The 57671-nt window shown below is 37.9% G+C and carries 61 protein-coding genes and 1 riboswitch (1 of these 62 running past the window's edge); of the genes, 11 read left to right on the top strand and 50 right to left on the bottom strand.

The annotated features are described in order from the left end of the window. From EEJ45_RS05895 to EEJ45_RS05860, 8 genes are all read right to left on the bottom strand, one after another. Positions 1–620, bottom strand: partial view of a YajG family lipoprotein gene (locus EEJ45_RS05895; protein ID WP_124563874.1) — the 5' portion only. 94 nt of this gene lie to the left of the window's left edge; the window shows 620 of its 714 coding nt (coding positions 1–620); it begins with the start codon at positions 618–620; its stop codon lies beyond the left edge, outside the window. Positions 621–637: 17 nt separating this feature from the next. Further along, a complete protein-coding gene (locus EEJ45_RS05890) occupies positions 638–835 on the bottom strand; it encodes a DUF2768 domain-containing protein (RefSeq protein WP_245999831.1) in 198 nt (65 codons plus the stop codon). 177 nt (positions 836–1012) lie between these two features. Beyond that, positions 1013–1264: a stage VI sporulation protein F gene (locus EEJ45_RS05885; protein WP_124563873.1), complete on the bottom strand. Its 252-nt coding sequence runs from the start codon at positions 1262–1264 to the stop codon at positions 1013–1015. 155 nt (positions 1265–1419) lie between these two features. After that, positions 1420–2448, bottom strand: coding sequence for an NAD(P)H-dependent glycerol-3-phosphate dehydrogenase (locus EEJ45_RS05880; protein WP_124563872.1), 1029 nt, complete (start codon positions 2446–2448; stop codon positions 1420–1422). 15 nt (positions 2449–2463) lie between these two features. Then, positions 2464–3771: a ribosome biogenesis GTPase Der gene (gene der, locus EEJ45_RS05875; protein ID WP_124563871.1), complete on the bottom strand. Its 1308-nt coding sequence runs from the start codon at positions 3769–3771 to the stop codon at positions 2464–2466. A 109-nt stretch (positions 3772–3880) separates the two neighbouring features. After that, a complete protein-coding gene (locus EEJ45_RS05870) occupies positions 3881–4069 on the bottom strand; it encodes a capping complex subunit for YIEGIA (RefSeq protein ID WP_124563870.1) in 189 nt (62 codons plus the stop codon). Further along, positions 4066–5001, bottom strand: coding sequence for a YIEGIA family protein (locus tag EEJ45_RS05865; protein ID WP_380017732.1), 936 nt, complete (start codon positions 4999–5001; stop codon positions 4066–4068). Before EEJ45_RS05865 ends, EEJ45_RS05870 begins: the two co-directional genes overlap by 4 nt. Beyond that, on the bottom strand, positions 4950–5543 hold the full coding sequence (locus tag EEJ45_RS05860) for a YphA family membrane protein (RefSeq protein ID WP_124563868.1): 594 nt from the start codon (positions 5541–5543) through the stop codon (positions 4950–4952). Before EEJ45_RS05860 ends, EEJ45_RS05865 begins: the two co-directional genes overlap by 52 nt. A gap of 111 nt (positions 5544–5654) precedes the next feature. Between EEJ45_RS05860 and EEJ45_RS05855 the strand changes: the two genes are divergently transcribed. Beyond that, a complete protein-coding gene (locus EEJ45_RS05855; protein WP_124563867.1) occupies positions 5655–5789 on the top strand; it encodes a YpzI family protein in 135 nt (44 codons plus the stop codon). 401 nt (positions 5790–6190) lie between these two features. Here the strand turns inward: EEJ45_RS05855 and fni are convergent, their stop codons facing one another. From fni to EEJ45_RS05835, 4 genes are all read right to left on the bottom strand, one after another. Continuing rightward, on the bottom strand, positions 6191–7237 hold the full coding sequence (fni, locus tag EEJ45_RS05850; protein ID WP_124563866.1) for a type 2 isopentenyl-diphosphate Delta-isomerase: 1047 nt from the start codon (positions 7235–7237) through the stop codon (positions 6191–6193). Positions 7238–7250: 13 nt separating this feature from the next. After that, positions 7251–8393 (bottom strand): 30S ribosomal protein S1, encoded by a 1143-nt coding sequence (gene rpsA / locus EEJ45_RS05845; protein WP_124563865.1) that lies wholly within the window; start codon positions 8391–8393, stop codon positions 7251–7253. A gap of 207 nt (positions 8394–8600) precedes the next feature. After that, the gene (cmk, locus tag EEJ45_RS05840; RefSeq protein WP_124563864.1) at positions 8601–9275 is read right to left on the bottom strand and encodes a (d)CMP kinase; all 675 of its coding nucleotides are present in this window, start codon (positions 9273–9275) and stop codon (positions 8601–8603) included. 226 nt (positions 9276–9501) lie between these two features. Further along, positions 9502–9696 carry a DUF5359 family protein gene (locus tag EEJ45_RS05835; protein WP_124563863.1) on the bottom strand — a complete coding sequence of 65 codons (195 nt, stop codon included), beginning with the start codon at positions 9694–9696 and terminating at the stop codon, positions 9502–9504. A 129-nt stretch (positions 9697–9825) separates the two neighbouring features. Between EEJ45_RS05835 and EEJ45_RS05830 the strand changes: the two genes are divergently transcribed. Beyond that, a complete protein-coding gene (locus EEJ45_RS05830) occupies positions 9826–10779 on the top strand; it encodes an asparaginase (RefSeq protein WP_124563862.1) in 954 nt (317 codons plus the stop codon). Positions 10780–10837: 58 nt separating this feature from the next. Here the strand turns inward: EEJ45_RS05830 and EEJ45_RS05825 are convergent, their stop codons facing one another. The 10 genes from EEJ45_RS05825 to EEJ45_RS05780 form a co-directional block, all read right to left on the bottom strand. Beyond that, positions 10838–11818: a YpdA family putative bacillithiol disulfide reductase gene (locus EEJ45_RS05825; RefSeq protein WP_124563861.1), complete on the bottom strand. Its 981-nt coding sequence runs from the start codon at positions 11816–11818 to the stop codon at positions 10838–10840. A gap of 97 nt (positions 11819–11915) precedes the next feature. Next, positions 11916–12449 carry a peptidoglycan recognition protein family protein gene (locus tag EEJ45_RS05820; protein WP_124563860.1) on the bottom strand — a complete coding sequence of 178 codons (534 nt, stop codon included), beginning with the start codon at positions 12447–12449 and terminating at the stop codon, positions 11916–11918. Between the two features lie 85 nt (positions 12450–12534). After that, the gene (locus EEJ45_RS05815) at positions 12535–12738 is read right to left on the bottom strand and encodes a DUF3961 domain-containing protein (protein WP_124563859.1); all 204 of its coding nucleotides are present in this window, start codon (positions 12736–12738) and stop codon (positions 12535–12537) included. 311 nt (positions 12739–13049) lie between these two features. Beyond that, positions 13050–14327 carry a Glu/Leu/Phe/Val family dehydrogenase gene (locus tag EEJ45_RS05810; protein WP_124563858.1) on the bottom strand — a complete coding sequence of 426 codons (1278 nt, stop codon included), beginning with the start codon at positions 14325–14327 and terminating at the stop codon, positions 13050–13052. 332 nt (positions 14328–14659) lie between these two features. Beyond that, positions 14660–15265 carry a genetic competence negative regulator gene (locus tag EEJ45_RS05805; RefSeq protein ID WP_124563857.1) on the bottom strand — a complete coding sequence of 202 codons (606 nt, stop codon included), beginning with the start codon at positions 15263–15265 and terminating at the stop codon, positions 14660–14662. Between the two features lie 69 nt (positions 15266–15334). After that, positions 15335–16225: a MerR family transcriptional regulator gene (locus tag EEJ45_RS05800; RefSeq protein ID WP_124563856.1), complete on the bottom strand. Its 891-nt coding sequence runs from the start codon at positions 16223–16225 to the stop codon at positions 15335–15337. 24 nt (positions 16226–16249) lie between these two features. After that, positions 16250–17017 (bottom strand): metallophosphoesterase, encoded by a 768-nt coding sequence (locus tag EEJ45_RS05795; RefSeq protein WP_124563855.1) that lies wholly within the window; start codon positions 17015–17017, stop codon positions 16250–16252. A 241-nt stretch (positions 17018–17258) separates the two neighbouring features. Next, a complete protein-coding gene (locus EEJ45_RS05790) occupies positions 17259–17849 on the bottom strand; it encodes a CPBP family intramembrane glutamic endopeptidase (RefSeq protein WP_380017809.1) in 591 nt (196 codons plus the stop codon). Then, positions 17827–19299 (bottom strand): RecQ family ATP-dependent DNA helicase, encoded by a 1473-nt coding sequence (locus EEJ45_RS05785; protein ID WP_124563853.1) that lies wholly within the window; start codon positions 19297–19299, stop codon positions 17827–17829. Before EEJ45_RS05785 ends, EEJ45_RS05790 begins: the two co-directional genes overlap by 23 nt. Then, on the bottom strand, positions 19289–20323 hold the full coding sequence (locus EEJ45_RS05780; protein WP_124563852.1) for a YpbB family protein: 1035 nt from the start codon (positions 20321–20323) through the stop codon (positions 19289–19291). The genes EEJ45_RS05785 and EEJ45_RS05780 overlap by 11 nt, the downstream gene beginning before the upstream one ends. A 252-nt stretch (positions 20324–20575) precedes the next feature. On the opposite strand from EEJ45_RS05780, the gene EEJ45_RS05775 reads away from it, so the two are divergent. Continuing rightward, positions 20576–20824: a ferredoxin gene (locus EEJ45_RS05775; protein ID WP_124563851.1), complete on the top strand. Its 249-nt coding sequence runs from the start codon at positions 20576–20578 to the stop codon at positions 20822–20824. Between the two features lie 33 nt (positions 20825–20857). Here the strand turns inward: EEJ45_RS05775 and EEJ45_RS05770 are convergent, their stop codons facing one another. Beyond that, positions 20858–21433, bottom strand: a complete 576-nt coding sequence (locus tag EEJ45_RS05770; RefSeq protein ID WP_124564032.1) for an ECF transporter S component — start codon at positions 21431–21433, stop codon at positions 20858–20860. A gap of 204 nt (positions 21434–21637) precedes the next feature. Beyond that, positions 21638–21769, bottom strand: a riboswitch (FMN riboswitch). Between the two features lie 245 nt (positions 21770–22014). Between EEJ45_RS05770 and EEJ45_RS05765 the strand changes: the two genes are divergently transcribed. Continuing rightward, positions 22015–22695, top strand: a complete 681-nt coding sequence (locus tag EEJ45_RS05765; protein ID WP_124563850.1) for a hypothetical protein — start codon at positions 22015–22017, stop codon at positions 22693–22695. 350 nt (positions 22696–23045) lie between these two features. Here the strand turns inward: EEJ45_RS05765 and EEJ45_RS05760 are convergent, their stop codons facing one another. From EEJ45_RS05760 to EEJ45_RS18340, 17 genes are all read right to left on the bottom strand, one after another. Beyond that, positions 23046–23645, bottom strand: coding sequence for a peptidoglycan DD-metalloendopeptidase family protein (locus EEJ45_RS05760; RefSeq protein WP_124563849.1), 600 nt, complete (start codon positions 23643–23645; stop codon positions 23046–23048). A 221-nt stretch (positions 23646–23866) separates the two neighbouring features. After that, entirely contained in the window at positions 23867–24439 is a 573-nt protein-coding gene (locus EEJ45_RS05755) for a cob(I)yrinic acid a,c-diamide adenosyltransferase (RefSeq protein ID WP_124563848.1), read from the bottom strand. 101 nt (positions 24440–24540) lie between these two features. Next, complete coding sequence (locus EEJ45_RS05750) at positions 24541–26277, bottom strand: ATP-binding protein (RefSeq protein ID WP_124564031.1); 1737 nt, start codon at positions 26275–26277, stop codon at positions 24541–24543. Continuing rightward, positions 26277–26990, bottom strand: a complete 714-nt coding sequence (locus EEJ45_RS05745; RefSeq protein ID WP_124563847.1) for a response regulator transcription factor — start codon at positions 26988–26990, stop codon at positions 26277–26279. The genes EEJ45_RS05750 and EEJ45_RS05745 overlap by 1 nt, the downstream gene beginning before the upstream one ends. Before the next feature lie 333 nt (positions 26991–27323). After that, positions 27324–28481, bottom strand: coding sequence for a c-type cytochrome biogenesis protein CcsB (ccsB, locus tag EEJ45_RS05740; protein ID WP_124564030.1), 1158 nt, complete (start codon positions 28479–28481; stop codon positions 27324–27326). A gap of 14 nt (positions 28482–28495) precedes the next feature. Further along, positions 28496–30109 (bottom strand): cytochrome c biogenesis protein ResB, encoded by a 1614-nt coding sequence (resB, locus tag EEJ45_RS05735; protein ID WP_124563846.1) that lies wholly within the window; start codon positions 30107–30109, stop codon positions 28496–28498. A gap of 11 nt (positions 30110–30120) precedes the next feature. After that, positions 30121–30642 carry a thiol-disulfide oxidoreductase ResA gene (gene resA, locus EEJ45_RS05730; protein ID WP_124563845.1) on the bottom strand — a complete coding sequence of 174 codons (522 nt, stop codon included), beginning with the start codon at positions 30640–30642 and terminating at the stop codon, positions 30121–30123. Positions 30643–30652: 10 nt separating this feature from the next. Further along, positions 30653–31378 (bottom strand): 23S rRNA pseudouridine(2605) synthase RluB, encoded by a 726-nt coding sequence (gene rluB / locus EEJ45_RS05725; protein ID WP_124563844.1) that lies wholly within the window; start codon positions 31376–31378, stop codon positions 30653–30655. 215 nt (positions 31379–31593) lie between these two features. Beyond that, complete coding sequence (locus tag EEJ45_RS05720) at positions 31594–32124, bottom strand: spore maturation protein (protein WP_124563843.1); 531 nt, start codon at positions 32122–32124, stop codon at positions 31594–31596. Then, positions 32121–32720, bottom strand: a complete 600-nt coding sequence (locus EEJ45_RS05715; protein WP_124563842.1) for a nucleoside recognition domain-containing protein — start codon at positions 32718–32720, stop codon at positions 32121–32123. The genes EEJ45_RS05720 and EEJ45_RS05715 overlap by 4 nt, the downstream gene beginning before the upstream one ends. Beyond that, positions 32713–33828 (bottom strand): D-alanyl-D-alanine carboxypeptidase family protein, encoded by a 1116-nt coding sequence (locus EEJ45_RS05710; RefSeq protein ID WP_124563841.1) that lies wholly within the window; start codon positions 33826–33828, stop codon positions 32713–32715. Before EEJ45_RS05710 ends, EEJ45_RS05715 begins: the two co-directional genes overlap by 8 nt. 85 nt (positions 33829–33913) lie before the next feature. Further along, a complete protein-coding gene (locus EEJ45_RS05705; protein ID WP_124563840.1) occupies positions 33914–34831 on the bottom strand; it encodes a superoxide dismutase in 918 nt (305 codons plus the stop codon). A 140-nt stretch (positions 34832–34971) separates the two neighbouring features. Further along, the gene (locus EEJ45_RS05700) at positions 34972–38376 is read right to left on the bottom strand and encodes a family 10 glycosylhydrolase (RefSeq protein WP_124563839.1); all 3405 of its coding nucleotides are present in this window, start codon (positions 38374–38376) and stop codon (positions 34972–34974) included. Between the two features lie 227 nt (positions 38377–38603). Further along, on the bottom strand, positions 38604–39095 hold the full coding sequence (locus EEJ45_RS05695) for a DUF3907 family protein (protein ID WP_124563838.1): 492 nt from the start codon (positions 39093–39095) through the stop codon (positions 38604–38606). Between the two features lie 21 nt (positions 39096–39116). Continuing rightward, on the bottom strand, positions 39117–39485 hold the full coding sequence (locus EEJ45_RS05690; protein ID WP_124563837.1) for a hypothetical protein: 369 nt from the start codon (positions 39483–39485) through the stop codon (positions 39117–39119). A gap of 79 nt (positions 39486–39564) precedes the next feature. Continuing rightward, positions 39565–40317: a hypothetical protein gene (locus EEJ45_RS05685; RefSeq protein ID WP_124563836.1), complete on the bottom strand. Its 753-nt coding sequence runs from the start codon at positions 40315–40317 to the stop codon at positions 39565–39567. 282 nt (positions 40318–40599) lie between these two features. Continuing rightward, entirely contained in the window at positions 40600–40776 is a 177-nt protein-coding gene (locus EEJ45_RS18340; protein WP_164464207.1) for a hypothetical protein, read from the bottom strand. A 221-nt stretch (positions 40777–40997) separates the two neighbouring features. Here EEJ45_RS18340 and deoD point away from each other — a divergent pair, with 221 nt between their 5' ends. The 3 genes from deoD (at position 40998) to EEJ45_RS05665 (ending at position 44831) form a co-directional block, all read left to right on the top strand. Beyond that, complete coding sequence (deoD, locus tag EEJ45_RS05675) at positions 40998–41702, top strand: purine-nucleoside phosphorylase (RefSeq protein ID WP_124563834.1); 705 nt, start codon at positions 40998–41000, stop codon at positions 41700–41702. Between the two features lie 144 nt (positions 41703–41846). Further along, the gene (locus tag EEJ45_RS05670) at positions 41847–43661 is read left to right on the top strand and encodes a HAMP domain-containing sensor histidine kinase (protein ID WP_124563833.1); all 1815 of its coding nucleotides are present in this window, start codon (positions 41847–41849) and stop codon (positions 43659–43661) included. Positions 43662–44300: 639 nt separating this feature from the next. Then, positions 44301–44831, top strand: a complete 531-nt coding sequence (locus EEJ45_RS05665; RefSeq protein ID WP_124563832.1) for a tyrosine-type recombinase/integrase — start codon at positions 44301–44303, stop codon at positions 44829–44831. A gap of 188 nt (positions 44832–45019) precedes the next feature. Here the strand turns inward: EEJ45_RS05665 and EEJ45_RS05660 are convergent, their stop codons facing one another. Further along, the gene (locus EEJ45_RS05660; protein WP_124563831.1) at positions 45020–45859 is read right to left on the bottom strand and encodes a DUF72 domain-containing protein; all 840 of its coding nucleotides are present in this window, start codon (positions 45857–45859) and stop codon (positions 45020–45022) included. 231 nt (positions 45860–46090) lie between these two features. Here EEJ45_RS05660 and EEJ45_RS05655 point away from each other — a divergent pair, with 231 nt between their 5' ends. The 3 genes from EEJ45_RS05655 (at position 46091) to EEJ45_RS05645 (ending at position 48861) form a co-directional block, all read left to right on the top strand. Further along, on the top strand, positions 46091–46528 hold the full coding sequence (locus tag EEJ45_RS05655; RefSeq protein ID WP_124563830.1) for a hypothetical protein: 438 nt from the start codon (positions 46091–46093) through the stop codon (positions 46526–46528). A 691-nt stretch (positions 46529–47219) separates the two neighbouring features. Further along, positions 47220–47840: a DUF47 domain-containing protein gene (locus EEJ45_RS05650; protein ID WP_124563829.1), complete on the top strand. Its 621-nt coding sequence runs from the start codon at positions 47220–47222 to the stop codon at positions 47838–47840. Positions 47841–47859: 19 nt separating this feature from the next. Continuing rightward, a complete protein-coding gene (locus EEJ45_RS05645) occupies positions 47860–48861 on the top strand; it encodes an inorganic phosphate transporter (protein WP_124563828.1) in 1002 nt (333 codons plus the stop codon). Between the two features lie 69 nt (positions 48862–48930). Here the strand turns inward: EEJ45_RS05645 and EEJ45_RS05640 are convergent, their stop codons facing one another. From EEJ45_RS05640 to gltP, 8 genes are all read right to left on the bottom strand, one after another. Beyond that, positions 48931–49155, bottom strand: coding sequence for a hypothetical protein (locus EEJ45_RS05640; protein WP_124563827.1), 225 nt, complete (start codon positions 49153–49155; stop codon positions 48931–48933). An 852-nt stretch (positions 49156–50007) separates the two neighbouring features. After that, positions 50008–50544 (bottom strand): hypothetical protein, encoded by a 537-nt coding sequence (locus EEJ45_RS05630; protein ID WP_245999830.1) that lies wholly within the window; start codon positions 50542–50544, stop codon positions 50008–50010. A gap of 117 nt (positions 50545–50661) precedes the next feature. Next, positions 50662–51294 (bottom strand): response regulator, encoded by a 633-nt coding sequence (locus tag EEJ45_RS05625; protein WP_124563825.1) that lies wholly within the window; start codon positions 51292–51294, stop codon positions 50662–50664. Then, the gene (locus EEJ45_RS05620) at positions 51291–52328 is read right to left on the bottom strand and encodes a sensor histidine kinase (protein WP_124563824.1); all 1038 of its coding nucleotides are present in this window, start codon (positions 52326–52328) and stop codon (positions 51291–51293) included. The genes EEJ45_RS05625 and EEJ45_RS05620 overlap by 4 nt, the downstream gene beginning before the upstream one ends. Then, on the bottom strand, positions 52325–53053 hold the full coding sequence (gene liaF / locus EEJ45_RS05615) for a cell wall-active antibiotics response protein LiaF (RefSeq protein WP_124563823.1): 729 nt from the start codon (positions 53051–53053) through the stop codon (positions 52325–52327). The genes EEJ45_RS05620 and liaF overlap by 4 nt, the downstream gene beginning before the upstream one ends. A 124-nt stretch (positions 53054–53177) precedes the next feature. Beyond that, complete coding sequence (locus EEJ45_RS05610) at positions 53178–53810, bottom strand: PspA/IM30 family protein (protein ID WP_124563822.1); 633 nt, start codon at positions 53808–53810, stop codon at positions 53178–53180. 19 nt (positions 53811–53829) lie between these two features. After that, entirely contained in the window at positions 53830–54159 is a 330-nt protein-coding gene (locus EEJ45_RS05605) for a lmo0954 family membrane protein (protein ID WP_124563821.1), read from the bottom strand. Positions 54160–54472: 313 nt separating this feature from the next. Then, a complete protein-coding gene (gene gltP, locus EEJ45_RS05600; protein ID WP_124563820.1) occupies positions 54473–55735 on the bottom strand; it encodes a glutamate/aspartate:proton symporter GltP in 1263 nt (420 codons plus the stop codon). 541 nt (positions 55736–56276) lie between these two features. Between gltP and EEJ45_RS05595 the strand changes: the two genes are divergently transcribed. Beyond that, the gene (locus EEJ45_RS05595) at positions 56277–57539 is read left to right on the top strand and encodes a murein hydrolase activator EnvC family protein (protein WP_380017720.1); all 1263 of its coding nucleotides are present in this window, start codon (positions 56277–56279) and stop codon (positions 57537–57539) included. A 47-nt stretch (positions 57540–57586) separates the two neighbouring features. Here the strand turns inward: EEJ45_RS05595 and EEJ45_RS05590 are convergent. Next, positions 57587–57671 (bottom strand): IS3 family transposase (locus EEJ45_RS05590; RefSeq protein ID WP_164464214.1); only part of this gene is annotated, 85 nt, incomplete at its 5' end.

The following is a 57671-nucleotide window of genomic DNA, read 5'->3' as shown; positions in this document are numbered from 1 at the left end:
ATATCCTGTCCCTCTTGCATTGTAACAACATTTTTTCTTAGAATCTCGTATAAATCGATGCGATAGTCTACATATACCTCTCCCTGTGCATCAATAACAAACGGGAGATTTTTTCCTGAATAAGGACTCTCTACAAAAGGCTCCTCTTTATACTTTAGTTTTTGATAATCTAATGTATACACACCGTCCGCTATCACTTTTTTAAAGGGAGGATACTTATGTTCGTCCCGATACATCTTAATTTTCAGTTTAAGATCGCGAATTTCTTCTGCGATCCGTAAATCGATTAATTTTACAGTTGGATTTGTTTCCGCATCAATGAGTACATATTGGTATATACCACCATTTTCAAAAGCATTGCTAGGCGGTTCTGGCATAAATCTTGGGGAAAGCTTAGTAAATTCAATTGGATACTTTTGATAGAGTGGCGTATCCATTTCCCGTGTTTTAATTGGTAGCAAACCACCATTTGCTTCTTTATATTGATTTACTGCACCTTGCACAATCTGTAATTGATCCGGATACGGTATTTGATTTTGCTGCAGTCTCTCTTGTGGGTACATGCAACCTGACAACACGGCTACACAGAACATAAATACCACCATCATTATTTTTTTCACAAACATTCACAACCTTTTTATTTACTAACAGGTCCACTAAACACAACCACAAAAATAATGAGCCCAGAAACAATCATAAATGAATACGCTATAAAAGCAGTAATCCCTTTCAAAAATGGATTACTTATTTTATGACGACTCATTAAAATAAACAAGATGGCGATAAACATCATTCCCATCGCCCCGAATGAAAACCACATCTTCATTAAAGCCATATTTGCACCCCTTTATGTATCAATCCAATTTCTATTCTAGCAAATTTTTTTTAAAAAATCAGTATAAATAAAAAACACCGAAACGAAAAGGGGCCTTTCGCTTCGGCTGACCAAAATTCCCTATTTAGCCCATGTATTTTCATACATTGTATCATATGCATTTTCTGCATATGTTGGTTACTTTTTAAACATATTTCCTAATGTGCTCAGGTCTGCAGGAAGATTGTTACTGATGATTGCTTTAACGATTTGATCCTCTTTTTCCTTGGGTACTTGACGACCGGCCATCGCTGCAACTTGATGAATTAATTGACGCAACACTTGCTCATCTTTTAAATTCGCATTTTGGACAGAGGAAGCTAATTTAAAAATATCCTCTTTATTCACTTTTGTTTGCTTTTCTACATTATCAAAAAAGTTGTTTGACATAGGTACTACCACCCTCTCCTGTATTCTACACTTTAGTGTATGCACACAAATGAATTTGGTGAAAACACCTAGTTACGAAAAAGAAGCTGTCCCAGATGGGACAGCTTCTTTTTGGGTATGTAAGTCGCTTCTTACAACGTTTTTTACGATACAACTTATTTATATAGATTTGGAACTGCTTCTACCTCATGCTTACGAACACGTCCCATTAAGGAACCTACCGCTTCTTTTACATCCTTACCATGAAACAGCACTTCATATAACGCTGCTGTAATCGGCATGTCAACACCAATCTTATCTGCTAATTGATATGCAGCCTTCGTAGTTCGCACGCCTTCTACAACCATACCCATACTTTCAAGTACATCCTCCAGGGAATGACCTTTACCAAGAAGGTTACCTGCACGCCAATTTCGACTATGCACACTCGTACAAGTAACGATTAAATCACCCATTCCTGTCAAACCAGCAAAAGTCAATGGATCTGCGCCCATCGCTCTTCCTAAGCGAGCAATTTCCGCTAAACCACGCGTCATCAAGGCAGCTTTGGCATTATCCCCAAAACCCAGTCCATCTGTCATACCGGCAGCCAAAGCAATTATATTTTTCAGTGCCCCGCCAAGTTCTACCCCAATAATATCAGGGTTGGTATAGACCCGGAAATATTCGTTGTTCATAAACAAGTCTTGAACGGCTTCTGCTGCTTCCATATTTTTAGAAGCAGAAGTAACAGTAGTCGGTTGACGCAGTGCTACTTCTTCTGCATGACTTGGTCCTGATAACACTACTACATCGCGGAGCAAATGTACAGGTAACTCTTCTTCAATCATTTCTGAAATACGTTTTGATGTATCTGGTTCTATCCCTTTGCTTGCATGTGTAACTGTTACTGCATGTTTTAAAACGGTGCGCATGTTTGCCAATACTTCACGTATCGCTTTGGTTGGAACTACAAGAAGCACATGCTCCGTACCTTGCAATGCTTCTTCAAGCGATACATAAGCAGTGATTCCTATTGGGAGCGTAATACCCGGTAGATATTTATGGTTTGTACGACTTTGATTTACTTCATCCATTTGCTCTTCACGTGCACCCCATAAACGAACTTCGTGACCATTGTCAGCAAGTACCATGGCTAGCGCTGTCCCCCAGCTTCCAGCTCCTACGACCGTAATTTTCCCCATCTAGCTTCAACCTCCTTAGTCTCTAGCCCTTGCAATAATTTTAATAGGCGTTCCTACAAAATTAAATGCATCACGAATGCGATTTTCTAAAAATCGTTCATAGGAAAAGTGCATAAGTTCTGGTTCATTAACAAATACCACAAATGTCGGTGGCTTGATTGCAACTTGTGTTGTGTAATAAATCTTTAATCGTTTACCTTTATGCGTCGGCGTTGGATTCATAGCAACGGCATCCATAATAATATCATTTAGTACATTAGTTTGTACGCGCAGTGTTTGATTTTCACTTACCATATTAATAACAGGTACTAATGTATGCGTACGTTTTTTTGTTTTCGCAGATAAGAATACAATCGGTGCATAATCTAAAAATTGGAAATGAGCACGGATATTTTCCTCAAACTCATTCATGGTCTTTTCATCTTTTTCCACTGCATCCCACTTGTTAACAACAATGATCACAGCTTTACCAGAATCATGTGCATAACCGGCAATTTTCTTATCTTGTTCAATAATGCCTTCCTCACCATCTAAAACAACTAAAACCACATCAGCTCGTTCGATAGCACGCAACGCACGCAATACACTATACTTTTCTGTACTTTCATACACTTTTCCTCTTTTTCTCATTCCTGCAGTATCAATAATTACATAGTCTTGACCATCCTTAGAGTACGGTGTGTCTACTGCATCACGCGTCGTTCCTGCTACATTGCTAACAATAACACGCTCTTGTCCAAGCAACGCATTAACAAGGGAAGATTTTCCTACATTTGGCCTTCCAATCAAACAAAACTTAATAGTTTCATCATCATAATCCGCTTCTACTTGCTCGGGAAAATGTTGAGCTACCGCATCCAGTAAATCACCCAATCCAAGACCGTGTGATCCGGAAATAGGATATGGCTCCCCAAATCCCAATGCATAAAAATCGTAGATTTGTTCGCGCATTTCAGGATTATCAATCTTGTTTACAGCTAATACAACAGGCTTTTTAGATTTGTATAAAATTTTCGCAACCTCTTCATCTGCAGCTGTGACACCTTCACGACCATTCGTTAAAAAGATAATAACATCAGCTTCATCAATTGCAATTTCCGCTTGTTGACGGATTTGCGTCATAAATGGCTCATCACCAATATCAATTCCGCCCGTATCAATAATATTAAACTCACGGTTCAGCCATTCACCCGCACTATAAATACGATCTCGCGTTACCCCTGGAATATCCTCTACAATCGAGATGCGTTCTCCAACGATACGATTAAAAATAGTGGACTTTCCAACATTCGGTCGCCCCACTATTGCAACTACAGGTTTCATGTATTTCATCCTTCCTATCTGTTAGCGTATGTAAAAAACCCTTCTTTTGCATTAAGAAGGGATGCGCAAGTTTTTATCGTCTTCAAAACATGTACCATTATAGCATATTTCAAGCATGTTTCACAATAATATAAACGTTATCCTGTAGCCTATGCGCAATGCCATCTAGAATCGCTTCTAAGTTACTCGCTACAAATTCCATCTCCTCTACAGTGGCACACGAAAACAGCGGGGCGCCTCCTGCAAATTTACTAACGTCTGTGGTAATAACGGCCAATATCACCTTTTCAAGTATCATGAACGTCCTCCCGCTTCCGACGACATTCGAATCGCATTTTCTAGAGTTGGTGAATTTCCAATTATTCGCAATGCTTTTTCAACGTTTTTCTCCTGCGGCAATACAAATACACCCACTCGACCATCATTGATATCAAGCTTAGCAAGAGGTACTAGTGCTGGCGTACCAGAGTCACGAAACACCCCAAGTCCTACTGATACATCATGCAAGATAGCCTGTCTCTGCCCTAAATTAGCAAGGGTGATGCGTGCATCCGGCGTCTTTGGTGTTAGTAAAAAACCCATACCGTATTTCATAATCTCCTTTTGTCTTGTCGGTAAACCAATATTCATAATATAAATATTATCAATATATAGCCCTGCTCCTTCAAACCGAATGGGGACATGTTCAATATGTACCAAATCTTTTAAACGATTTCCTGACATCAGCTTTTTTGATATGAAAAAGCTGATGATTGCCATAATTAGACCTGCATAAAAAGATCGAAAACCAAGATAAGCGAACGTCGTAACAAACGAAGTGAAAATTACTAAATAATTACGACTTTCAAAAACCAAAGCAATTCCTTCAATATACGTGTGTCCCCGTGGTACTAATTCATATCCATCTAGCTGCTGCAAAGTATTTCGTTCCATATTACGTACATCACGAAATTGAGATGCTGCCAACGTAAGAAAAGTAATTGCAGAAAAATCTTTTTTCATAATAGATGGAATGGCAACTGCGCCTAGTACTGCTGCAATAAATCCCATAGCAATATGAACAATTTTACCGTGCAATCGTGTTGGATATTGTCTAGAGTCTGTCCTAAGCATAATCAACCTTGTTAACATGCCCGCAGCTACTCCGAGTAAAATAGGATACGTGTACTGATTCAAGTTTACCCCTCCTTGACTTGCTTTTGTTTGAATAACGGGACATATATGAAGCATTTCTTGACACAATGTATGCAGCAGATACTAGCAAAAGCGCATGCTATTACATCAAGAAATCCTGGGCTACCTATTTCTTGGTGAAAACCAATTGGATATAAGAAGATACCTAATAGGAGTTCCCCTAGTACACCTCCAAAACATAAAACTAAGATTCGTGTTCCTGTTTGCCGTGCAATCAGACAAATTATGTATACAAGTAAAGCGCTAAGTAACCACGTACGCTCTATTACAATCCAAACCGGATCGTATATTTCTATAATATGAAAGACTGCATACAGCATACCTAAGCTCCCTGCACACAATATAAGATAAAAAGCTGACCACCAGCCCTTACTAGACAATTGCCACAATACCCCGACCACCAAAAATATACAACTGGCTGAAATTTGCAAAGATGCAACAGTAATATACGAACAAGAGCTGATAATGAGCACCAATATAAAGAACGCTCGCCAAGTTCGCTCCACGCTTTTATCCATAAAAAATGTCTCTATAATCCATCCACACCAGGCAATAGCGTAAAATAAAATCCCCTCCACCCCTACACCTCCTATGTTCACCAGTATAGGTACATTTTATAAAAAATAATCTCAAGAAAACTTGAATACTTTTCTCTATAACACAAACACTTGTATCAGGAGGTGAATTCCATGGGAAAAGACCGTCAAGAACGTAAAATGAAGCAATCACGTCGGACAGAATCGGATCGTGATCAATCATTACAACATAAAGGCGCAACGGGTTTAGACACACCGGAGCAAGCCCGCCAGCAAAATCAACACTAATAAACACTTGTTTTATATTTAGTTGCATTAAATTTCGTTGTTTGTTTACGTTACAGGGGTTCACTTTCTGCAAGCCGTCAGGATGCCTCCTCGACACTATGCGACTGCGAATTCTCCCTGTGACTCGCTTTTTCTGCAGAAGTGCCACTCCCTCTGCCCAATTAACAAGTGTCGATTATTCACACAGGCTTTAAAACAGCCTTATATGCAAAAAGAGACTCATCTTCCATAAAAACATAGCTTAAATCAAATCGTTACCAAATTACTTATTCATTGCTGTGGTAACATATTTTCATTTCGAATCAGTTTTCAATTTTGTAATACTATTACGTTCATTAAAATGTTATGATTTTGTAAGAATACTCTCTTAAAAACTAAAAATGACGCAGCTATAAGCTGCGTCATCTTCTTCTGCTATATTGTTTTGTTTGGATACCCCTTTGTGTTAACCAGTGGTGTGTATCGCCCTTTATGACAAGTGGAACACGTTGCAGTTCGGCAATTGTTGTCGCTCCTAGTGCTGTCATCATAAAACGCATATCCTCATGCATACACTCAATTTCTTCTATTAAGCCCTCTGTTCCTTTTTCCATAAAGACTTTCAGAAAATGGCCAGCATATCCTACTGCGTTTGCCCCTAGTGCAATGGCTTTTATTGCATCCACCGCCGTTTGCATACCACCTGAAGCAATAATGGATATTCCTTCTTCTACACCTTCTACAATAGATGCTGCAGTTGGAATTCCCCAGCTATTGAAGTAGGTAAGCATTCTTGCTCGTCGCTCATTTTCAATACTGGCGAAGTTTGTTCCTCCAAATCCACCAATATCAACAATAGTGACTCCTACACTGCACAACTGCTGTACCGTTTCTCTACTCATTCCAAACCCCACTTCTTTTACAATAACAGGAACCGGAACAGCTTTTACAATTTCTTCAATTCGAACTAACGCATTTCTAAAATCACGGTCGCCCTCAGGCATTGTTAACTCTTGAATTACATTTAAATGGATTTGTAGAGCATCAGCATTAAGCATCTCTATTGCACGATGCGCTTGCTCTACACTCGCTTCACTGCCTAAGTTTGCTAACACTACTCCATTTGGATTTACTTGCCGTATAATTCGATAAGAGCGCTCCTCATTCTCATCTTTAAGTGCAGCCATCTGTGATCCTACAGCTATCGCAATACCCGTTTGTTTAGCTACTTCAGCCAATGCTGCATTGATACGCTCTGTTGCTTCACCACCACCACCGGTCATTGCATTGATAAAAATAGGCGAACTTAAAGAAAGTTCGCCTATTTCTGTATGCAATGAAATGGCCGCACACGCGGTATTTGGTAAGCTTTGATGCACAAAACTAATATCATCTAGTCCATGTGCACGAGACTGTCCGGTTAAAAGAGCGTAATTTACATGATCAATCTTTCGTTGTGCCCTTGTCACAGTCATCACCTAATTACTTTTTTAATTTCTTTAATTGCTCACCAATAATATCTCCCAATTGGAACATAGCAGTATCCGCAGATGGTTGATATTGACTAAAGTCCTCATTTACTTCAGGCTCTTCTTCTTGTGTTTGTTTAATACTCAAAGAAATTCTTTTCTCTTTCACGTTTACTTCTAACACTTTTACTTGAACTGTTTCTCCTACTGTTAAAACTTCATTTGGATTTTTAATGTGACGATTGGCAATTTGAGAAACATGAACCAATCCTTCTACAGATGGCATAATTTCAACAAAAGCACCAAATGCAACTAGTCTTCTCACTGTACCAGTAAGAATGTCACCAGCTTTCACTTTGTCAGCTACCGCTTCCCAAGGACCTGGCTGCGCACCTTTAATAGATAAAGAAATACGTCCTGTATCTGCATCTACAGAAAGAACTTTTACTCTCACAACTTGTCCTTCAGTCAGTACGTCAGACGGCTTTTCAACACGTTCGTGAGAAATTTGAGAAATGTGTACTAAACCGTCCACACCCCCTACATTCACAAAAGCACCAAAATCAGTCAAACGTTGTACTGTGCCTTCTACTGTATCTCCTGCTTTTAAAGAAGAAATTGCTTCTTTCTTTTTGGTTTCCATCTCTGCTTCTACCACTGCTTTGTGTGAAAGAATAACACGATTTTTCTCACGATCTAACTCCACAATTTTTACTGTCAGCGTCTCTCCTTTATACGAAGAAAAATCTTCAACGTAATGCGCTTCTACTAAAGAGGCAGGAATAAAGCCGCGAACGCCTAAATCAACAACAAGACCACCATTCACAATGTCTTTAACAATTACTTCAAATGTTACTCTTTCTTCAAACTTTGCATATAGGGATTCCCATGCATTTTCAGCATCAACAGCGCGCTTGGAAAGCACCAGATCATCTTCTTCAAGCTTAATAACCTTGAGCTGTAATGTCTGTCCTTCCTGTACAGCATCGCTTGCAGTTTCAATATGAACATTTGCAAGTTCACTGATTGGAATTACACCATCTGTTTTGTAGCCAACATCCACAAGCACTTGTTTATCTTCCACTTTTGTAACTTGACCCGTTACAACATCGCCAACCTGCAATGCAGTAACTTCTTCATTCATCTTTTCAACCATGCAAATACCTCCCTAATTAAAATGACTCAGCATATGTATATACGAAATGAGAAAAAAATTCTCATTTGCATGCCCTTTATTTACTTTCCTACACGCACTTGCAGACTATTTCAAAAATATCTTTCCCTACTAACTTCTAACAAATTGATGGATTTGTCAAGTCATTTGTCTCCGTATAAAAATAAGGAATGGGTTAAAACCCATTCCTTATTTTGCTAGTTTCTTTACCGCAATATCCATAATCTTGTCCACAACTTCGTCAATAGACAACGATGTTGTATCTAATTCAATCGCGTCGGCTGCTTTGCGAAGCGGTGAAACTGCTCTTTCTGAGTCTAGCTGATCACGTTTTGCAATTTCTCGCTGCAGCTGGACTAAATCTGAAGGGAAGTTTTTTGAAAGATTTTCAGCGTGTCGACGCTGTGCTCTTTCTTCCACAGAAGCTAAAAGAAAGATTTTAACTTCCGCGTTCGGTAGTACATGCGTACCAATGTCACGCCCATCCATTACCACGCCACCTTTAGAGCCCAGCTCCTGCTGTCTACGCACCATCTCTTCACGCACTAAACGGTGTTTCGCTACGATAGATACTTCATTTGTAACTTCAGGTGTTCTGATAATTTCAGTTACATCTTCTCCATTTATAAGAACATTTTGACCGAATGCCGTATTCTCAAATGAAATGTTAATGCTTTGTAAAATTTCAACAAGCTCGTTCTCATTGTTTAAATCTACTCCAGTACGTTGTCCAGCAAATGTTAACGCACGATACATAGCACCCGTATCAATATAAACGTATGATAGTTTAGCAGCAATAATCTTAGCAACAGTACTTTTTCCTGCTGCTGCCGGTCCATCAATTGCAATAGAAATTGGTTTCATAGTAAGCCCCCATTAAAACATAATGAAAAGCAGGGCGCTTCCCTGCTTTAGCACTTTTAATTATGCGTAAATTTCTCAAGCTATTGTATCATAAAAATTGAGATAAATGCACCCATAAAATAAAACTTCAATTAAAGTTATCTTTTGTTTCATTTCTTAGGTTAGGTGAGGGTCTTTACATGACAATAATGTACATATACCTATAGCACTTTTATGCGAAAAATTTTCAAATATTAACAATAGGTAATGCAAAACTGTATTGGATTACCTGCTCGGTAACCTCTTTCCATACCCCTTCATATAGCACCAACTTGTTTGTATACCGAGCAATTGGTTCGTATGTAAGTAACGATTGACTTAAAACCAATAAAATAAATTGTGCTGCAACTAATTTTATTAACATACGCTCAATCTGTTCCATGCTAATGTCACCTCCCTGTTAGTTTGAAGCTTAGAGAAAAAATTATGCGCAACCCAATATTTTTTCATTGTCGAACTTTCACTCTTCATGATATCGTCATAATGTATTGCTAAGAAAGGCGGACAGCTTATGAAAAATATTCTTGTATTGCATACAGGTGGCACAATTGCCATGGAGGAAGAACAGGGATTTGTCAAACAACAAAACGATAACCCGTTACTACGTTTTAAATTACCTTCAAATGAAGTTCATTTGATTGTAGAAAACGTGTTTCACCTTCCGTCTCCGCATATGACACCAAAAGAAATGCTACAACTGCAGCAGTTAATTGACACACGCAACGGTATTGATGGTGTAGTGATTACACACGGGACAGATACATTAGAAGAAACAGCCTATTTTCTAGATTTAACCGTCCAAGCGAATATACCTGTTGTGGTGACTGGAGCAATGCGTTCTAGTAACGAACTAGGATCAGATGGTTTGTATAATTTCTTGACTGCTGTAAAAGTCGCAAGTAGCGAAGAGGCGAAAGGAAAAGGAGTCTTAGTCGTATTGAATGATGAAATTCATTGTGCAACGAATGTAACAAAGACACATACGAGTAATGTAGCTACTTTTCAAAGCCCACAATACGGTCCTATCGGTCTTGTAACAAAGCGTGGTGTTGTATTTCATCAAGCAATTCTACATCGGGATAATTACAGGATTCATAATATAACAAAGCAGGTTTTACTTCTCAAAGCCTACGCAGGCATGGATAGTACGATGCTCGAGGTCATTGAACAACTCCCTGTAGACGGCCTGGTAATTGAAGCATTTGGCCAAGGAAATCTACCACCTTCCACTGTACCGATTATTAAAAGGCTATTAAATAAAGGTGTCTCCATTGTCCTTGTCTCACGCTGTTTTAACGGCATTGCACAAGATGTGTATTCCTATGAAGGCGGTGGCAAACAGCTTAAAGAAATGGGTGTTATTTTCACAAATGGGCTTAGCGGGCAAAAAGCACGTATCAAGCTCTTAGTAGCTCTAGAAGTAGCTGCCACACCTCAAGAGCTTGAGCAAATGTTTCAACATTAAAACGCTTTTAAAGCAGAAAATTATCAACAACAATAAAAGAAGAGGATATCCTCTTCTTTTATTGTTGTTGTCGTTTTTGAATTTCTTTCGCTATAAGACCACCGTGAAAACGCCCATTCTCAATAAAGATTTCATTGGCATTGTTTCCGGCTGCAATCACTCCTGCTATAAATACACCAGTAGCATTGGTTTCCATTGTATCTTCGTTATATACAGGTTTACCTGTTTCAAAATCAATTTGCACGCCCATGCGCTTTAGAAAGCTGTGATCTGGGTGATAACCCGTCATCGCAAATACAAAGTCATTAGCAATCGTAAATCGTTCTCTGTCCACACTATATGTTACATGCTGATCGGCAATCTCCTCCACACATGCACGAAAGACCATTTTAATTGACCCATCACGTACCAATGCATCAAACTCTGGCAGTATCCAAGGCTTTACACTTTTGGAATATTCATTTCCTCGATACAATACAGTCACCTTCGCACCTGCCTTTACAAGCTCAAGTGCTGCATCAACACTAGAATTTTTGCCTCCAATTACTGCGACATTCAAATCAAAATACGGATGTGCTTCTTTGAAATAGTGCGCAACTTTAGGAAGATTTTCGCCAGGAACACCCATATAGTTAGGACTATCATAATAGCCAGTAGCCAAAATGATATATTTGGTCTGGTATGTGATTTCTTTACCTTGTTTATTTGTACGCACAATAAATCCGTCATCACTACGCTTTGCTTCTTCTACTTTTTCAAAAGGATGAATGCGAAGCTTTTTCCGTTTCACCACTTCTCGATAGTATGCTAAAGCTTGATTTCGAACTGGCTTGCGATTTTCTGTAATGAATGGAACGTTACCAATTTCTAGCTTTTCACTCGAAGAAAAAAAGGTTTGGTGTGTGGGATAATGATAAATAGCATTTACAATATTACCTTTTTCAATAACGAGTGCATCAATACCAACATCTTGCAGAGCAATTGCAGCAGCTAACCCGCACGGACCAGCACCAACAATAATGACATGTTCATTTTTCATTTACTTCAACTCCTTACTTACCTCAATATTATGTCACGAAACAAAAAATCTGTCCAAAAAGAAAATGCCCATCTATTTTGATGAGCATTACTTGCAATTAAGCACGAAGAGAAACATACATCCGATATATATCTGCCAAGAATTGCGTGAAAGAAATTCCTTGTTGCTTTAACACTTCGAGTGGATCAATCTTCCGAGCCGGATCTAACATCTTATGTGTCACTATATCTTTCTTTGGATTTAATCCATATCTTTGACACAAATATGCATGATACCACACAAATTTCGTATACGCATCCCAAAAGTTAATACTTCCTCCGTAACAAAGCTCAACACCGATTGCTGCATTATTCGCATTATAACCGTATATTTCATTATCTGTAGGTACACTGTAGCGGACGTGATACGCAACTTCATCTAATGGGATAATTTCAATAATCCGCTGATCATCAATAAATGTATGCGCTGAGGACTTCGGCTGTACTTCTTCAAAGAAATCGCGATTTCCAATCGCATCGCTCCCCGGGTTACCTGTATCATGACAAACGATAAATCTTCTTTTTGGTACCTTAATTCCCGGACGTGAATTACCGTAGGAAATATACACTCTTTCTATTGGAAACATGACCATGTAAGCATCGCTCCCCGTTCATACTTCCCTATATATGTATTCCATCTATTTTCAAAACTAGAACCAATACCCAAACAGGTAAATTTTATAAGTTAACTGCATCCATTACTGCAGAAATAATAACCAAACTTGTAAGAATAACAAACGAAGTGGCGTAAAAACCATAAAACCACAGCTGATCTCGCTTTGTCTCTAATCCGAAAAAATCATTTACATCCATCTTCATTCTCACGGATGTTTTTTCTTTTTTCGCTGGTAGAATATATGTTGCATGATATATTGCCTTCATTATAAACGCCCCCTCTGTTTTTACTTTATCTAAAAAAAGTATAGCATACACAACAAAATCGAACAAGTGTTCTTTTTGTTTTCTACCGCAACTTTCCGTAAGTAATCCGAGGGTTTACTAATTCATTTGCAAAAAGCTTTCTTGAACCTGTTATTTCGCTACCTCATTACCTGCCCTCAACAAAATCTATATTCTGAGATTTTGTTAGTAGTCTCTACAATAACTCCGCTGTAGTACTTATAAAAACAATATATATACTTGTAAAACCTATAATCCATCCCATAAAAAAAAGCGATGATAACCATCGCTTTTTACACCCATCCCCTGAAGCGGCTTGCTTCAGCCATCTTTCTAACCCCTACCATGTAGGCGGCTAAACGCATATTCACTTTGCGCACTTGCGACGTTTCGTAAATTGCATCAAAAGATTTTACCATTACTTTTTCCAAGCGCTCTTCTACTTCGTCTTCAGTCCAGTAATAACCTTGGTTATTCTGCACCCACTCAAAATAAGAAACTGTTACACCACCCGCACTTGCCAATACATCAGGTACAAGCAAAATGCCTCGTTCTGTTAAAATTTTTGTTGCTTCTAGTGTAGTTGGTCCGTTCGCTGCTTCTACAACAATCTTAGCTTTAATATTACTCGCATTGGCTTCTGTAATCTGATTTTCAATCGCAGCAGGTACCAATATATCACATTCAAGCTCAAGCAATTCTTTATTTGAAATTGTATTTTCAAACAATTTAGTTACTGTTCCAAAACTGTCACGGCGGTCCAATAAATAATCAATATCTAAGCCTTCTGGATCATATAGAGCACCGTAAGCATCAGAAATACCGATTACCTTTGCTCCCGCATCGTGCATAAATTTAGCCAAAAAGCTTCCTGCGTTACCGAAGCCTTGTACTACAACACGAGCACCTTCAATATTTATGCCTTTTCGTTTTGCTGCTTCACGAATACAAATTGTCACACCTTTTGCTGTTGCAGTCTCTCGACCATGTGATCCCCCTAACACAAGCGGCTTACCCGTAATAAATCCCGGGGAGTTAAATTCATCAATACGGCTGTACTCATCCATCATCCATGCCATAATCTGTGAATTTGTAAAAACATCCGGTGCAGGTATATCTTTTGTAGGCCCTACGATTTGGCTGATTGCACGTACGTAACCACGGCTTAGTCTTTCAAGTTCTCGGAAAGACATTTCACGTGGATCGCAGACAATTCCTCCCTTACCTCCTCCATACGGCAAATCTACGATACCACACTTCAAACTCATCCATATAGAAAGGGCTTTTACCTCATTTTCTGTTACATTAGGATGGAAGCGAATACCACCTTTTGTCGGACCAACAGCATCGTTGTGTTGCGCACGGTAACCAGTAAAAATCTTTACTGTTCCATCATCCATTCTCACTGGAATTTTAACAGTCATCATACGTACAGGCTCTTTCAGTAATTCGTACACTTCTTGAGGATAGCCTAGTTTTTCTAGTGCTTCTTTGATGACAACTTGTGTGGGTTTCAATACGTCTAAGTGTTCTTCCCTTTGTTGTGCGTGATCTCCCTTATCGGCTACCATGATAAACCCCCTGTAATTTTCTTAATTCTTTTTACATTGCTTAGTATACACTCTTGAAAGCGGAATGCAAATAGAAATCATGCAAAATTGGTATAATATTCTCGACTTCATTGAAAACGGTTACAATTAAATTATAGTAGATTTTCTTTTTTTACAAAAGAGAAAACTTTACTTTCTTTTTTGAAAAAAAATAAGCGTAATCCCTTTCTGCGCCAACAATGTAATGAATATTCAACTGTATGTATTTCTAAACAATATATTGCTATGTACTTGTATCCTCTTCTACATATCCGCCCAAACATAAATTATACCAAAATAAGAAAACCTCAACATTATTCGGTTGAGGTCTTCTCCGTTATAAAATATTGATATAGTTGTTGTATTGCTTTTTCAAACATCAATTCTTTACCATATTCAGCTAAACGATAGATGGTAATGGTTGCACTGTTTCCAAACTCAGCTAATAATGCAATCAACGAGTCCGTAGCTATCTCGCTTCCTTCTTCAAGAAGCAAATAAAATCGACTTTCATAAGAATATAATTTTCCACCTGTTACACCTAACGGATACAAGCGTTGTGCAAGTGCAATTATATCCTCAAAACACGCAAATTCATACAATATATCATCGCTTTCATCCAGTGTTACTTGCATTTCAATAAACTCATCACTGAAATCTTCTTCCGTCCCATTGTCATGGAGTTCTTTTGTAACAATGACAACCATGCCCTGAGCTTGGAGAGAAAATACTTCCACCGCAATAGGTCCATCTGCTTCAAATCCAAGTTCTTTATTCGCCTCATGCATCATATCACGGAACAATTGCTGTACTTTCGGCGCATTTTTCCATAAGTCTTCCTTGGTCAATCCTCTTTCAAATAAGTCATCGAATGTGAGGAAGATTTTAATTTTATTATAGTTTAAACGTTCAAGCCTCATTCCTTAACCTCCTTGCCTCAAGCATCGCACCTCTATCCAGTATATGAAAGAGTAAGTGGAAGGTTCTTGTTAAGCATTCGCCATCCACTTGTCCCATTCCTCTTTGGTACCACCTAAGAGATACGGCTTTAATGCTTGCTTTTCTTGCTCAGGTAAAAACGCAAAAGCAATTCCTCCTAAACCTACTGAAAGATAATCATATTGCTCTCGTAAACGATTTGCAAGTTTTACAGTCGAAACAACACTGTGAGGCATTGTACTTGATAGAAATAAAAATTTCGGCTGTACTTCTTTAATAACAATATCAATGTCCTCCTCATCGATACTCGCTCCCAAATAAATTACCTGATAGCCCTTACGGCGTAAATAAATAGTAAAAATTAACAACCCCAGTTCATGTGACTCTCCGGGACCACAAACTGCAATTACCTTCGGCAATACAGTATTGACAGGTAGGTTGTGATAAATCATACCAATTCTAGACCGTAAAAAGGACGTTGCATAGTGTTCATGTGCGCTTGTGATCTTTTTGGCCATCCATAAATCACCGATTTTGACCAACACCTTGGCCATCACATCTATCGTCACCTTATCGACTGAGAAAATGCTAAAAGCTTCGTTTAAATACTCATGTGCTTTTACCTCATCAAATTGAAGAAGAGCACCCAAAATAGCTTCACTTAACATTTCAGTTCGATCATCTTCCCGTTCATGCAAGCCCGTATTCAATTGATTGCTTTCTAGTAAGCTTACCGCTTGGCCAATCGTAAAGCCTTCATTAACCTTTGATAAAAGCCATCTCAATATCTTCACATGCTCTTCTGTATATAGGCGATGTCCTGCCTCGTTACGTTTAGGAGCAATAATCTGATATCGTCTTTCCCAAGCTCTAAGTGTTCCCGCTTGAATGCCAAGCATGTTAGAAACTGCTTTTATGTTGTACTTCCCTGATGTTCCCATGTCCTTTTCCCACCTTACTTTATATCATAATGAATGTTTTAATGTAATTACATGTGTTTGGGCAGGCGCTCGAAAACGAAATGGTAGGAGAGTTGTACCGTAACCGTTACTTACAAATAACGTTGTATAATCATATTGATAAATGCCACCCTTTAAAAACCTATTGTGATGAAACAAGCGAATTTGACCACCGTGCGTATGACCACTTAACACTAATGAAATATGCTCTTTATCTGTAAACTTATAAACAATCTCTGGATTATGACTCACAAGTATTCGAAACCCTTCTTCTTCACAGTCTTGCAGAGCCAAATCAAGCCTGTCTCGTCCTACACCTACATCATCCACACCAATTAACCAAAGACGCTCTCCGGCACTTGATTCCAAAACTGCTCTTGTATTATCGAGGACTGTCACTTTGTTTGCCAAGAGTAGAGCATCCAATTCATGATAATCCAACTCATAATCATTATTTCCCCAAACAAAGTATATCGGTCCAATTTCACTGAGTAGTTTTAAATTGGAAGCAATTTGCGAAAACGAAATACCACGTTCTCCTATATCTCCCCCAATAATAACAAAGTCAACTTTCCCTTTCACCTCATCAACAATGGAACGCGCAATATTGCGTCGGTGAATATCAGATATAAAAAATATATTCACTTCTTTAAAGCTACTTGGTAAATCATGCAAAGCAATATCTTGTTGGATTACCGTATTTTCATTTGCTTCTTTATACATATATAAAGCAAATAAAAACAAGACTAACACAATAACAATTAATACAGTCATTTCATGCCCCTTATATTTAAGTTATACATAAACCAATACATAACCTATACAAATGATAACATATTTTTGGAAAAATGATAAATTGAAAGATGTTTTTTAATGTGGTTAACTTGTATACTATGATGAGGAAAATGACAAATAAAATAACGAGCAAACGTATAAACCAATGCTTAAGTTTCTTTCGCCTCTTACGATTTGCTCTAGGGGATAGCGAAGATTCAGTATCATTCGAACCTGTCACTCAATATTCATCCCCTTTATTGTCCACTCCCTCCCGTAAATGTAGTCCCATCATGAAATCTGTCAAAAAGTGAGCGAATATCGTAATAAATAAATTACCTGTTAGTTCAAAGAGGCAACCAAGAAACATGCTTATTACTAAAACAAAAGTAAACAAAAATGGCTTACGAATATAACGTACATGCAAAACAGCAAATGTAAGACTTGCCACCCAAAAACCAAACTGTGTTTGAACAATACCTCGAAATAGAAACTCTTCAGCAAAACCAATTAATAATGTCACACATGCCAAATGAATGATGCCAATGCCATGAAATACACGCTCATTAATTCCCCCATCATCAAACCAACTTTCAGGAAATAGCTTCATGGCTACATAATCAAGCATAACGATGCAAATTGCTGCGCCTCCTCCTATTAGTAGGATACGAATCGGGTCCCATACGAATAGAGTTAGCACATCTTGTGGACTATCAAACAACAGCCAAGCCAATATAATACTGATTAGTAAAACCAACAATTGTGTAATATATAAATTCAAGCGCAATTCCTTTGCCGTGAAATGGCGACTACGTTTCTTTTCTGTCATAATTCATCCCCAATAATTCCGCTAGCTCTCCTTGCCAAGCAGATACTTCTTTCACAATTTGGTTTTCTTTCCTATAATACTCCTTACTGTTAATCCCACAAATATCACAGCAGTTTTCAGGGCGTTGCTGCATTCGTTCATCAAACATACGTAAAATATACTGTCTGCGGCAACAATCTGTAAATAGCCATTGTTTCATCACATCTAGCTTTTTATGCTTACTTTGCAACCGCTCCTCTATTTTTGCAAGAATATGGTCCTCCGGAGACAGATTTTCCTGTTGTAAATAGTAACGAATAAAGCGCCAATGTTGCTCGGATAACCCGGACGCCCAGGCCAAGTATTCGAGATCTGTTTGTTCCGTATCTTGCATAAGTGCAAACAGCCTTTTAACATTCTCTGGGTTTGGCAATTCATCATGAATAATAGAAAGCGGTAAATCGTGATCATTGTCGCTCCAAAGTAAAATCGCAATACCACTTGCACCGTCACGGCCAACTCGACCAATCTCCTGCAAATAAGATTCCAAATTTATCGGGTACTGAAAATGAATGACATAACGAATGTTGGGTTTATTAATCCCCATCCCAAAAGCACTGGTGCAGCAAATGATATTCAATTGATCGTTTAAAAACTGTTGCTGAATCAGCATGCGATCTTCCTGTTCCATTCCCCCATGATAATGAGAAACGCCGTGTATACCTTGTGTACGCAAATACGTTGCTAGTGCCTCTGACCAAAACCGACTGCCACAATAAATGATTCCTGGTCCTTGAAGCTTCGTGACATACTGCAATATTCGAACCTTCTTTTCCTCAATAGAGGTCACACGTTCTACCTGCATTGCTATATTCGGACGATCTATAGAATGTAAATGACACACAACATGTGAAAGGCCCAGGCTCTCAATAATATCTTCTACTACTTTTTTTGTTGCTGTTGCTGTTAGTGCCAACACAGGCGGAGAACCGATTTTAGAAATTACTTGACGAAGTTTTTGATAGTCTGGCCGGAAATCATAGCCCCATTGTGAAATACAATGCGCCTCGTCTACTACAAATAAAGAAATATACACTCGTTGCAATACCCGTATGAAATGTGACAATTGCAACATCTCCGGTGAAACAAATAAAAATTTGTAGTTTTTTATGTGACGTAAAATCATTTGACGTTCGTCTATCGTACGAAAGCTATTAAAAGCGGCAGCACGTTTTTCACCAATTAAACGCAGTTGGTTAACTTGATCTTCCATTAGCGCAAGCAAAGGTGACACAACAATAACAAGTCCCTCTTTGGCATACCCGGGGATTTGATAGCATATTGATTTTCCTCCCCCTGTAGGAAGCATCGCAACAACATTGTTTCCTTTTATTACATCTTCAATAATCTCTTTTTGACCCGCCCGAAACTGCTTATATCCAAACGTACTGTATAGTAATTCTTCAAGATTCATACTTTCCTCCCAAATATGCCATCACAAGTCGAATGTGAAAATAGCTTACATGCGGTAAATATTGTTTCAATATCCGTAAGGTTCTCGAATCCGTTTGCTGTAGGGCTTTCTGTATATTCGCAATCGTCTCCTGCGAAAGAAAGGAGTCAATAGGAAAATCCGGTGAATATGTTGCAATTTCTACAATATGATCTTCGATTGTATTTAGCTTCAATGATCGAATGTTAGCAATCTGTTCCATGGTTTTTCCCTGTTTCCAAAGCTCATAGGTTTTTTGGGTAGATAAGCTGAGAACATGTCTTGTACGTGGCAATAATTGAGCAAGAATGGGATAGTCTGACTCTTCTTTCATTAGAATCTGTACCATTCCATGAATGGCGCCCAAAAACAACAAATGGACAGCAAATGGATCCTTATTTAACATTTGTGCAATTTGCAAGTGTGTATAGCCAACTCGGTTAAAGCCACTTAGACGATATACAATCACTGTCGCTTCTTCTGCCGTCAGATTTTTCAGCAGCAACTCACATTCTGTGTGTAGCTTATGACGAAACTCATCGCGAGAGCACGCTTGTTTTAATACAAATTGCTTGGTCCATGCTGTTACTTCATGTTCTGTTTGTATTGGCAAAAATGGCACTCGATATTGCAGATAGGAAACAGTTTGAATGAGCAACGATAGCCGCTTCCAAAAAACATCTCCTGCTTCTCCATATTTCAGTCCGTGTAGATGAATGGGAAATTTAAAATCTTGCAGTTCTTTCTCCCCTTTTTCAGTCAAGACATATCGAAGTTCCTCTATTTCCCTTAAAAAATCATCTTGTATCATTTGTTTAATATGCTCATCATATATCTGTCGCTCTAATCGCCTGTAAATACCAAATAAAAAAGATAATTGGTATATAGATGCATCTTGTAAAGTTTGCGATGATCGCTTTCCCTTTAGTAAATGATATATAGATGCCGCACTTCTTTCTCCATTCATTTGTTTAATTCCGTACAGTACGACATGTAAAAAAGTCACTTGACTCCACTCCTGTTATACAAAGTTTTATACTACCCTTTTATTGTATCAAAAGAATAGGAACGTGGTCATTTGGAATTGTAAATATGAATCAATTTATCCACTACGGCTATCATTTTAACAAAAGGATTGACACACCTAACTGATAAGCATTATCATATAATTTTGTATTGAAAAGTTTATTAAACCGTTTTACAATAAGAATACAATTTTCATTCGGCAAGGCCAATGAATATACTAGGAGGTTACACTATGGCAAAGTATACGATTGTTGACAAAGATACTTGCATCGCATGCGGTGCATGCGGCGCAGCAGCACCGGATATCTATGACTACGACGATGAAGGCATCGCTTTTGTAACACTTGATGATAACCAAGGAATTGTAGAAATTCCTGATGTATTACTTGACGATATGATGGATGCATTCGAAGGTTGCCCAACAGATTCCATCAAAGTTGCAGACGAGCCATTTGACGGCGATGCTTTAAAATTTGAATAGTAAAAAACCTTGCGATTAATCGCAAGGTTTTTTTTAAGCATTTTGCATTTTTGATTCTAACCACACTCGTAAACGAGAGTATAGTAGCACAAATACAATAGCCACGATGGCCCCTTTAATTATATTAAATGGTAAGATACCCGTTACAACAACTTGACGAATTTGTTCGCTAGACTGAGCTGGAAAGCCTAAGAACCATGTATATGCAGGGAAAATAATATAATAGTTTAACACACTCATAATTAGCGTCATCAATGTAGTTCCCACAACTAATCCTACAGTCAAACCTTTTACAGTGCGATATTTACGGAAGAAATAGGATACCGGCAATATGAATAAGCAACCGGCAACGAAATTAGCTAGTTCTCCAATTGGCACTCCTGTCAAATTCCCTTGAATACCGTAATGCAAAATGTTTTTAATTCCTTCTACAATTACACCAGCCATCGGTCCGAAGATGATAGCAGCAAGCAATGCTGGTACATCACTAAAATCAATTTTCAAAAAAGCCGGCAACCCTGGAAACGGAAAATCAAACATCATCAGCAAATACGAAATACTGCTCAGCATTGCCACCGTTACTAATTGTGTTACATTTTTCCTCATTATACTTCTCTCCTTTTTCCACCGATCCACTGGAAAAATGGAAAGTCTAACACACCTATTCATGGATCATTCACGCAAAAGTACCACAGTTAACTTGAAGGATACCTTGGTCATATCCATACAAAAAACCCCTTTACCAATCGGAAAGGGGGAATTTGTAAGGTGCGCTAAATAAACGTTTAAAAATTTGTATTTTAAACGTCTGACCTCCATCTTCTCCCATCCAGACTATACTGTCGGCTTCGGAATCGCACCGAATCCTGCCTTAACGGCTCGCGGGCTTAAAGCATATTGCTCATCACCGCCGGTAGGGAATTACACCCTGCCCCGAAGATAGATCGATATTTTATTTTCACGGTTATTATACAATAATATTTTTATTCTGTATATAAAAAAGTATTTTTTATAAATAGCTGAAAAAGCGTTTAATTAGCAGACAGATTGTCTCCATCTATAATGATGAATCTCCCCTCTTACTTCGAGCAACAAAAGACATTAAACACAATTTCTTTATAGTCTTTTACAGCTGAAAATGTTAATATGATTTATTATGAAAACAGTATGTTACCTGCGGGGGAAATACAATGAAACAGCGAAAAAAGCAATCTATTTATCGATTTATGCAAAAAAGCCTGCGTAAAGAGTATTTTTATCTGAAGCGTGAATTATTACTATACTGTCCTGTGGATTTCGGCACTGTCTCAGCCAATGCATATTATGCAGCATTTGACAAGGATGGTATCAGTATTTACGAGTATGATCGACGTGCTGAAAACCGCATCCGCTTGCTGGAGCGATATCCATGGAAAACCTGGAAACAAGTGAAAATAGATCATTTTTTACAAAAATCCGAATTTGTGTTTCAAGGGCAAACAAACCGAATTTTTCAATTTCTAAAAAACGGACAAGAGGCACAAGCAATTATTGATTCCTATACTTCTATTGAAATCACCGAAATTCCAAGACCTTTATGGTGTAAAATTCCTGGATATCGTTCTAAAAAGCCTATCAGTATGTACGTAGCTTCTCTTTTGTACACCATTCTGTTAGCGGCTACTCTTAAAGCATTAGTACCCTATGTAGTAGAAAAAGCTCTCTACGCTTTCTCTATTTTCATCATGTTGACAAGCACCTTATGCTTATGTATTGGTTTAATTGAACCGTCTATCGTTTTACTTTCTCAAGATAAAACACGAGCCAAAGTTATCTATTATTACACTTACTTTATTGCGTGCGGGTTTATTTCTATATTCATTTTCTGGTAATACAGTACATATTCATTTACTGTTTAAATTTTTATATAGAGGTGACAAAGCGTGCATTCGCACGCTTTTTTTAATATAGACTGTGTTAAAGCATAGTGTTGCTTATTTGCACTTGTTGATTGGAGTGAAGAGGGTGAGACTCCTGCGGGAAAAGCGAGTCAAAGGGAGACCCCACAGGCGCATAGTGCTGAAGAGGCTCCCTAACCGCCCGCGGAAAGCGAACCCCCGTAACGGAAATCAACAACAAACTTTAACAGAGCCTTAATCTAAAAAAATTATACAAGAATGTTCCATTCCTTAATGCTAAGATCTTGACATCAGAAACCAAATGGATATGTCTTGCTTGTCTTTTAATTAATAACTAGCTTTTGTTCTAAATAAATTCGATCACTGCGCAAGCCGTTCTGCCCCTTCAATTGTTCCACCGTTGTGCCAAATTTACGGGCAATTTTTGATAAGGTATCTCCTTTTTGTACAACATAAGAGTATGATGATGTCATCTCCGACGGGACATCTCCTAGTACAAGTAAAGGATTGACCGCATTGTTTTTTGCAAAACTCCATTCCTTTTTATGTACTTCAAAGTGTAAATGAGCACCAAATGAATGTCCTGTATTTCCCACTAACCCAATTACTTGACCGCCTTTAATACGATCCCCTTCTTTTACTGTACGTTGAGACAAATGCGCATATACTGTTTCGTAATCTGCATGACGAATAAAGATAACATTCCCATAACTTTCTGAATAATAAGATTTGGATACTTGGCCATCTGTTGCTGCTAGCACTGGCGTTCCTGCAGAAGCAGCAATATCAATTCCATAATGCTTACCCGCTCTTGTGCCGAAATAATCGCTGATTTTACCTGACACAGGCCAAGTCCACTCTTCCTCTGCTTTTACTGTAGATGAAACACCTAAAAGCAAAATAGAGCATAATAACCACTTCATTTTAAACCCTCCTCAAATTCACACCCTATTATCTTAAACCAATCTATTGGATAATATGTGTCTTGTTTTGAGGAAACTGTATGTCTGCCTATATCAGATACCCAATTACCATTCATTATTTATAAAAAGTATGATTAAGAGCACCTATTAATTATCAACATCGGACTTTAAGACATTCAATGTTATAATAAAAGACAGACTGTACGTCTATCTTTGAACGCTTACTTCTCATTTTTATCTTTGAATACAATGGCACTGCGTTCATATTCTACATCTTTCACATTCAACTTTGCGTTTACAACGCGCGCTAAAGCAAATAGATAGTCGGACAAGCGATTTGTATACTTCAATACTTGTTCATTGATTTCTTCTTCCTTCTTCAATGCAACAATACATCGCTCCGCTCTACGAATCACTGTACGAACCACATGCAATGCCGCAGCCGCTGAGGATCCTCCAGGCAAAATGAAGCGTTCAAGCGGAGGTGCCTCTGTGATATACACATCAATTCGTTTCTCTAAAAATGTAATCATATCTTCAGTCACTTTATAAGGAATTTTATTTTTCACTACCGCTAAATCCCCGCCACAGTCAAATAGCTCGTGCTGTATACGCTCAAGCTCTTTATAAATACTTTCAAACTCCTTATCAGTTAGTAAAGTCATCGCTTGACCCAATAAAGAATTTGCTTCATCTATTGTTCCATAGGCCTCCACGCGCAAATCATCTTTATCAACACGTCCTCCTACCAAACTTGTTTTACCAGTATCACCTGTTTTTGTATAAAGTTTCATATTTATCACCCTCCTCTTTATCCACTTCTATAAATTTTGTTAAATTCCTGTGAGTTTTCTGCTGATTTCTTAAGAAAAGCCCTCTGCAAAACACAAAGAGCTTACATTTCTTGTGGAAGACAGATTGTAAATGTCGTACCAATATTTTCTTGACTTGTTACAGAGATTTGTCCCCCATGGACTTCTACAATATTCTTAGCGATTGCGAGTCCCAAACCAGTTCCTCCGGCTTTATCTCGTGTTCTCGCTTTATCTCCTTTATAAAACCGTTCGAAAACGAATGGAATGTCTTCAGCTGGAATACCAACCCCTGAATCCTTCACTTCAAAGCAAATACCCATTGTCTTATCTCGAACTACTAACTCGACAGTACCTTGCGCTGCTGTATGTCGAACTGCGTTATCGATCAAATTAGTGAACACCTGCTCCATACGATCCGGATCAAATGTATATATATTATGCTTTGTTAGCACATGCGCTTTTAAGTACACTTCTTTTTCCTTAGCAATCCCTTGGAATTTACGAATAATTTTATCAACAAAAGGGCCGATTTCTGTTTGCTCTAGATGCAGTTCAACATGACCACTTTCCATACGAGCAAGATCTAAAAGTTCATTTACAAGCCGCCCTAAACGAAGCGATTCATCATAAATAATACGAACAAATTCATCAACCTCTTCTTTTGTCGTCACAACATTATCAAGGATCGCTTCGCTGTAACCTTGTAACATTACCATAGGTGTGCGCAATTCATGAGAGACATTTGCTATAAAATCCTTGCGCATTTTCTCCAACCGTCTTTCTTCTGTCATATCTCGCAATACAGCGACAGCACCACGGATGCGTGTTTGATTATACAAAGGTGTCATCAGAACAACATAATTACTGCTTATAACATCAATTTCGATTACTTGTTGTTGTTCACTTTGCACCACTCGTTGAAACAAATCAATTAGTTCCGGCGGCAAATTGGTTTCTGAAGGTGCCATCTGCAAAAACTTTTCCGCAGGGGGGTTAACCACCACTACCTCCCCTTCTTGATTCAAGGTAATGACCCCGTCAGCCATGCTACTTAATACACTGGCAAGTTGCTCCTTCTCCTGTTGTAGCGCATTGATATGAAATTTAAGTTGCTTTCCCATTTTATTAAAAGCAAGTGCCAATTCACCAATTTCATCATTTGACACTGCCGTTGCTTTTGTATCAAATTTTCCTCTTGCAACTTCAAAAGCAACTTCTCGCATCTTTCTGAGCGGTGCTGTAATACGGGTAGACAAGAAAAAAGCAAAGAACGTCGTTAAAATAATTGCGATTCCCGCGGATAGAAAAATAAAATCCGTTGCTTTATCCATTGCCTGCTTTGGCACTTGAAGTGATTGATATACAAATACAGCCTCGCCCACCTTCATCGGAACACCTACAATCATAATAGAGTTGTTGGCGTTACTATCATCACTTTGCACCCTTAGCCTCTTTTTAACTGTTTTTTGTTCTGTAAATACATACTCCAAATCAATATCTTTCTTTAAATCCTCTACGGTTAAAGCAACCAACCCTGGCTGTTCCGGAGAATATGAAATACTATTTTGCCTCACAACAGCAACACGAGAGAGAGGATCAACAAATGGATAAGCAGCCATTTCTACCGTTTTTTCATCCATTCCATTTTCAATCATCTCAGCAATACGTGTGGCTTGATTAGTAAGTCTTGTTTCACTTAATGTAACATAATAATTCTGAAAAAATTGATGTAATAAAATAGCTACAAATCCCAGTACAAACGAAACTAATAATAAGATTGTAATCCACAGCTTACCTACTACACTTCTCCAAATCATCAATCGTTAACTACCTCAAACTTGTAACCTACACCCCATACAGTTACAATCATTTTTGCCGCACTCGGAGATTGCTTATTTAGTTTTTCTCGCAGTCTTTTCACATGTGTATCTACGGTACGAAGGTCACCGAAAAATTCGTACTGCCATACTTCTTTTAACAGTTGTTCACGGTCAAATACTTTATCTGGTGCTTTTGCTAAAAATAGCAGCAACTCATATTCTTTTGGGGTTAAATGCACTTCTTTATCATCTGCCATAACACGATGCGCATCATTATCAATTGTTAAGTGCGGAAACACTAGTAGGTCTTTTGTTGCTGTTTCCGTTGTGAAGAAAGCCGCAGGTGCGGCACGACGAAGCAAGGCCTTTACACGTAACACCACTTCACGCGGACTAAACGGCTTTACAATATAATCATCGGTGCCCACTTCAAATCCTTGTACACGATTTACTTCTTCTCCCTTAGCAGTGAGCATAATAATTGGAGTTGCCTTGTGTTCACGAATTTCTTTACATGCTTCAATGCCATCTTTGCCAGGCATCATAATATCTAATACAATTAAGTCATAATCGTACTGGAGCGCTTTTAACACAGCTGTTTCACCATTATCCGCCTCATCAATCACGTAATTCTCTCGCTCTAAATACATCTTTAACAGCCTTCTAATTCTTTCCTCATCGTCCACAATTAAAATTTTTGTTTCTTGCATATTCTCCTACTTTCCTCATAACAAACATTGTACCTTGCTTGTATGAAATGTATTAAAAATATAGTATGTACGAATTAAAGATAAACGCTATTATTACTATGACAATATTTTATAAAAATTAGAACACTCTTGTCATGCTTTTTATAAAATTGAAGAAAATTTGACAAATTTTAAGAGACCGGGACATAACTGAATCATATAACTTTAAAGACAAAAGAATAGAGAATAATTGATACTAATAAAGGAAAAATCCGAACTAGATCGAATTCTGTGTGGAGAATTCCGACTAATAGTTCGGATTTTTCTTTGGCTGAAAACCTTTTGTCCCATCCTCTATGCGTAAGAGTGTAGGCCTGCAATAATTAAGTTAACGGCGACCAAATTGAACATGATAATTGCGAACCCTACAACCGCAAGCCAAGCGGATTTTTCACCTTGCCACCCTTTTGATAAGCGAAGGTGGAGAAACGCTGCATAAAACAGCCATGTAATCAGCGCCCATACTTCCTTCGGATCCCAGCCCCAAAAGCGTGTCCAGGCCACTTGTGCCCAAATCATGGCAAAAATTAGCGCACCGAGCGTAAATACAGGAAAACCAATCGCAACAGAGCGGTAGCCAATTTCATCAAGCAAATCGTCATTCACTTTACGAACAAACGGCTGCAGTGCTGCTCCAAGTCGCTTGCGAAGCACCAACCGTACCAATGCATATATAACTGTGCCGAACAGAAAAGCCCATATGACTGTATTCAGCTTTTTAGCATTGACGATTGACGGCATTTCAAGAGGTGAATCAAACTTGTCCTTCGTTAATAACTTTCCTTCGTGTGGTGTTACAAGTGCTGGCAGTGTATACACTATCTCTTTCACTTGCTTTTCTTTGTTTACCCATTCAAACTTTGCTTCATAGCCCATTGCTGAAAATGTAACAGATGCAACAACAAAACCTAACGTTACCACTAAGCTGTATAAAATACTTTCTAGCCAAAATGTCCGCTTGCTTCGTACATTTTGATTTACATTTTTAACGAGATAGATAAGCCCTACGACAAAACTGATTGCTAAAATTGCTTCTCCGGCAGCTGCAGTTGTAACGTGGATATAGAGCCAGCTACTTTTTAATGCAGGGATAAGAGGTGTAATCTCCCGCGGAAACATACTTGCATACGCAATCACTAGAATGGCTACTGGCAGCGCAAACAAACCAAGCACACTTGTACGATACATAAAATAAATAATAATGAAAGAAAATACCAACATCATACCAAAAAACGTAGTAAATTCAAACAAGTTGCTCACAGGCGCATGTTTGGCTGCAATCCATCTTGTCACAAAATACACCAATTGTGATAAAAAGCCGAGAATGGTAATTCCAATACCGACGTTTGCCCATTTATGACCTTTTTCCCGAATCGCTCCCCCAAAGAATAAGGTAGCAATTAAATATAGAACAAAAGCTACAAACAAAAAGTTACTGCTGATTTGTGCCATCACATTTTACACCCCTACTTGTTTTTCTCCATTACCTTGTCTTGCGGCACTGTGATAGCTGTTCCTTCTAACACCTTGCCAATCTCATTTCGGAAACCATACCAATTTTTGTTCGTATGTCCAGCAATCCACCACTGTCCATTTATTTTCTGTAGCCAGATGCGGCGATGGTTCCAATACATCCCTTGCATAACGCCAATCATAAAAATGGCACCACCAATACCCAAAATCCAAAGCGTTAAATCTTTACGGACTGTCAGCGCTGTCGCGTTTCTCGTTTCAATACCTGCAAACGTCATTTTATAACGGTTATTTCCTTCCGCTTCAATATTCTGACGAATAGCCACAAAACTTACTTCCCCGCTCGGTGTATCTGGTGTATACATTTTAAAAACAAATGCTGGATTATTCGGTAATTTTGTTCGTGTACTTGGTTTACCTTGCTCATCAAAGTAGAAATCAGGAAAATAATCTAGTAATTCTACAGATTTCCCTTCCCCTAAATCATATTTTACTTGTGGGTTAGCCAAATCCACTGTGATAGGACCCCATTTTGTTCCAGTTTCTTTTTGCTCTAGATGGAGTAGCATCTTACTTAGTTCGTTTTCCTTGTAGTCTACTTGATATAGAGCATAGTTATCTATTTTAAGAGGTTCGTTTACGCGTATCTTATACGTTTTAACTTTCTCAAGCTTCGGCTTTTGCCCCGCAATTGTATCTCCCTTTACCTTATATAAAACAGCATTCGTTTGATAGTTTTTAGGAATCATATTGTCGCCAACACGACTAATCGCTTCATCATATACAGCATCTTCTTGCTTACTATCATACAATTCCTTAATAAATTTCTCATTCTTAATGTAGTATTTCCCGTTTGTACCTGGAATTTCCTTTGTTTCACCTTCTCGAAGCCAAATTGCTTCATCCACATACATTCCTGGCACAAAGCGAAGCATGGCACCAAATAAAAAAATAATAAGCCCAGTATGGTTTACGTAGGGACCCCAACGGGAAAATCGGCCTTTTTCCGCTAAAACATTCTCGCCCTCTACTCTAATCGTATAGTTCCGCTTTTGCAGTTTATCTTTCACGCTCTCAATCTCTTGTTCCGTCGCCTTTGTAACACCAAAAATGCGTTGACGTTTTAAAAAGCTCTCATGGCGTGTTATACCTTGTTTTTTGAGTGCTTTGTATAGTGGGATACCGCGATCCAAGCTAGCGACCACAATTGAGATTCCAATACAAGCAACCAGGATCATATACCACCAAGAACTATACAAATCGTTAAAGCCCAACTGATAGTAAAAAGCACCCAGTATACCGTATTGCTCTTCGTAGTATTGCTCTGGTGTTACACCAGGCGGTAAATACATCTCTTGTGGAAATACTGTACCGAGAGCCGACGCAATCAGTGTAATAACAATTAGCCAAACACCGACTTTAACAGACGAAAAAAATACCCATATTTTGTCAATGATTGTTTTTTTATTGGTAATGGAACGACGCGCACTCCCCTCATAACGCATATCCAATAATCCTTGTTCTTGCACAAACGTTTTACCACAACTTTCACAAAATACGGAACCTGCAGGGCTTGTATGTCCGCATTCACATTTGACGTATTTCATTCCCCCACCCCTTACGGCATAATTTCTTTTAAATGCTCCTCAAGTTGCTCTTTGGTTTGTGTACCTGTAATTCTACGAATCACTTTACCGTCTTTATCTATTAAAAATGAAGTAGGCAACGGGCCCACGCCGTATGTATTTAAAACTTCCGTTCCCTTATCAATAGCAACCGTAAACTGCAAATTATAGCGGTCAACGAAATTCTTAACAGCGATTTCCGTTTCATCAGCGTTCAGCGCAATAATTTCAATTCCTTTTTCTCGATACACATCCTGCAGCTCATTCATGTAAGGCATTTCTTTTTCACATGGCTTGCACCATGTTCCCCAGAAATTTAGAAATATGCCTTTTCCTTGTAATTCCGATAACTGCACTGTATTTCCTTGCAAATCTGTCACCACAAAATCAGGTGCAACTTTCCCAACTTGCACCTTTTCTTTGTCCGCAAACAAGTTTTGATACAGTGTAAATCCTAAAGCTCCTACTAAAGTAAACAGAATGATAGTACGAAATAACAGCCTGTTCTTTTTCATGCTTGTCCCCCTATTTTGTAGCAGATGCAAATGCACGAAGCTGTTTTACCTCATGCGGGGTAAGCGCTCTGCCATCACCGGGGCGCAATGCGCCAAGTCCTAAAAAGGCATATCGCTCACGTTTTAACTTAGTAACCTTACAACCTACAGCTTCAAACATTCTACGAACTTGTCTATTTCTACCTTCATGAATTGTAATCTCTACCAGTGCAGTTTCTTTTTTGCGATCACTGCCAAGTACTTTAACCTTTGCCGGTGCAGTTTTGCCGTCCTCAAGGATTACGCCCCGCTGTAATTTGCGAACCTTTTCATTGTCTATAATGCCTTTTACTTTAGCAATATACACTTTCTCAATCTCATTGCGAGGGTGCATCAACAGGTTTGCAAACTCTCCATCATTTGTTAGCAATAATAAACCCGATGTATCATAGTCAAGACGACCGATTGGAAAAATGCGCTCCTTTACCATCGGAAAAAAATCGGTAACCGCTTTGCGGCCTTTTTCATCCTTCACACTAGAAATGACCCCAGTCGGCTTATATAACATAAAATAGACGGGCTCTTCTTTTTCAATTTGAATGCCATCTACCTCAATGCGGTCATTACGGGTTACTTTTGTTCCGAGTTCTTTGACTACTTTACCATTTACTTTTACGCTGCCCTGTTGAATTAATTCTTCAGCTTTTCTTCTTGACGCAATCCCCGCTTGGGCAATCACTTTTTGTAATCTTTCCATTCCAATTCTTCACCTCAAATTTATCTTACGCACATAAGAAAGCGAATACAAGCAGACACTTTCTTATGGCGCGTATTTTCGCAACATTTCGTTAACATTTTGTTCACTTTTTCGACATAAATACCATTATGAACATACTACATGAAATACGATGCTACTATTTCATTATTATACTAAAATTTTGATCAAAAAGAAAATAACCATCGTATAGATGGTTACCTGAACATAAGAGTCACAAATACAATTGAACAAACAATACCAATAAAGTCTGCAAACAGCCCAACCTTAAGCGCATCGCCCATTTTCCGGATACCTACTGCACCAAAATAGACGGTCAATACATAAAAGGTTGTATCTGTACTTCCTTGCATTACAGCTGCCAGCTTCCCGATAAACGAATCAGCACCGTATGTTGCGATCAAATCGGTTGTGATGCTAAGACCCGCTGATCCTGAAATGGGACGAATCAGTGCCAAAGGAACAATTTCTGCAGGTACACCGATAGCATCAAGCACTGGCTTCATCAAACCTACAAATGCATCCAATGCTCCGGAGGCACGAAAAATAGCGATAGATACAAGCATTCCTACCATAAATGGCAAAATAGAAACCGCGATTTGAATGCCTTCTTTACCTCCTTCCACAAACGTTTCGTAAGTGGGAACACGCTTCCACGTACCGTATAACAGAATAAATGCAATCATACACGGTATAAGCCAAAGCGAAATGGTGTTTACGATACTCATTTTTTCCCCCTCCCACTTTTCATTCGTTTGTTATAAAAGTAACGATCAATCCAAATAGCTCCCATCATTGACAGTAACTGTGCGATAAATGTAACCCCAACAATATCTGTTGGATTTGCAGAGTTATATGTCATACGAATGGAGATCACAGTTGCTGGAATCAATGTGATGGCCGATGTATTTAATGCCAGAAATGTAATCATGGAGCGGCTTGCTTCATCCTGTCCACCGTTCAACTCTTTTAACCTCTCCATCGCTTTAATACCAAGCGGTGTAGCGGCATTGCCAAGACCAAACAAGTTTGCCATCATATTTGACAAGATAAACCCCATTGCAGGATGATCTTTCGGAACATCCGGAAACAGCTTTTTGACAAGTGGCATAAAAATAGTGACAAGCTTTTTTAAAAGACCAGCTTCTTCAGCAATCTTCATGAGCCCTAGCCAGAAAATTAATACACTGACCAAACCGATACAAATAGTGACTCCACTTTTTGCTCCTTCAAACACTGCTTTATTCACAGCTTCCATCGTTCCATTTATCATCGCATATACAACACCGATAACGGTCATTGCAACCCACACTAAATTAACCATCGTATTTGACACCTAACATCGATGAAAACACTTCTTTAAAATCACTCCACAGTACGCCCGTTGTTTGAAGCTGTTTCTTCTTGCTGTAAAAAACATTGCGCTGTCCAACCACTTTACCATCAAATCTTAATATCGCTTTTCCAACAACCTCACCATCCTTTGGCTTTGCTTGTTTCACGAGTTCCACATCTACTTGAACGAGCCGATCTTCTCCCTTAGCAAGCGGATAGGACAAAGGATTTTTAATATAAAGATGATTTTGATATGCTCCGTCCTCCACACGTAGCCCCCCTTTGACCAATATGTCTGTTAGCTTGTACTGTTTAAAGCCCTGTTCAAATAAATACATATGGTCATCCCAATCACTTGAGGCTTGCAATGTAACAACAATTAAATCTAACCCATTTTTAGAAGCTGTTGTGACAAGTGTACGGCCTGCTTTTTTTGTAAATCCGGTTTTCCCCCCTGTAGTGCTCTCATACATAAAGGTTAGTAACTTATGTTTATTTTTCCATGGATAATCCCAGGACTCTGATTGATAGCTTTTGGTGCCAAATATCTTCTTGAATGCTGTATTGTTCATCGCATAACGCGTGAGCATAGCCATATCATAAGCAGAAGAATAATGCGTACCGTCTCCGTCCAAACCGCTAGGGTTTGAAAAATGTGTGTGTTTCATACCAATCTCGTTTGCTTTTTCATTCATCATATAGACAAATCCTTCCACACTTCCTCCAACATACTCAGCAATCGCATGCGCCGCGTCATTGCCTGATCGCAGCATAAGACCATATACCAGGTCTTCAAGAACTACCTTATCTCCAGGCTTCAAATAAATAGATGACCCTTCTACACGAACAGCGTTACTACTAATTGTTACCTTCTCCTTCATTTTCCCTGATTCTGTTGCTAACAATGCTGTCATAATTTTCGTGATGCTGGCAATCTTTTCAGATTGATGTGCCATTTTTTCATACAATACACGACCTGAAGTTTGTTCAATTAAGACCGCGTTGCGGGCGCTCACATCACCAAACGCAGCATATGTATGTACAGGGAGACATAGCACAATATAAAAAATTAAAGTAAACTTTAAAGCAATCCGCATGTGTTTCACTTCCTTTATTTACGCATTTTTTGTACAAGTGTATGCTTGACCTACTTAAATATGATAAAAAAGACGCATGACGCGTCTAGTATGCTTCCCATTCTATTTTTCTTGCTTTCTCAAAACGCTCCTCCACGTTGCCCCAATTCACAACGTTCCACCAACTGTTTACATATTCTTCTTTTCTATTTTGGTACTGTAAGTAATACGCATGTTCCCATACATCTAGCACCAACAGCGGAATTGTATCCCATTGTGTAAACAACTGATGTAAGGTACTTTGTAGAATCTCTAGCCTACCAGATCTCGGCGCCCATACAAGAATAGCCCAACCTGAGCCCTCCACCTTGTTTGCTGCTTCTGTAAAATGTTTTTTAAATTTGTCAAAGTTACCAAAATCCGATTCAATTTGACGTAGTAACTTTCCGCCAGGTCGTCCTCCGCCGCCTCGCTTCATATTTTCCCAAAATGTCGTGTGTAAATAATGACCCGATCCGTGAAATGCCGCTTCTCGCTCCCAATGCTTTATGAGTTCAAAATTATTAGTTTCCCTGGCCATTTGCATCATTTTTTCAGCCTTATTCAAGCCATCGACATAGCTGCGATGGTGTTTATCATGATGTAGTCTCATAATTTCCTTTGCAATATACGGCTCTAATGCATTATAGGCATACGGAAGAGGCGGCAGTGTATGTCCTCCTATTGGAACACTCCGCGTATCTTGATTCCTCTCATACATCGCATACTCGTCATAATGTCCTGAAACAAACACTTCTTGTAAATGTCCTTGAATATTATCCACATCGTCGCTAATTTGATAAACAAACTCCACATTATAATCAAACTCGTTGGCTTTAATTCGATCAAGGAGCACCTGAATCCTGTATTCAAGCATGTGCACATCATATATTTCAATTGCTCTACTATCTAATACATGTAATACGCTTTCGCACCAATGTTCCACTTCATCAAAATAATGATTAAATACCTCCTGCTGGTTCATTAGGCACCTCCCTACTGTATTAAATGTATTCATCCGAGCAAATCACTATAACCTTTTTACATTCAATTCTGAGAAGATAAGCATCTGTTTTATATTTGCTGTGTATGTAAAAAGACGCGAGCACTTAGTCTCGCGTCTTTTTAATCCACGTAGTTATACAACCCGTTAAATAAAGCTTGCGCTTGTGTTTGTTGATACTTCGGTGAAATGAGAAGCGCTCTTTCCAACGGGTTGGAGATAAAGCCCAACTCAGTTAAAACAGCAGGTCTTTCGTTGTTACGAAGGACACTAAAATCAGCCGTTTTAACATATCTGTTTCTTGCATTTGTACTTGAAATTAGTGCGCTTTGAATAGAGTTAGCTAACAAGTTACTTTCATGTACCATCCCCGCTGTAGGGTGATAATATGTTTCAATACCTGAAACATTCGTGTCTACAGAGGAATTAACATGGATGCTGACAAAAGCATCAGCAGAAAGATTGTTAGCTACTTCTGCACGCATTTTTAAATCTGTTGGTTTATCCAGATTTAGTTGCGTATCCGTACTTCTTGTCATTGCAACCGTTGCACCGTGTGATTGTAGTAGCGCTCGCAATCTAAGTGCTACGTTCAACACAATATCTTTTTCATAATACGTGCCATAAACAGCACCAGAATCTATACCACCATGTCCCGGATCCAACACAATCGTTTTACCATGTAATGGACTCACAAGAAACGGTGATGATGTAGATGTTTGGATGCCTTTTTGATCGGTTACACGTATGGTTACCGTATGTGTTCCCTTTGTTAGTCCTGCTGTATCTAACGTATAGGTAAAACCACTGTTACTTGTGTTGTATAAAGGAAACACCTTCGCTACATCAGATCTTGAAATGCCGTATTGCGCTGTACCTTTTAACATGCCATCTACTAATACTTCTACTTTAGCAACACCATTTTCAGATAATGCCCAGCCGCTTACAGTTTGCATCTTACCTACAGCTTTGTTTGGAGCTGGTTGATCTAAATACATTCGCATTGGCAATTTGACGACATTTACAACTGTATCTGTAGCTTGTACGTCTCCAGCTTTAGAAATACTTCTAACCGTTACCGTATGTTTCCCCGCCGACAAAGCACCAGTATTCAACAAATACTCATAGCCGCTGTTTTTGTTATTATACTTCGGATAGACATTGTACACATCAGGTCTTGAAATACCATACTTAGCAATCCCTTGCAATTTTCCATCCACTAAGATTTCTACTTTTTCAATGCCATCTTCCGCTAAAGCCCAGCCGCTAATTCTTTGTGTAGCTGCAATATCTTGATTATACCGAATAGAGTCTACACTAGAACGCATTGGAAGTGCTCGCACAACTTCGACACGACTTTGAACAGTTTGCACATCTCCGCCCTTTGTTTTAATAAGCAATGAAACAGTATGCAATCCTTGTGTTAAAGTTCTTGTGTCAAGGGAATAACGATAGCCACTGTTTTGATTTTTATACTGCGGATAGACAGCGTAAACATCTGGTCTAGATACTTCTAGCGTCGCATTTCCTTGTTGTACACCATCCACTAACACTTGTACCTCAGCAATACCATCTTCTGCCAAAGCCCAGCCACTGATATTTTGATTGCCGTTAATTTTGATACCGTCCCAAAGACTATCAAGACTATAGCGAAGTGGTAAATTTCGCAGCACTTGCACAGGTACCTGCTGCGTATGCTGCAAACCATTGGAATCTGTAATACGAACGCCTAATTGATGAGCCCCGGTCTTGTACAAGAGCGTATTCAACTTATACGTAAAACCACTATTTTGATTGTTGTACTGTGGGTAGACATTATATACATCGGTACGCAACACACCATAGTTTGCTTGTCCAATTACTTGTCCGTCCATGAGCAACTCAACCTTAGAAATACCACTTTCTGCAAGTGCCCAGCCGCTTACATTCGCTGTGCCTTTTATACTTGCATTCACAGAAGGCTGGTCCACCCACATTTGAAATGGAGATAATGTTTTAGCAAACGCTGGTGCACTTTCATTTTGAAGGCGATCTAAAGCTGTAACCGCGTACTCATACTCTTCCTTAGGAGATGCATTTTTATCAAGAAATGACAAACTCTGACTGCTATGAATTGTTGCAATCAACTTCGTTGCATCTTCTAAATCATGCGCTTCTCCGCGTTTAAAGCGGTAGATAGCATAAGCGTTTGCCCCGCTTGTTGCCTTCCAGCTAATAGTTACACCTTGCGCACTCCGCGAAACAGATATACCTTGAGGCTGACTAGGTGGTGTTTTGTCTATATGTGTCATCGCTGGAATAATAGCAGGATTTTGATACACCCCATTCTGTAAATTGCTTGCAATACTAAGCACATTTTGTTGCAATGTTTCAGATCTAAAGTGCATACTACCGGCTACGTTCTTTTGGCGATTAAACATAATTTGATTTGAAATCTCGTTTTGTGACGTTCGCCAATCTTCCAAACTATTATAGGTATTAAGCTTGTAATCTGCATGACCAATATAAAGATGAACATTCGTACCCTTTACTTGCTCACTCCACCAGTTGGTTACTACTTCATACGGAGCTGCTTTATGGCCAAATTTCCAATAGACTTGCGGTGCAATATAATCAATCCAGTTTTGCTTTACCCATTTCAAAGAATCTGCATATACGCGATAGTAACTTTCCATGCCCGTCGTATATGTGCCATCTCCCTTAGGAATGTTTTTCCATATACCATTTGGACTAATACCAAATTTCACATAGGGCTTTGTCGCTTTAATTCCCTTGCTAAGGTCGTTAACAAATAGATTAATATTATTTCTGCGCCAATCCCCTATATTTGTAAACCCATTTGGATACTTCTCAAACGTTTGCGCATCATTAAAGTCTGCATCGTTTTTAATATCAGGATAGAAATAATCATCGAGGTGAATGGCATCAACGTCATAGTTTTTTACAACTTCTAGAATTGTGTTTTTAATATAGTCCCGCACTTCTGGAAGACCTGGGTTGTAATACATACCATTATTGTAATCTACTTTCCACTCCGGGTGCACGCGCGCTGGATTAGAGGCTGCCAAGTTATTTATATTTGTACTGCCTGTTGCAACACGAAACGGATTAAACCACGCATGAAACTCCATATTACGTTTGTGAGCTTCTGTAATCATGAATTCCAGCGGATTATAGCCTGGATCTTTCCCTTGCACACCTGTTAGAAACTGCGACCATGGAGCAAGATTAGTAGGATACAAAGCATCGCCCATTGGTCTAACCTGTACAATTACCGCGTTCATTCCAGTCGCTTTTAAACGATTAAGCAAAGATATAAACTCAACTTTTTGTGCTTGCGCATCATTTTTGGTTTTAGGCCAATCTAAATTCCACACCGTAGATACCCAAGCTGCTCGCATTTCTCTTTTACTACCGCTTTGCGTTTCTGCTTTCACAGTTTCATAGGAAACAAACGGTACAAGAGTAGATAATAGCAAACACAATACAAGCATCGTTTTCCATATTCTTTTGTAAGTGTAAATCAAAGTGCGCTCTCCCCTCCTAATAGTAAATATTTTGGCTCACATAAAAAAATGATAACACCAACCCTATATGGTGTCTAGACAAAATACGACATTATACATTATTGGAATATTATTCTGCTACGCTTAAAAGTTCTTTTAGTAAACTTACAAACACAAAAACGGCCCATCTATATGAGCCGTTTTTGAAAAGAAGACGTGTGTATAATCAATTCATGCAAAAACATACATTATTTAGACTGTGTAATCTTTGTTTGATAATCTGTTTCGTAATAGTCTAATTCCTCACGCAAGTGCTGAAACTTCCCTTCCAATTTTTTTAAAAGCAATTGAATAGAAGGTGGTGCTTGCCTCGGAAAGGCAATCGCATTTTTTCCTGTATATGCAGAGCGGCTATTTTCAAACCAACAATCATTTTTAGGAGAGAAAAACTCTGCAATTACTTGATGATAGATTTTATATAAAATACGTTCTGCCGCTTGCTTGCGGAACGGAACGCTCATAATGACAACTTTACAAGCATCAGAGCCCTCCTCACAATAGACAAGCAATCTTCTCACAGTAGCAAGCAGCTCCTTATAATATACAATATCTCCTTGAGGTGCTTCGTCGTGTATCGCCCCGATTGTATGATTATTAGCATACTCTGTAAGTATGTCAATAACTTCACGTAAGTACAATTCTACCTGTTTGGTTTGATTCTCGACAATAACATTTGTCATCACTAACTCTCCCTTACTATTCTATATTTTTTGTAAATCCGCTGTAATCCGAATGGCCTTATCTATAGAGTCTTCTGTTAGATAAGAGACAAACTCATCAATCGTAGTGATATATAATCGTTTTCTTTCTATTAACATAGATGTTTTCAATAAACAAATAAGCGCAAATGTTTCTTTTAATCTAAGATTGTACTGTTTAATAAGAACAAGTATGTGTGAGAAGTCTGCTTGCTGTAAAATTTGTTCTTCGAAATAACGTAGATACAAAACAAAAAACGTACGTTCTTTATCATTATGTACATACGTTACAAATGAACGATTAAAAAAATCTTCGGATGTATTCGACTGCGCTTTAACCAGTTCATACCCACCGATTTCTTTTACTTGCATGCAATCCCTCCTATTCTACCATCATACACTTTTCAATAACATAACATGCAGAAAAATGATATGTATTGCGGTTAAAGACTTATTTTTTTCTTTTTTCTGTAACATTTACTACAAAAGATTTTCGGAATTCTTTCCCATTTATATAGAATTGTCCCCAAATCTTGTATGTTCCTTCTCGCGGAAACCGCAAAGAAAACTCCATTGTTTCTTTTTCAGAGCTCACAGCAGTAGTGAATTCATCGGTTTCTTCATTAACGGCCCATATGCGTGATAATTGTCCAGTTATAGATGTAAACCGCAATCCCTTTTGTGCGAATTGAAACGTAAGCAACTCTGGTTGTTCAGACTGTAGCGTATTAAAGATAAGCGATACATCGTATAAACCTATTTTCGTAGTCAATATAGGATCTGGACGTAAGATATTTTCCCTCTTTTCAGAAGAAGACGTTAACTTTTTGTATCCAATATTCTCAGTACTTTCGTCATTTTCCATATAAACAAAGGCTGCAGCTGCTTTAGGTAATTCATAAGAAAAAGTGAATTGTCCATTTCCATAATACGTTGGTTTCACTCGCTCATAATGTTCAACTGTCTCATCAACAATGAAAACATACATCTCATTACGAGCGCGATTACTTAGTTCACGAAGTTCTTTTTTTTTATCACTATGGAGAGTAAAGTCTAATGTATGATTCGTTTTATTCCCCCAAACAATTTCTGCGCCTTCATGTATACCTGTTGTCTTAAAGACAAAAAGACCTTGTCGTTGCAGGTAAAATCCTGCCAACAAAACAAAACAGATCATTAAAGAAAGTTTTATACTTTTTGTCATCCGCAGCCTCCAGTCCTTTTGTCTAAATATTAACATAATTCAAGAGAGAAAAAAATAAAAAGCATAGTTTATCTATGCTTTTACAGATAGTATGGATATAAAATGCAACATGTCCCCACATTATTGTTTTAGATAAGCGCATGTGTTTTGCAAAAGCTTCAATCATGACACCCAGATGATCTCGAAATTTTCCTAATTGTTACTCTAGCTGCATTTCAATTTTCTTCAACATTTGATTTTGTACTTCTGTAATTTGAGCAAGTTCTGTTGAATTAAATTTTTTCATTTGTCTTCAGTTCCCCATCTTTCTGGATGTTTAATTAATGGTTCTTGGCCCGTCAACTCCTCAAATGATAGACCGCCCAGTGCACCAGGTGCTACCTCACCTGTAATGCTGATTGTTGTTGTGGGACTTGTATCAACCCATTCGTTTTTATGTATTTTTTGATCCTTTCTCATGCACGACACTCCTATTATTTTTTTACTTTATCTAGTGTGTCCTATACTCAAAAATATATTGATGTTTATAATTATGTTTAATTACATATCATAAAGATGTTTGCTATCTAATAACGTAATTTCGTACACAGTATCATGTCTTGTATTTTATATATTTTCGTTCTTCTCTGTAATATAATCGGGGTTACACAATTTACATACACTATTAGGAGGGTTTACAAATGAGCGTACATATTGAAGCAAAACAAGGGGACATTGCGGAAACAATCTTATTACCTGGAGATCCATTACGTGCAAAATATATTGCCGAGAATTTTTTAGAAGGTGCTACGTGTTATAACAATGTACGTGGCATGCTTGGGTTTACCGGTACATATAAAGGGAAAAACGTCTCTGTACAAGGCACAGGAATGGGCGTCCCTTCTATATCTATCTACGTAAACGAATTAATCCAAAGCTACGGGGTCAAAAATTTAATTCGTGTCGGTACATGCGGCGCTATTCAAAAAGATGTAAAAGTACGCGATGTTATTTTAGCAATGACTTCTTGTACAGACTCTAACATGAATCGACTCATTTTCCCAGGTTTTGATTTTGCACCTTGTGCCGATTTTAATTTATTGAAAAAAGCTTATGATGCTGGAGTGGCAAAAGGTTTAACTCTTCGTGTTGGAAACATTTTAACGGCGGATGTTTTCTACAGAGAAAGCATGGACATTGTAAAAAAATTAGGTGACTATGGTGTGCTTGCTGTGGAAATGGAAACAACAGCCTTGTACACGTTAGCTTCTAAATTTAGTGTCCATGCACTTTCTGTACTTACTGTAAGTGATCATATTTTTACCGGAGAAGAGACAACGGCAGAAGAAAGACAAACGACATTTAATGATATGATTGTCGTAGCACTCGATGCTGCAATTCAATAGCGCAAAACTCGCCTGCTGGCGAGTTTTTTTATGACATTTTTACCGGACTTACATGTCTTTATGACATGTTTTCTGTGTATGTTTCAACTATACATATCGCTAATTTGTTATAATGAGAAAAAATCTTGTGCGAGAGGTGTGTATGTGAAAAAACGTAGTATCGTGTTAAAGTTATTTTTATTAACAACAGGCTTATTCACTATAACTTTTTTATTATTTTTCGTTGGCCAATCACTTTTTTTAGAAAAGTTTTATATTAAGAAAAAAACACATAGTGTACAGCAGGCTTTTGAAACATTTGTGGAAGAATACAGTAAAAGTGATCAAAGTTTTGATGTAGTGAAACGTTTAAAACAGCGCTTCTATGATCAAACAAACGCACAACTTATTTTACTCGACCGTAACGGTGTCATTAAAGACGAAAACTATTACTATATGGAGATACAAGGTACAAATGAAAAACGTCTATCCTACATCCCTTTAAATAACATACTATCAGGGGAAGAATACTCTTCTTTCATGAAATTGGGTCTTCAGGATAACGAACAGATTTACGTAAAAGGAATTCGAAAAAAAGATCTTGTTATTCCAATCTCCATTTCAAGCTCGCATGGTATATGGACAAATGACAATATTGTAGATGACTTAAAAACATATGGTATCCGGTGGGAAGATGTGCAAAAAAATTCTTCAAATCGTAGTCTAATTACCTTACTCGAGGGAACTGTCACAAAGCAACATCTCCCCTCTAAAGCAGATTTACAGATTGTAAACAATATTGATGTAATCATTCAAGGTGTACAGCGTTGGGAACTATCAGTGCTTCTTGGTGAAACTAACCCATCTGTGCTCACAAGCTATACATTCGGTGATGAAAAAAAAGGTTTAAATCAAATGTTTGTTAAACCAGTGCTACAAAAAGGTGAGGTTGTCGAATTTGCATTTGCAATGACATCTTTACAACCAGTAAATGAGGCGATGCTTGTATTGAAAGACTATTATGTATATGCTTTTATAATTGTATTTATAGTCATTATATTGCTCTCTTTTTATTATTCTAAGATGATTGCAAAGCCTCTTATCAAAATGAATCAAGTGACAAAGCGGTTAGCGAACTTTGACTTTTCAGAAAAACTTCCATATTCTTCAGAAGATGAAATCGGCAGCTTATCTGCAAGCATTAATACGCTCTCCGTCAACTTAAAAGATCGAATTGAACAGCTACATGTTGCTAATACGAAATTGCAAGAGGATGTAGAGCGAGAAAGACGCTTAGAACGAACACGCAAAGAGTTTATTTCAGGTGTTTCACATGAACTCAAGACACCTTTAAGTGTAATACGTAGCTTTGCAGAAGGTATTAAAGATGGGGTAAGTAAAAACAACGATTACTATACAGATGTGATTTTAGAAGAAACAGATAAAATGAATACGCTAATTGTTGAAATGCTAGAACTTGCCAAACTAGAATCTGGCACATATAAGTTACAAATGGAGGCTTTTTCTATTGATTCTTTGTTACAGCAAGTATGTACAAAAATGGCTTTTGGTATTGAGAAGAAACACTTACATGTACAAATACTTACAGAACCTAATATTCTTGTATTAGCCAATCGCAATCGCATTGAACAAGTCATTGTAAACTTGCTAAATAATGCCATTCAGTATACTCCTGCGGGTGAAAAAATTACTGTCTCTGTACTTGTACAAGAGAGTACCGTTCAAGTTTCTATCAAAAACACCGGTGAACCTATTCCTGAAGAAAGTCTTGATAAAATATGGGATCGCTTTTATAGATTAGATGCATCTCGTAGTAGACATACAGGAGGCTCAGGTTTAGGCTTATCTATTGTTAAAAATATATTAGAACTGCACGGTGCACTCTATGGTGTCCGTAATGAAGAAGATGGGGTTGTATTTTATTTTACATTATCAAAATTCGAGAAAGACTCCGTGTAAATGCGGGGTCTTTTGGTATTGAACTTATCCAACTAAGGTGAACTATATAAGTCTATGCAGTTTTAACAGCAAGGAAAACAAAAACACCCAAACAACTGCTAAGTGCTTTTTCAACTCTGCGCAAAAACACTTAAGCCCTTAACCTATCTACACGTCTCTCCTCTTTAACATGTATGTGTTTTATATGTACTTATAATATAATAAATTTTTCTTAATTTCACGAAAAGTTCACATGAAATACACAACGTTCTCCTATAGTAAAACCATCCATTGCATCTATGCTTGCCATTTATATACCTATAAACAAAACTAGCATTTTCTTGATGCACGAGAAGAACCGGCGATATGTATATAAGTCTACATAGTTTGTTCAACATAGAAACAGCAAGAAAATCACAGTTCCAGAATGTCTCGCTACGTGTGTCTGTTCTTACTTGACACGTGTATCTTAGGTCCTGCGCAACCACATATTGCCCGTTCTTCTTTCCCCTCCAAAAAAGAATGTCAGTTTTTCTAGTTGTACTTATATAGTAGTACCTAATAGATTATAAGTACGAAGGAAATGGTTCTATCGTTTTCATCCTAATTTACATTTCTAAGAATTTTGTATTATATATTTGATAAGGAGCGTGTGTATATATGAAAATAACAGGAAAGCCTATTCAAAACCCTCATCTGCTTCGTAAGATGAAACAATTCCTTTTACAATCTTCTAAGCGAGATGCACTATTATTTTCTTTTGCTGTGAATTCGGGTCTTAAGGTAAGCGAAATTTTACAATTGAAAATATGTGATGTGGTTGATCACCAAGGCCAGATTAGACAATCCATTCTGTTTCGCAATGAAAAAACAAAAAAACACAAATGGTTTGCAATCAATAAAGAATTACACGAAGCGCTTACTGCATATTTAAAAGAGCGCACATTACAAGATAGAAATGAATACTTGTTGAAATCTCAAAAAGGAAAAAAATCAATTACAAGACAACATGCATGGTTTATTTTAAATAAAGCAGCAAAAGAAGTAGGTCTTGATGGCATTAGTTCACACACGCTACGCAAAACGTGGGGATATATTTGCTATAAGTCGGGTGTAGATATTGCTTTTTTACAACATTTTTTCGACCATAGTAGCCCTTCAAAAACATTAAAATATATAGGAATTTCATAAACGTCTTGACACCGATAATGATAACCATTATCATTAAGGGTGAAGAAACTACATTTCTTCTTTCCATAAAAAAAGCACCATCCCCCCTGTTTGTATGGTGCTTTTTTTATGTATATTATGCCAAAACCATTTTCCTTCATTCTGTTCTACAAAGCTGAGTTAAAACTTACTGTTAAAATTTAGCCTTTTTATAAAAGACTCAATTGCTCCGGCTCATCCTCACCGTAGCTGAGTCCTAATAAGCTCATCAATTTTTTGGCATTATCTGCAGCATCTCCGCCTGAATTGTTGTTAAACAAAACACAAATATCCTTAGAGTGTTGTTGCAGTAATTTAATCCTACTTACCCATTCCTGAAGTTCTTTTTCACTGTAACGATATAAACAGCGAACAGAACGCCAGTTCTCCTGCCTTTTCCAACCGTAGATATTTCTTCCATGAAGGCGTATTAGTGTCAGATCTCTATGGGTTGCTTCTGTTATAATCGGAACAGATCCTTCTATTGTTTGTGGTTCATCACAAATAGTATGTATCCACTTTTCATTACGTAAAAATTGAATCGTTTTTTCTTTCACTTCAACCTCAAACCAAGACGGATGTCGAAATTCAATTGCACATGGAATGTCTCCCATTTTCTCTTTGGTGTACATTAACATATCTACACTTTTTTTCGTACATTCAAACCAAGGTGGGTATTGAAATAAAACTGTTTTTAACTTGTTCGCTTCTACTATAGGCTGTATAGATTCTTTAAAAACATGAAACATTTCATCCGGTGTATTAAAAGGTATTTCTCCTCGCATATGTCCTGTCATTCCTTGATATGCTTTGACGACAAAAGAAAAATTGTCGGGTGTCTCTGCTATCCATCTATTATAATTACGCGCAGGTTGCATAGCATAAAAAGAACTGTCAACTTCGACAATAGGAAACTGTCGACTATACACATGCAACTTATGCTTGCTCCTATGTTTATCTAAGTAGATTGAATCGTGGTCACCCCAACCTGTTAAGCCAATAACAATCATAGCAACACTCCATTTTTTATTTTCTTCATTTTACAAAACAACAGGTATTTTGTCGAAATCAAACGCTTTATAACAATTTATTTGAGAATTTTGATGTGTGTTAGACTTAGTAAATATGTCCGGAATATTAATTAATTTTACGATTCTTTACTTCATATTCATATAAATTTAATGCTTTTGATGTATGCTGTATATTGTTGTAAGCACACATCAAAAGTGAGGTGTCGAGTTATGATAAAGATACGCAACTTTGCTTTTATTGCCTCGTTAGTCACTTTATTTGCAGGTATTTGGCTACTGCTAGAGTACCATGATAAAATCGAAGCAGCTCGCCCCCTCTCTCTATCATATGAATTACTAGGTGCTAAACCAATATCTATGCCTATTTCTCAAACACAACAGCGCGAAAAGCAAGTTGTTAAAGGCATGTTGATTACGTCTGCATCTTCCTATGAAGATCTTACTGAAATTGCCAAGGAGCTTCAGGAACGCTATAAGTACAAACATATTGATTATATTCAATTATCTGTTCATAATCCAAATACAGGTTTGTATGAAGATTTACCTTATGAGCCTATTAGCAAAGCGATGCTCCAAATTTCTTGTACAAATCAAGGACAATCTGAATTGCGAACAAATAAATCCATTGTTGTTACAATACACAACTAACAAAGACGTCTTTTAACCATTTACTTCCTTCATTCTGCACCTCGTCCTACAGAGTGCATATAATAGAACATGCCAGAAGATATGCTAAAAGGATGAAGAGTATGAAGTACCTAAAAAAAACATATACAAAACAAGTAGATCCAAACGTACCACAAAACCACCAAATCGTAAATAACCCTGAGGAAGTTTGGCTTTTAAAACCGTGCAACTGCAAACATAAAACCCTCTCATCAAAAAAACGTCATAACACATCTTCTTGAAAAGTCTCCAACTATAAACTCTAAAGTAGCTATCGATTTAGATAGCTTTTTTATTTAGGCTGTGCAAAAGTCTGATGTTGGTAATTGGCACTTATTCATTAGAGTGAAGAAGATGAGACTAAGCGAGTTAAAGTGATACCTCGCAGGTACATAGCGCTGAGAAACCTCCCTAACTGCCCGTGAAAAACGCCCCCGTAACGGAAATCAACAACGAACTTTAAAAGAACCTTTATTTATACATTACACATATCCCCTCTTCTACAAACAAATCTCTACCATTGTAAAAAAATAATTAATTTGCGAATTTATCAAGGTTTTAAATGTTAAGTTTTTGTAAAGATTGAGAGAAAATATTTCATTTTTCGACAAAACTCTGTTAAGATTGACTAGCCAATCTTATTTATAATTATTCTTTGGTGGGGGTAAAAACTATGGTTTTCAAAAGTAAAAAAGACAAGTTTTCCGAAATGCTGACAAATGTATCGGTAAACTTAAAAGAAAGTGCTCAGTTTTTCGCAGATTACAAAATCAAAAACGCCAGTGATTTAAAAGAGTTTTCTATGCGAATGAAAGAGTACGAAACAAAAGGCGACACTTACATTCACGAAATTATTGTTGAATTGAACAAAGCGTTTATTACGCCGATTGAACGTGAAGATATTTTACAACTCGCTATCAGCATGGACGATGTTTTAGATGGCCTTGAGCATTGCGCTGCTTTATTCGAAATGTATTCTGTTACAACTGCCGATCAATATATGGTCAAATTTGTAAATGAGATTCATGCTTGCGCTATCGAAATTGCAGAATCTGTAAACTTACTATCCAATAAAAAGTTGTTAGACATTCGATCTAATGCAATCAAAATTAAAGATCATGAGTCAACTTGTGATGAAATTCGTCGTCATTCAATTAAAAACTTATTCTCAATTGAAAAAGATCCAATTAAGATTATTCAGTACAAAGAAATTTATGAAAACTTAGAAGAAATTGCCGATAGCTGTCAAGGTGTGGCAAACGTTCTAGAAACAATTATCATGAAAAACGCGTAATTAAGGAGTATATAGAACGATGGACACAATGTTAGTTTTAACAATTCTAGTTGTTATCGGTGCACTGGCCTTTGACTTTATTAATGGATTTCACGATACTGCAAACGCAATTGCAACTTCCGTTTCTACAAAAGCTTTAAAGCCGCGTCAAGCGATTATTTTGGCCGCTGTTATGAACTTTGTAGGTGCTATGGCATTTACAGGTGTGGCTAAAACCATCACAAAAGATATCGTTGATCCATTTAAGTTGGAAAATGGTTCAGTCGTTATTTTAGCTGCATTAATAGCAGGTATTACTTGGAACTTAATTACATGGTATTACGGCATTCCTAGCAGTTCTTCCCATGCAATTATCGGTTCTATTGCTGGTGCCGCAATTGCCGCAGCCGGATTTGGCTCTCTAAACTATGGAGGCTTTTTAAAGATTCTTGAGTCACTAATTATTTCACCTATTTTGGCTTTTGCTGTTGGTTATCTTGTATACACAATTTTCAAAGTATCCTTTAAGAACTTAAATTTAACAAAAACAAATAAACGCTTCCGTTATATTCAAATCTTAACCGCAGCACTACAAGCATTTACACACGGAACAAATGATGCGCAGAAAGCAATGGGGATTATTACGATGGCTCTTATTGCTGGTAACTACCATCATTCAGCAGATGTAATTCCATTTTGGGTACAGTTTTCTTGTGCCATAGCAATGGGTATTGGTACTTCTGTAGGTGGATGGAAAATTATTAAAACTGTAGGCGGAAAGATTATGAAAATTCGTCCTGTTAATGGGGTAGCTGCTGACTTAACAGGCGCTGCTGTTATCTTTGGAGCTTCTTACATTCATTTACCAGTAAGTACAACGCATGTTATTTCATCCTCAATTTTAGGGGTTGGGTCTGCTCATCGCGTAAAAGGGGTACAATGGGGCACTGCACAGCGCATGCTAATCACATGGTTTATTACATTGCCTATCTCTGCTACACTAGCAGCTTTAACATACTTTATACTAGATTTGTTCTTCTAAAAAACACCCCTAAGGGTGTTTTTTAGATAATAGCATGGAGATAGACAAAGAGCACCTTTATAGAGTTGTTTAATGAAGCAACTGCCATCCTAATAAATCAGCATGCACTTGACAAGCATGCTTGTTATTTCTATCGTACAATTCTCCATAACTACCTGTTTCTTCATCATACACCATTGTATAAATAACTTGTCCATCAAGTTCGACAGACAATACAACGCCGCCTTTCATCTCTTCTACACGAATAACCGCACCATCAGGCATTTTCATATCTACCATATCTCTTTCAAACATTATAACTTCCCCCTTTGCGATGCAATACACTAAACAGTATACTAACAAAGAGAAGTCTAAAAATAAAGAGAAACTTCTGGTACACTATCTATATATGTACAAGTTAGAAAACTAACATTATTTTTGAAAATGCTCTTTTTCTTTTATATACGCTTTCACTCCCTATATAAGTCTACATAATTTTTTCGACATATAAACAGAAAGAAAATCACAACGCTAGAACGTCTCGCTACGTGTATATGTTCTTACTTGACATACGTATCTCTTAGGCCCTGACCGCAACCATACATTGCCCGTTATTCTTTCTCATCAAAAAAAGAATGGCGTTTTTTCTAGTCGCACTTATATATAAATGAAGCTGTGGAGGTTCTTCATTCTCTCGTATCCGTAATTATAGTTCACAGAACAAGCGCGCTCAGCATGTAGGTTATGAAAAAATGCAAAAACCCCTCTTACACACCTATATATTAGAAATAGACCATTATAAAGGATTAAAAAAAGAGCCGGTTTGGCTCTTTTACAATCTAGTTCTGCAACACTCTTGATATCCTCCATTTCTTGCCTGCGCTTGTCCACATTTTGGACATACCAAAAATCTAGAATTATTGAAACTACCTTTATCAAATACAAGTACGTTCGACTTAAAGGAACGAATAAACATATAATATCCTAGAACCCCTATCATGCTTACAGATACGAACAGAATGGCTAGTAGCATGGCGTTCACCTCTTCTTCAATTTTCAGTACGTTGGAACTACATCATTATATTCGCCGTAAAAAAAGACTTTTCCTCTTTATAACAACAAAATATTCTAACTATTAAAAATAAAGCTCCCGGCTAACCGGAAGCCTCATGAACATTGAAAAAAGTCAATTCTATCCAAATCCAGACCTGTATACACCCATCTAAACTGGCTAGGTCTCCACCTATATCCGGCAATAGATGTGCGACCTACGAACACAGGATAAAACCAGAATCCTCTATCATTCTGTAGCCATATATACGTATAGCGAAACAAGCAACGCCGAATTCCCCCCGGATCAACAGCATACAATGAAGCTTGCGGCTTTTGTGGTGTATAGGAAGGCGGTGGTCCTGGCGGGGGACCACTTTCTTGGCCACCGGTTTCTGGAGGATATCCTCCTTGTCCTGGTGGGTAACCTCCTGGTGGGAAAGATGGAAAGCCTCCCTGCCCTGGTGGGTAACCTCCTGGTGGGAAAGATGGAAAGCCTCCCTGCCCTGGTGGGTAACCTCCTCCTGGTGGAAACGGTGGAAAGCCTCCTCCCTGCCCTGGTGGGTAACCGACTCCTGGTGGAAATGGTGGAAAACGCCCATCATTTTGAATAAGTGCATACCATGGAACCATTTGTCCATACGGATTATACATGTCACTCCTCCTTTACATAGTATCACTTCTATTTGTATGTCAGTGTAACTTGCCTCTTTCGTATTCACACAAAATAAAAAAGGCTCACCTAAGCCTTTTATGAAAAATCAAATATAATTATTTGGTTAATTGATGCTTAAACGCATAAATCACTGCTTGTGTACGATCATTAACACCCAATTTATTTAAAATATTACTTACATGTGTTTTAACGGTTTTCAATGCAATAAACAACGTGTCCGCAATTTCTTGATTAGATTTACCTTCAGCCATAAGCAATAAGATTTCTCGTTCTCGCTCTGTTAACTCATCATGCAAATAATACTCTGGCTTTTGACGCATTTTAGTCATCATTTTTCCAGTCACTTTTGGTTCTAACACAACTTCTCCTTGATATGTAGCGCGTACTGCAGCTGCAATATCACTTGCTTTAGAGGTTTTCAGTAAATAACTCATTGCTCCTGCTTCAATAGCTGGATATAGCTTTTCATCATCTAAAAAGCTTGTCAACACAACAATTTTCGCCTCCGCCCAACTATCTATAATACGTTTTGTTGCTTCAATCCCGTCTATTCCGTCCATTACCAAATCCATTAAAATAATATCAGGACGTAAAGAAAGTGCCATTTCAACTCCTTTACTGCCGTTTTCTGCTTCTCCAACCACTTCTATGTCAGGTTGGGTTGATAAATATGCGCCTACTCCCATCCGTACCATCTCATGGTCATCTACAAGCAATACACGAATCATATGGATTCTCCCTTCTCTATAATGGGAACTTTTACTTCAATTTGTGTTCCTTTTTTCGGAAAACTAATAATTTTTAACACACCGCCAATTTCTTGCACACGCTCTTGCATAGAAGTAAGACCATATGAGCCGGCTTTCCGGTCATTCACATTAAACCCTACTCCATCGTCCAAAAGCTTTAAAATGACATATTGCTCAATTTTACGTAGACGCACCTCCATGCGCTTCGCTTTTGCGTGACGCAAAGTGTTAGAGATTGCTTCCTGTACAATCCGAAACAAATGATCTTCAATTCCTTTTTCTAAATCAAGTGGCTCGATAAGCCAATCTATTTTGATTTGTTGTTTGCTCGATAGCTCTTGCAATAGCTCTTGTATCCCTTCCGCCAGCTTTTTGCCTTCCAATTGCACAGGCCTCAAGTGCAGTAATAACGCCCGCATTTCAGACTGCGCATATACAATCATCTGTTCAATCATTTCAAGCTGCTTTTTATCCAGGGATTGTCTCTCATTTACAGCAGACATCATCATAGACACCGCAAATAACTGTTGACTAACTGAGTCATGCAATTCTCTCCCTAAACGATGGCGTTCTTGTGCAATAGCTTTCTGGCGTATTTCCTCGCTACTGCTTACTTTTTCGCTTGATAACTTTTGAAACACGACGGTCTGTTCCTCCAAACGCTTTCCCAAAGCAACGATTCGCTCTCCCACCTCTCCATATTCATGTAGTAATGAAAAATCTATATTTTGATAATTACCTCTATCCATATCCAGCAATACATTAGATAATTCATCTAATCTACGTTTCATATAGTGTCCCATTGCATATCCCATACCTGCACCAAAAGCAGCGCTCCCAACAATTACAAATATAACAACAGGTATAGAAGCAACATTTCTCTCGATTAAAAAACTGTATAAGTTTTGCTTACTTTGCCACGCGTACGTTCCTGTTGCAAAAATGGATATGCCGAGACAAAGTAATGTTGAATAATGCATATATGTCCATAGTACATTCTCTTTACTCTTCACACATATCTCACCTCCGTATCACCAATCAGTAATGTTGAAATGATTTTAATACGCCTTGGCGCTGCCTGATACGCTTCTGTAACGAGACATATATTTTTGTTAAATCCTTTTTCTTTGTACTCAAGCATAGAAATATTTCCAAGAAGAACTGAGTGATTTAAAGATATCTCAATATCATACGGAATATATAGTCGAATGTTCCCTACTAAGCCGTGTATTACAAGAACCGTTTCTCCTTCAGGAATCATAGCTGTTGTTAAATCAATCTTTACGTCACCAAGTCCATAGCGAATATTAATATCATGCAATTCATACACGCTACCCATCATATAGTAATTTCCGACTAACATATTTTCAAAAAAGGGCTGCACTTGTACGATGCGCTTACCTTGATTGCTTTCTACTAGCTTGGGAGCTACAACTCGCCTTTGATTACTAATGAGCAATTCATAGCCTCCATAAATCAAAAGTGTGACAAATACAAGTTGAAATGCTGCAGAAGAAAATACATTTACAATCAAGGTAAACACACCTACTAGAAAGAGTACATTTCCCCGAACCTTTTTTTCCTTTTTTCTGAAATATTGTCCAAGTAAAATAAGTGCAACAGAAAAAACGAGCGCCATAGGCTCAAAACGATGAAAGATAATATCCAATAACATACCTAGTGCAAATACGATAAGCAGCGCTCCCATGATTTGTGTTTTCGAAAATGTTCGCTTCATTTTTGCCCTCCTTTCTATCAAATACACACTTATGTTACATTATTTGTTAGTAGTCATAAAAGAAAAGGCATTGCTATCAATACCTTTTCTTTTACTACAAATATATCATATTCTAGAGACTTCGTTATACTGATTGTTGCAAACGCTTCTCAAGTTGCGCAATTTTATAGTCAAATCCGTCTTGCTCTGCTTCTGAAACAACCTGTTTCTCAATTTGACGAATTTGCTCTTCTATTTCCTCAAAGCGCAAAAAGGAGCTTTGTCCTGAAATTTTATATAATGTATCGTTGATGCGACGCTGTGCATTTGCCACATTCTCGCGCGCCATAAGCTCCATGCGTTTTGCATGCATCTCTTTTAGTTTATTTTTCATTTCTTCCAGGCGAAGTTGCAAATCCTCCACCTGTTCCGCTGTTGTTGCATGCATTTTCTCCAGACGAACCACCTGATCTTGGTAATAAACGCTTTCCTGTTCTGCACGCTCTGCAAGCGTTACTTCTCCCGCCTGGTTAGCTATACTTGCTTGTTTAGCACGCTTCGCTGCCATATAGCGAGCTTGTTCCAGCTCATGCATGAAATTCTTTTGCAGCATACGATGACGATCTACTAGTTTTTCAATTGTTTCTACCTCTTTCACGCCATCTCGTAAGTATTGGTTCAACAATGCAATGGGATTTTTCTTTTCCTGCGTTTCCAGTGCACTGTATAAATCTGCTAACACAACGTCTCTCACTCTCTGCAATAATGTTTTTTTCATGTTAATCTCCCTTTCATGCTTAATATGTTTTCATAATGTGTTCCCATTCTTCATCAAAACTTTGAAACGAATGCTCTTCCTTTTTATTTCTACTTTTATAGCCGTAATACAAAAGTGCTATTGCCCCCATACCTATGATGGCTGGAAAATTCCCAAACAAGATTGATAAGCCTACCAACCCAAGAATGCCCCAACCAAGCTTACTAAGCACTGTTTTTGCTCTAAGCATGGATTTACAGCTCCAATAACATAGTGCAGCACCGATTCCAAAGCCAATAAGATGCCCTAGGCTAGCAAATGCAATTAAAACCAATATACCTGCTGCTAATATCGTTAGAAACTTTTTCACTGTTCGCCGCCTCCTTTCAATTTGATATTTCTATCTTACCGAAAATAAAAAGGAGTCATAACGTACTTATGATGTGTTTTGTAATGGGACTTTAGACCTATACAATCTCAGTCTTATGTGCTGTATACATGTAAGAATGGTGAGGAGAGAAAAAAACAAACTTTGTGCAACTATGCTAAGTAAGGACAGCCTGTGTTCCATACAACTGTATAATACCTATATTTGCATTCTCCTATTTCCATAAATCAGAAAGAAAAAACAATTAAAATTATACATGAAAAGACCTCATGCGAATTCGCATGAGGTCTTTGACTTATGATGCTTTTACTTCATCTAAATATTGTTCACCTTGCTTAGCGTCATATTGTCCTTCCCATTTAGACATTACAACTGCTGCCAAGGAGTTTCCTACTACGTTAACTGCAGTACGTGCCATATCAAGGATACGATCAATTCCCGCAATAAATGCAAGACCTTCTGCTGGAATGCCCACTGTTCCTAATGTTGCTAATAAAACGACAAACGATACACCTGGAACACCAGCAATACCTTTAGACGTTACCATCAACACAAGAAGAAGGGTAATTTGTTCAGAAAGAGACAAGTTAATACCGTACATTTGCGCCAAGAAAATAGCTGCAATGGCTTGATACAATGTAGAACCGTCAAGGTTAAATGAATATCCCGTTGGAATAACAAAAGACGTGACTGCTTTTGGACAACCAAAGCGCTCCATCTTTTCCATAATCTTCGGCAGTACCGTCTCAGAACTTGCTGTAGAGTAAGCCAAGATCAACTCGTCTTTTAATATTTTCAAGAAACTGAAAATATTAATCCCTACCATTTTGGCAACAGCACCAAGAACAACAATAACAAAGAAAATCATAGAACCATATACAACAAGCACAAGCTTACCGAGTGGAATAAGAGAACTTACACCAAACTTAGAAACGGTTACACCTATTAATGCAAATACACCAAATGGCGCGAACTTCATTACTTGGTTCGTTACATAAAACATCGCTTCCGATACACCTTCAAAAAAGCGAAGAACCGGCTTACCTTTCTCTCCAATTGCCGCAATTCCTAATCCGAACAATACAGAGAAGAAAATAATTGCAAGCATATCACCTTTTGCTAAAGCATCAATGATGTTCGTAGGGACAATATTAACAAATGTATCCGCCATAGAATGGCTTTTCACTTCTTCTGTTGTACCAAGATAAGAAGAAATATCTGTTTCTTGTAGATTTTTTCTATCGACGCCAGCACCAGGCTGGAATACATTTGCGATTAAAAGACCTAACACAATAGCTACAGTCGTAATAATCTCAAAGTATAAAATTGTTTTCCCACCTAGTTTACCAAGCTTTTTAACATCGCCTACCCCTGCGACGCCAACGACAATGCTTGCCACAACAATTGGAATAACAATCATTTTAATAAGTCGGATAAAAATAGTTCCAATTGGTTGTAGATACGTAGCTACTGCATCATTACCATAAAAAATAGCACCCACAGCAATACCGACTACGAGACCAATTAAGATTTGCCAAGCTAATCCTAACTTTTTCATACAAAGCCCCCCTTTTAAAGTTACCAGTCTACCACTTTCCCACAAAAGTATCTATAGTTCTACTTTTGTAAAATATTGTTAGGTGATTCAATATTTAGCCCCTCGAATTAATATCATATAGTAAATTCTCTGTTATGACAACATAGTAAATATCATTTCAAGAAAAGCAACCCGATTTATGAGCAATTTTTCTTTCATAAAAATATTTGTATATTTTCTTGGATTATCCGTATTTTTCAAAAAAAACCACCTATTAAAATCAATTTCATATATACAAGTAAAACAAAAAATAATAGGAGAAATAATTTTATATTTCGAAATAACATTTCACCTAAAAAGTCAAACTCTTTCTATTATAATATTTCACTATAACAAACAAATTCATTTGCAAAAAAAATGAATTTAATATATTTTTTTATTACCACACGAAAAATATCAATATAATATTAAGTTCATGTTACATTTTCTTATATTCCTAGATTCCTACTTTATTGATATGGTATATAAATTATGTCGGACAGGGAAAGGAGACAGAAGCACTGTGAAAAACAAAAACATCATTACTCTCATGACAGCTGGCGCCCTCCTCGCTTCCCCAGTACTTGTACATGCAGAAACGGATCAAGACAAATTGAATCGTATTCAGTCTGAACTGCAAGGGAATCAAGAGGAGCTGCAAAATAAACAGCAAGAAAAAGGCCAAATTGAGCAAGACATACAAGCTTTACAGCAAAAGTTAGATGAGTTAAACACTGCTATTACAACAAATCAAAAAGAATTGAGCGATACACAAGAAGCAATTCGCAAAACAGAAGAAGAAATCACCAGAAAAAAAGAACATATTGCCTATCTGCAAGTGCAAATTGAAAAAAGACAGGAAGTTATTAAACAACGCTTACAAACTGTACAGGAACAACCAAGAATCAACTTAATTACTGAAGTTCTTATCAATGCAAAAAACTTGGCAGAGCTTTTAGAAAACTTGTATTCTATTAACCTTATCTTAAATTCTGATAATGACATAGTAAAAGAGCAAGTTCGTGATCAAAAAGCCGTTGAAAAAGAAACACTTGCTGTTGAAGCAAAAGAACGTGATTTGAAAGATTATGAAGCAAAACTCACCGCTAAAAAACAAGAGCTGGATATAAACAAGCAACAAGAGCAGCAAATTTTAGACGAGTTGAGTGCAAAATTAGCACAAACAAATGCTGAGATTGAAAGTGCAGAAGAAGTTGCATCTCTATTGGAGGCACAAAGACAAGCTGTACAAGCAAATATCGCAGCTGCTGAGCGTGCTAAGCAAGAAGCAATTAGACAACAAGAAGCTGCCAAAAATAATAATGGAACTGTAAGTGCACCATCACCTTCCAAACCAGTAGCTCCCCCAGCGAGCAACACAGGGGGCTTCATTAAACCGGCAGCAGGCGCATTTACATCTGGATTCGGTCCTCGTGTTGTTAACGGAAAACCTGGATTCCATTATGGTGTGGATATTGCGCAGGGTGGTCATGTTCCTGTTGTTGCAGCAGCAGGAGGTATTGTTATTAAAGCGCATTACTCTAGCAGTTACGGTAATGTTGTTTATATGACACATAACATTAGTGGCAAGCAATATACAACTGTTTATGCCCACCTTGCTTCCATGAATGTATCCACAGGACAAACGGTTTCCCAAGGGCAGCAAATCGGCGTGATGGGAAACACGGGACAATCCTACGGTCAACACTTGCATTTCGAATTACATGTAGGTGCATGGAACGCGGCAAAAAGCAATGCTGTAAATCCGGTCCCATACTTACGCTAAAAAAGCAGGCACTTTGAACTGGCCCCCAAAAGTTAGACACGGGTGTGTCAGGCAGCCTCTTGGGCATGAGCCCGGTATTGAACCGGGCTCATGCCCTTTAATTTTGCCTTGATCCGTTTATGGTTGTAGTAG

The sequence above is a fragment of the Ectobacillus antri genome, from assembly GCF_003852715.1.
GTDB lineage: Bacteria > Bacillota > Bacilli > Bacillales > Bacillaceae_G > Ectobacillus > Ectobacillus antri.
The sequence above is the reverse complement of the archived record's forward strand: the minus strand, read 5'-3'. Positions and strand labels throughout refer to the sequence as shown.

What these genes read in the sequence shown, in the direction of transcription:
- EEJ45_RS05890 (WP_245999831.1), bottom strand. Translation starts at nt 835, where the DNA reads ATGGCTTTAATGAAGATGTGGTTTTCATTCGGGGCGATGGGAATGATG.
- EEJ45_RS05885 (WP_124563873.1), bottom strand. Translation starts at nt 1,264, where the DNA reads ATGTCAAACAACTTTTTTGATAATGTAGAAAAGCAAACAAAAGTGAAT.
- EEJ45_RS05880 (WP_124563872.1), bottom strand. Translation starts at nt 2,448, where the DNA reads ATGGGGAAAATTACGGTCGTAGGAGCTGGAAGCTGGGGGACAGCGCTA.
- der (WP_124563871.1), bottom strand. Translation starts at nt 3,771, where the DNA reads ATGAAACCTGTAGTTGCAATAGTGGGGCGACCGAATGTTGGAAAGTCC.
- EEJ45_RS05870 (WP_124563870.1), bottom strand. Translation starts at nt 4,069, where the DNA reads ATGATACTTGAAAAGGTGATATTGGCCGTTATTACCACAGACGTTAGT.
- EEJ45_RS05865 (WP_380017732.1), bottom strand. Translation starts at nt 5,001, where the DNA reads ATGCTTCATATATGTCCCGTTATTCAAACAAAAGCAAGTCAAGGAGGG.
- EEJ45_RS05855 (WP_124563867.1), top strand. Translation starts at nt 5,655, where the DNA reads ATGGGAAAAGACCGTCAAGAACGTAAAATGAAGCAATCACGTCGGACA.
- rpsA (WP_124563865.1), bottom strand. Translation starts at nt 8,393, where the DNA reads ATGGTTGAAAAGATGAATGAAGAAGTTACTGCATTGCAGGTTGGCGAT.
- cmk (WP_124563864.1), bottom strand. Translation starts at nt 9,275, where the DNA reads ATGAAACCAATTTCTATTGCAATTGATGGACCGGCAGCAGCAGGAAAA.
- EEJ45_RS05835 (WP_124563863.1), bottom strand. Translation starts at nt 9,696, where the DNA reads ATGGAACAGATTGAGCGTATGTTAATAAAATTAGTTGCAGCACAATTT.
- EEJ45_RS05830 (WP_124563862.1), top strand. Translation starts at nt 9,826, where the DNA reads ATGAAAAATATTCTTGTATTGCATACAGGTGGCACAATTGCCATGGAG.
- EEJ45_RS05825 (WP_124563861.1), bottom strand. Translation starts at nt 11,818, where the DNA reads ATGAAAAATGAACATGTCATTATTGTTGGTGCTGGTCCGTGCGGGTTA.
- EEJ45_RS05820 (WP_124563860.1), bottom strand. Translation starts at nt 12,449, where the DNA reads ATGGTCATGTTTCCAATAGAAAGAGTGTATATTTCCTACGGTAATTCA.
- EEJ45_RS05815 (WP_124563859.1), bottom strand. Translation starts at nt 12,738, where the DNA reads ATGAAGGCAATATATCATGCAACATATATTCTACCAGCGAAAAAAGAA.
- EEJ45_RS05810 (WP_124563858.1), bottom strand. Translation starts at nt 14,327, where the DNA reads ATGGTAGCCGATAAGGGAGATCACGCACAACAAAGGGAAGAACACTTA.
- EEJ45_RS05805 (WP_124563857.1), bottom strand. Translation starts at nt 15,265, where the DNA reads ATGAGGCTTGAACGTTTAAACTATAATAAAATTAAAATCTTCCTCACA.
- EEJ45_RS05800 (WP_124563856.1), bottom strand. Translation starts at nt 16,225, where the DNA reads ATGGGAACATCAGGGAAGTACAACATAAAAGCAGTTTCTAACATGCTT.
- EEJ45_RS05795 (WP_124563855.1), bottom strand. Translation starts at nt 17,017, where the DNA reads ATGACTGTATTAATTGTTATTGTGTTAGTCTTGTTTTTATTTGCTTTA.
- EEJ45_RS05785 (WP_124563853.1), bottom strand. Translation starts at nt 19,299, where the DNA reads ATGAATCTTGAAGAATTACTATACAGTACGTTTGGATATAAGCAGTTT.
- EEJ45_RS05775 (WP_124563851.1), top strand. Translation starts at nt 20,576, where the DNA reads ATGGCAAAGTATACGATTGTTGACAAAGATACTTGCATCGCATGCGGT.
- EEJ45_RS05765 (WP_124563850.1), top strand. Translation starts at nt 22,015, where the DNA reads ATGAAACAGCGAAAAAAGCAATCTATTTATCGATTTATGCAAAAAAGC.
- EEJ45_RS05760 (WP_124563849.1), bottom strand. Translation starts at nt 23,645, where the DNA reads ATGAAGTGGTTATTATGCTCTATTTTGCTTTTAGGTGTTTCATCTACA.
- EEJ45_RS05755 (WP_124563848.1), bottom strand. Translation starts at nt 24,439, where the DNA reads ATGAAACTTTATACAAAAACAGGTGATACTGGTAAAACAAGTTTGGTA.
- EEJ45_RS05750 (WP_124564031.1), bottom strand. Translation starts at nt 26,277, where the DNA reads ATGATTTGGAGAAGTGTAGTAGGTAAGCTGTGGATTACAATCTTATTA.
- EEJ45_RS05745 (WP_124563847.1), bottom strand. Translation starts at nt 26,990, where the DNA reads ATGCAAGAAACAAAAATTTTAATTGTGGACGATGAGGAAAGAATTAGA.
- ccsB (WP_124564030.1), bottom strand. Translation starts at nt 28,481, where the DNA reads ATGGCACAAATCAGCAGTAACTTTTTGTTTGTAGCTTTTGTTCTATAT.
- resB (WP_124563846.1), bottom strand. Translation starts at nt 30,109, where the DNA reads ATGAAATACGTCAAATGTGAATGCGGACATACAAGCCCTGCAGGTTCC.
- resA (WP_124563845.1), bottom strand. Translation starts at nt 30,642, where the DNA reads ATGAAAAAGAACAGGCTGTTATTTCGTACTATCATTCTGTTTACTTTA.
- rluB (WP_124563844.1), bottom strand. Translation starts at nt 31,378, where the DNA reads ATGGAAAGATTACAAAAAGTGATTGCCCAAGCGGGGATTGCGTCAAGA.
- EEJ45_RS05720 (WP_124563843.1), bottom strand. Translation starts at nt 32,124, where the DNA reads ATGAGTATCGTAAACACCATTTCGCTTTGGCTTATACCGTGTATGATT.
- EEJ45_RS05715 (WP_124563842.1), bottom strand. Translation starts at nt 32,720, where the DNA reads ATGGTTAATTTAGTGTGGGTTGCAATGACCGTTATCGGTGTTGTATAT.
- EEJ45_RS05710 (WP_124563841.1), bottom strand. Translation starts at nt 33,828, where the DNA reads ATGCGGATTGCTTTAAAGTTTACTTTAATTTTTTATATTGTGCTATGT.
- EEJ45_RS05705 (WP_124563840.1), bottom strand. Translation starts at nt 34,831, where the DNA reads ATGAACCAGCAGGAGGTATTTAATCATTATTTTGATGAAGTGGAACAT.
- EEJ45_RS05695 (WP_124563838.1), bottom strand. Translation starts at nt 39,095, where the DNA reads ATGACAAATGTTATTGTCGAGAATCAAACCAAACAGGTAGAATTGTAC.
- EEJ45_RS05690 (WP_124563837.1), bottom strand. Translation starts at nt 39,485, where the DNA reads ATGCAAGTAAAAGAAATCGGTGGGTATGAACTGGTTAAAGCGCAGTCG.
- EEJ45_RS05685 (WP_124563836.1), bottom strand. Translation starts at nt 40,317, where the DNA reads ATGACAAAAAGTATAAAACTTTCTTTAATGATCTGTTTTGTTTTGTTG.
- EEJ45_RS18340 (WP_164464207.1), bottom strand. Translation starts at nt 40,776, where the DNA reads ATGAGAAAGGATCAAAAAATACATAAAAACGAATGGGTTGATACAAGT.
- deoD (WP_124563834.1), top strand. Translation starts at nt 40,998, where the DNA reads ATGAGCGTACATATTGAAGCAAAACAAGGGGACATTGCGGAAACAATC.
- EEJ45_RS05665 (WP_124563832.1), top strand. Translation starts at nt 44,301, where the DNA reads ATGAAAATAACAGGAAAGCCTATTCAAAACCCTCATCTGCTTCGTAAG.
- EEJ45_RS05660 (WP_124563831.1), bottom strand. Translation starts at nt 45,859, where the DNA reads ATGATTGTTATTGGCTTAACAGGTTGGGGTGACCACGATTCAATCTAC.
- EEJ45_RS05655 (WP_124563830.1), top strand. Translation starts at nt 46,091, where the DNA reads ATGATAAAGATACGCAACTTTGCTTTTATTGCCTCGTTAGTCACTTTA.
- EEJ45_RS05650 (WP_124563829.1), top strand. Translation starts at nt 47,220, where the DNA reads ATGGTTTTCAAAAGTAAAAAAGACAAGTTTTCCGAAATGCTGACAAAT.
- EEJ45_RS05645 (WP_124563828.1), top strand. Translation starts at nt 47,860, where the DNA reads ATGGACACAATGTTAGTTTTAACAATTCTAGTTGTTATCGGTGCACTG.
- EEJ45_RS05640 (WP_124563827.1), bottom strand. Translation starts at nt 49,155, where the DNA reads ATGTTTGAAAGAGATATGGTAGATATGAAAATGCCTGATGGTGCGGTT.
- EEJ45_RS05630 (WP_245999830.1), bottom strand. Translation starts at nt 50,544, where the DNA reads ATGTATAATCCGTATGGACAAATGGTTCCATGGTATGCACTTATTCAA.
- EEJ45_RS05625 (WP_124563825.1), bottom strand. Translation starts at nt 51,294, where the DNA reads ATGATTCGTGTATTGCTTGTAGATGACCATGAGATGGTACGGATGGGA.
- liaF (WP_124563823.1), bottom strand. Translation starts at nt 53,053, where the DNA reads ATGAAGCGAACATTTTCGAAAACACAAATCATGGGAGCGCTGCTTATC.
- EEJ45_RS05610 (WP_124563822.1), bottom strand. Translation starts at nt 53,810, where the DNA reads ATGAAAAAAACATTATTGCAGAGAGTGAGAGACGTTGTGTTAGCAGAT.
- gltP (WP_124563820.1), bottom strand. Translation starts at nt 55,735, where the DNA reads ATGAAAAAGTTAGGATTAGCTTGGCAAATCTTAATTGGTCTCGTAGTC.